The sequence below is a fragment of the Streptomyces sp. NPDC126510 genome (assembly GCF_040302345.1).
Lineage (GTDB): Bacteria > Actinomycetota > Actinomycetes > Streptomycetales > Streptomycetaceae > Streptomyces.
In genome coordinates this window covers 1-55,520 of record NZ_JBEORR010000023.1, presented here as the reverse complement: position 1 = coordinate 55,520, position 55,520 = coordinate 1, and the positions used below count along the sequence as shown (strand labels likewise).

The window sequence follows — 55,520 nt, the reverse complement described above, 5'->3', positions numbered from 1 at the left end:
TCCTGGCCGCCGGGCAGCCCCAGGTCGTCACGGGGCTGGAGAGGCTGGACCGGCCGGTGCGCTGGGTGCACATCACCGAGCTGACGGACCCCGCCTCCTTCCTCAAGGGCGGCGAGCTGGTCCTGACCACGGGCATGCCGTTGCCCGAGGACGCCGCGGGGGTCCGCCGGTACGTCGAGGAACTCACCGAGGTGGGGGCGGCCGCCCTGGTCATCGAACTCGTACGCCGCTACCACCGCCCGCCCGACGCCCTCGTGCAGGCCTGCCGGGCCCGGGGCCTCCCCCTGGTCACCCTCGCCCGTGACGTCAACTTCCTGGAGGTCACACAGGTCGTGCACGCCCTGATCCTCGGCAACCAGGCCGACGCCATGCGCCGCACCCAGCGGATCCACGAGGCGTTCACGGCCCTGACGTTGCGCGGGGCGGGGCCGGAGGACGTGGTGCGCGCGGCGGCGGAGATGAGCGGCCGGACGGTCGTGCTGGAGAACCTGGCGCACCAGGCGCTGATCTGCGAGCCCTCGGGGAGCACGGTGGCGGAGGCGCTCGGGGACTGGGAGGGGCGCTCCCGGGCGGCCGAGCCCGGCCACCACACCGAGGTGGGCGGCCCGGAGGGCTGGCTCACCGGGCCCGTCTCCTACCAGGGTGAACGCTGGGGTCGGCTGGTCATGCTGCCCGCCGACGGGCCGGACTTCGGGCCGGAGCACATCACCGTGCTGGAGCGGACGGCGATGGCCCTGACCGTGGCCCGGCTCATCCACTCCACGCCGTGGGAGCGCACGGCCCACCGCAACGCCCTGCGGGAGCTGGCCGAGCAGCGCCACCACTCCCCCGAGGACGTCCGTGCCCGCTGCGCCGCGCTGGGCCTGCCCACGGGGGCCGGTGTCTTCCTGGCGGTCCTCGTGGACCCGGGGCCCGGCGGGGCAGGCGCCGAGCCGGAGACCCGGCTGCACCGGGAGCTGAGGTCGGCCGGCGTCCCGGCCCTGGTCGGCGAACTGTCCCCCGGCCGCCTCGGCGTCCTGCTGGCGTTGCGCCCGGCCCAGCCCTGGCGGCCCGTGGCCGAACGGCTGAGCCGCACCGCGCTGGCCCTGGCCCCGGCGGCGACCGTCGGTGTCGGCTCACAGGTGGCGGATCTCGCCGACACCGCACGCTCCTTCCGGGAGGCGGCCCGGGTCATGGAGGCCACACCGCCCGGCCAGGCCCTGCCCGCGGACCGTTCCTTCCACGAGCTCCCGGACATCGACCTGCGCCGGCTGCTGTACGCGCTGCGGGAGGACACCAGGATCCAGGACTACACCGAACGCCGGCTGGGCCGGCTCATCGACCACGACACCCGGCACGGCAGCGACCTGCTGACGACCCTGGGCCACTACCTCGACGCCGCCGGCAACAAGACCACGGCGGCCCGTCGAGGCGGCCTGTCCAGGGAGACCATGTACCAGCGCCTGCGCGCCATCGAACGCCTCCTCGACACCGACCTCGAATCCGGCGACCGCCGCACGGAACTCCACGTGGCGCTCACGGCGTTGCGGGTGCTGCGCGCCGACCGGGGGCCGCACCCCCTGTAACGCTTTGCGCGTCCCGTTCCAAGAACGAGTGACAGGCACCTGTCGACGAGAAGGGGACATTCGTGGACGACGCGGAACGGTTACGGGGCGGCGGGCCCGCTGCGGCGGTCGGCGACCCGCGGCTCTTCGAGGAGTTCTACCGGCGTCACATCGACGCGGTGCTGCGCTTCGTGGCCCGGCGGGTGGACGACCCGCACACGGCGGCCGACCTGACGGCCGAGATCTTCCTCGCCGTCCTCGACTCGGCCGGCACGTACCGGCCGCACCTCGGCAGCGAGACCGCGTGGCTGTACGGCATCGCCCGCAACGTGGTGTCGTCGGAGCGCCGCAGGATCGCCCGGGAGACCGAACGCGATCTGCGCATCTCCGGGCGGCGGTTGCTGGAGCCCGACGACATCGCCCGCATCGAGGACAAGCTCGACGCGGAGAGCCCCGGGCGGCGCGTCCTGGCCGCCCTGACGAGGCTGCCCGAGGGCGAGCGGGCCGTCATGGAACTGGTCGCGGTCGACCAGCTCACCGTCACCGAGGCCGCGGCCGCGCTGGGCATCCGCCAGGTCACGGCCCGGGTCCGGCTGCACCGGGCGCGCAGGGCACTGCGCGAGGAGACGGACTGCCGGACCGATGGGACGGCGGAGGCATCGGTGGCGTACGTGGCGAGGGGGGAAGCATGAGCACGAGGACGACGTTCGAGGACCGGCTGCTCGTTGAACTGAAGAAGGAGATCGCGCTACGGGGGGCGGGATCCGGGGCGGACGACGTGGGCAGGGCGACGGCCTCCGTGCGTCGCCCGTCCGCCCCTCGGCGGATCGCCGTGCTGGTGGCGGCCTGCGCGACGGTGTGGGCCGCCACGGTGGTGGCCGGTTCGCCCGCCGACTCCGGCGCGTTCGCGGCGGAACGCCACGACGACGGCAGTGTCGAACTCACCGTCAGGACACGTGGCTTCGGCATCGACGACCAGCTGGAACTGGCGGAACGCGTGCGCCCGTGGGGCATCCGGGTGGATGTGGTCGCTCCCGCGGACGTGTGCAGCTCGTGGGACGTCCCCCGGGTCATGGTTCTCACCGCGGAGGGCGACCCCGTCCGGGCCTGGCCCATCACCCTGCGCCGGGGCAGCACACTGGTGATCGAGAACTCCTGGGGCGAGCCGGTGCCGAGGAACGAGATCGAGCACTACGAGGTGAAGTCCTGCACACGGTGAGCGCCCGGCTGGGCTGCCTCGACGCACTGCGCGGACTCGCCGCACTGATCGTAGTGTTCGACCCTCGTCGCACACCTTCATGCCGGACTTTCGGGCCGACCTGATGCCGCTGTTCAACACCAGCCGCTACGGCATCATGGTGTTCTTCCTGGTCAGCAGGTACATCATCCCGGCATCGCCGGAACGCCGGGGCCGGGTGGGCCTGGCGCGGCCGGCGCGTACCGCGACCGCTGACCGGCCTCGGAGCGATCAGCTACTCGGGCCGCAGGCTGGCCCACCGCCCCGCCGGCCGGGCGTCGCGGGATCAGGTGTCGAAGTCCACCGTCAGCTCCTCCGACACCGGGAACGACTGGCAGGTGAGGACGTAGCCCGCGTCGACCTCGGACGGTTCGAGGGCGAAGTTGCGGCGCATGTCGGCCTTGCCGTCGGTGATCTGGGCCCGGCAGGTGCCGCAGACGCCGCCCTTGCAGGCGAAGGGCAGGTCGGGGCGGGTCTGCTGGGCCCCTTCCAGGATGGTGCGGTCGCGGGGCAGCGCGGAGGTGGTGGAGCGGCCGTCGAGGGTGACGGTGACCTGGCTGACCGGGCCGGAGGGGCCCGTGTCGGTGTGCCGGACCTCGCGGACGGGCTCGTCGTCGGCGTAGAACAGCTCCTGGTGGACGCGGCCGGCGGGGACGCCGAGGCCGGTCAGGACCTGCTGGGCGGCGCGGACCATGCCGTGTGGGCCGCACAGCCACCAGTGGTCGGCGGACTCCGCGTCGACCAGGGCGTCGACGAGGGTGGCCAGTCGTTCTGCGTCGAGGCGGCCGGAGAGCACCTCGGCCTCGCGGGGCTCGCGGGAGAGGACGTGGGCGAGCTGGAACCGCGTGGGGTAGAGGTCCTTCAGGTCGGCGAGTTCGTCGGCGAACATCACCGTGCCGGTGCGGCGGTTGCCGTAGAGCAGGGTGACGCGCGAGCGGGGGTCGGCGGCCAGGACGGACTCGGCGATGGAGACCATGGGCGTGATGCCGGAGCCGGCCGCGATCAGGACATGGTGGCCGTGAGCGGTGAGGTCGGGGGTGAAGGCGCCGGTGGGCGCCATGACCTCGACGGTGTCGCCGGGGCGGACGTCGTGCACCAGCCAGGAGGAGAACAGGCCGCCCGGAACCACCCGGACGCCGATCCGGGGCGCGGTGCCGGCGGGCGCGCAGATCGAGTACGAGCGGCGCTCGTCCCGGCCGTCGATGTCGCGGCGCAGGGTGAGCGACTGCCCGGGGGCGAAGGTGAACTCCTCGGCGAGCACGGTCGGAATGTCGAAGCCGACGGCAACCGCGTCCTCGCACAGGGGCTGCACGGCGGCGACCCGCAGGGAGTGGAAGACCGGACGTCGGCGGGCACGCGGGCGTGCCGCCGGGGCGGGGGCCGGCTCCATCAGGTCCTCCATCAGATCTCCTTGACGTACTCGAACGGCTCGCGGCAGGCGAGGCAGCGCCACAGGGACTTGCAGGAGGTGGCGCCGAAGCGGGAGGTCTCCTCGGTGTCGGGGTGACCGCAGCGGGGGCAGGGCACCGAGCGGCGGGTCGGCGACAGCACGAGCGGGACCGGGCCGGCGGCGTGCCGCGGCGCCGCTCCGGGCGGGGCGATGCCGTGCTCCGCGAGCTTGCGCCGGCCGTCCGCCGTGATCCAGTCGCTGCTCCACGGCGGGTCGAGGACCGTGCGGATCTCCACGCGCGCGTACCCCGCCTCGCGCAGCCGGGCGGCCACGCCCGCGCGCATCTCGGCCATCGCCGGGCAGCCCGAGTAGGTCGGGGTCAGGCTGGCGACGACCGTGCCGTCCGGGGCCAGGGTCACCTCGCGCAGTACGCCGAGGTCGGCCAGGGTGAGCATGGGCAGTTCGGGGTCGGGCACCTGCTCGGCGATGCGCCGGGCCCGTCGCGCGTCCAGGAGTGCCGTCACCATGTCGCCCCCGGGTGGGCGCGGGCGACGCCCTGCAACTCGGCCAGCAGCGGCGCGAGATGCTCGGTGTGGTCCCCGGTGCGGCCCGAGCCGGGCAGGGGGCGGTAGACCGGCATGGGCAGTCCGGCCGCCTCGGTGACCTGGCGGAGGACCGCGACGACCTCGTCGCGCACGTCGCACGCCGTGAACAGCTCGCCCAGGTAGGGCGCCACCTGCTCCTGTGCCCTGCGCATCCGGCGGTGGGACTCCTCGGTGCCGTCGCCGAGGCGTACGGCCCATTCGGCCGCGTACTGGCGGTGGTAGGCCAGCTCCTTCACGCCTTTGGCGGCGATCGCCGCGAGGACGGGGTCGCGGTGCGCGGTGAGCCGCTCGAAGTGCGCGAGGCGCCAGCTGGCGAGCACCAGCAGCCGCACGATCGAGAACGCGAAGTCGCCGCCCGGCAGTTCGGCCAGGCGTACGTTGCGGAATTCGCCGGCGTCGCGGAAGTAGGCGTAGGCGTCCTCGTCGCGGCCGGTGCCGTCGGCCTGGCCCGCGCGGGAGTAGAGCAGGCGGGCCTGACCGAGCAGGTCGAGCCCGATGTTGGCCAGCGCCACCTCCTCCTCCAGCTCGGGGGCGCGGGTGGTCCACTCGGCGAGCCGCTGGGCGCAGACGAGGGCGTCGTCGGCCAGGGTGACGCAGAGGGCGGCCAGTTCGGCGGCGTCCACGTCGTCGGGCACGGTGGTGTCGATGCCGTGCAGGGGGTCCTCGAAGCCGGTGCCGTAGGCCCAGCGGGTGTCGTCCTCGTGTCCCTCGGCGAGGGTCAGGTAGACGTGCTCGTCGCTCATGCCCTCTCCTTCAGATGTGCGGGACGTCTTCGGGGATGTCGTAGAACGTCGGGTGCCGGTAGACCTTGTCGGCGCTGGGCTCGAAGAAGGGGTCTTTCTCGTCGCGGGTGGAGGCGGCGATGTGCTCGGAGCGCACGACCCAGATGCTCACGCCCTCGTTGCGCCGGGTGTACAGGTCGCGGGCGTGGGTGAGCGCCATGCGGTCGTCGGCGGCGTGCAGCGATCCCACGTGGACGTGGTTCAGCCCGCGCTTGCCGCGCACGAACACCTCGTACAGCGGCCAGTCCTGCCGGTCGGCGGTCATGCCACCGCTCCCTTCTCCGCGCGGGCGGCCTGCTTGGCGGCGTGGGCGGTGGCCGCCTCACGCACCCAGGCGCCCTCCTCGTGGGCCGTGCGGCGCCGTTGCACCCGCTGGTCGTTGCACGGGCCGTCGCCCTTGATGACCCGCATCAGCTCGTCCCAGTCGGGCGTGCCGAAGTCGTGGTGGCCCCGTTCCTCGTTCCAGCGCAGCTCCGGGTCGGGGAGCGTCACGCCGAGCTTCTCGGCCTGCGGGACGGTCATGTCGACGAAGCGCCGGCGCAGTTCGTCGTTGCTGTGCCGCTTGATCTTCCAGGCCATGGACTGCGCCGAGTTGGGCGAGGCGTCGTCGGGCGGGCCGAACATCATCAGCGACGGCCACCACCAGCGGTTCACGGCGTCCTGCACCATCTCGCGCTGTTCCGGGGTGCCGCGCATCATCGTCATCAGCAGCTCGTAGCCCTGCCGCTGGTGGAAGGACTCCTCCTTGCAGATCCGCACCATGGCGCGCGCGTAGGGCCCGTAGGAGGAACGGCACAGCGGCACCTGGTTGCAGATCGCGGCGCCGTCCACGAACCAGCCGATCACCCCGACGTCGGCGAAGCTCAGCGTCGGGTAGTTGAAGATCGACGAGTACTTCTGGCGGCCCTCGATCAGCCGCTCGGTGAGGTCCGCGCGGTCGGCGCCCAGCGTCTCCGCCGCGGAGTACAGGTACAGCCCGTGCCCGGCCTCGTCCTGGACCTTGGCGAACAGAATGGCCTTGCGGCGCAGCGATGGCGCCCGGGTGATCCACTCCCCCTCGGGCTGCATGCCGATGATCTCCGAGTGCGCGTGCTGCGCGATCTGCCGGATCAGTGTCTTCCGGTAGCCCTCCGGCATCCAGTCGCGCGGCTCAATCCGCTGGTCCCGCGCGATCGTCGCGTCGAAGTGCTGCTGGAGAGCCGGCTCGGCGCCGTCCGCCCCCGGGGGGCTGGAGTGTGTCGTGTCCATCCGTCCCACTTCCCAACCGACCATTCGTTCGGTCCATCGTAGGACACGCCGGTACGCCTTGGTAAGTCCCCTCAAGCAAGTCCTGGACCCTTGACAGGTCTCGGCACGGCTGGATTACATGGCAGCGCCGATGCTAACCGAATGTTCGGTCGGGCCAAGAGGTGGTGCGAGAAGTGACCCATACCGCTGACGCGACGCCGCCCGCGGAGGCGATGTTCGCCGCGGACCAGGCCTCCCGCGGGCTCGGGATGGAGCTGCTGGAGCAGGGCGCAGGGACCGCCGTGCTGCGGATGACCGTGACCCCGGCGATGGTGAACGGGCACGGGATCGCCCACGGCGGATACGTCTTCCTGCTCGCCGACAGCGCCTTCGCCTGCGCGTGCAACGGCCACGGCCCGGTGACCGTCGCGGCCGGCGCCGACATCACCTTCGTGGCCCCGGCGTACGAGGGCGACGAACTCGTGGCACGGGCCGAGGAACGCACCCGGTACGGACGCAGCGGCCTCTACGACGTGACGGTCCGGCGGGGCGAGGAGGTGGTCGCGGAGTTCCGTGGCCGCAGCCGGAGCCTCGGGAGCACGAGGCCGGAGGAGTCCGCATGACCAGCGATACGACGGCCTCCCCGACCCCGGAGCCGACGGGACGGCGACGCGGCGAGCCCCTCCCCCACGACCTGCTCGACGACGGGGAGCGGCTGACCCGCGAACAGCTGCGCGAGCTCCAGCTCGGCCGGCTGCGCACCAGCCTGCAGCACGCCTACGACAACGTGGAGGCGTACCGGAAGAAGTTCGACGAGGCCGGGGTCTCCCCAGACGACTGCCGCTCGCTGGAGGATCTGTCCCGCTTTCCCTTCACCACCAAGGCCGACCTGCGGGACACCTACCCGTTCGGGATGTTCGCCGTCCCCATGGACCGGGTCCGGCGGCTGCACGCCTCCAGCGGCACCACCGGCCGCCCCACGGTGGTCGGCTACACGGAGAACGACCTGTCGACGTGGGCGGACCTCGTCGCCCGCTCCATCCGCGCCGCGGGCGGCCGCCCCGGACACAAGGTGCACGTCTCCTACGGCTACGGGCTGTTCACCGGCGGTCTCGGCGCGCACTACGGGGCGGAGCGCGCGGGGTGTCTGGTGATCCCGGCCTCCGGGGGCATGACCGCGCGCCAGGTGCAGATCATCCAGGACTTCCGGCCCGAGATCATCATGGTCACGCCGTCCTACATGCTCACGCTGCTCGACGAGTTCGAGCGGCAGGGCATCGATCCGCGTGCGAGCAGCCTGCGGGTGGGCATCTTCGGCGCGGAGCCGTGGACGGAGGAGATGCGCCGCGAGATCGAGGAGCGGACGGACATCCACGCCGTCGACATATACGGCCTGTCCGAGGTGATCGGTCCCGGTGTCGCGCAGGAGTGCGTGGAGACCAAGGACGGGCTGCACGTATGGGAGGACCACTTCTACCCCGAGGTCGTCGACCCGGTCACGGGTGAGGCGCTGCCGGAGGGCGAGGAGGGCGAGCTGGTCTTCACGTCCCTGACCAAGGAGGCCCTGCCGGTCGTCCGCTACCGCACCCGCGATCTGACGCGGCTGCTGCCCGGCACGGCCCGGCCCGCGTTCCGCCGCATCCGGAAGATCACCGGCCGCTGCGACGACATGATCATCCTGCGCGGGGTGAACGTCTTCCCCAGCCAGATCGAGGAGATCGTGCTGCGCACGCCCGGCGTCGCCCCGCACTTCCAGATCCGGCTGACCCGGCGCGACCGCCTGGACCACATGACCGTCCGGGTCGAGACCCGGCCCGGAACCGGCCCCGAGGAGCGCGAGGCCGCGGCCGCGACGATCGCCCGGGCCGTCAAGGACGGCATCGGCATCACCGCCGACGTGACCATCGTCGAACCGGAGACCCTGGAGCGTTCCGTCGGCAAGATCCGCCGGGTGAAGGACCTGCGCGAGGCGTGAGCCGCCGCGGCTGCCAGGAGCGGCACTTCACCCCGGCCACCGGGGCAAAAGCCTCCGATCCGCACAACAACCGCAGCCGTCAGGAGCAGCACGTCGCCTCGGGCACCGGACCGGCCGGCCCGGTGCCGCCCGCCGCGCCGGCCTCCGCTTGCGCCGCGCGCACGGCCGGCTTGCGGATGAGGAGCAGGGCCGCGTCGTCGTGCAGCCTGCCTCCCACATGGGCCAGCAGTTCCTCGTGGAGCGCGCCGAGGGTGTGGGCCGGCTCCTGGGAGACATGCCGCTTCAGGCCCTCGGCCAGGGGGTAGAAGGCGCGGCCTCCGTCACGGGCCTCGGTGACCCCGTCGGTGTAGAGCAGCAGCTGGTCGCCGTCGGCGAAGGGGAGCGTGTGGAGTCCCGGGGTGTACCCCGCGAGGTCGCGCAGCCCGAGGGGCGGTGCCGGGAGCACGGGCTCCACCGGGCTGATGGTCCCGGAGGCGCGCACCAGGAGCGGCGGCGCGTGTCCGCAGTTCACCACCTCCAGCTGCCCCTCCCGCGGATACCCGGCGACCACGGCGGTCACGAAGTCGTCGCGGCCGAGGTTGCGGGCGAGGCTCCGCTCGATCCGGTCGACCACGGCGAGGAGGTCGGGCTCGTCGTGGGCGGCCTCACGGAAGACACCGAGCACCAGCGCGGCGGTCCCGACGGCGGGCAGCCCCTTGCCACGCACGTCGCCGACGATCAGCCGCACCCCGTGCGGGGTGGGTATCAGGGCGTAGAGGTCACCACCGATGCGGGCCTCGGCCGCCGCGGCGCTGTAGCGGACGGCCACCTGGAAGGGCCCGACAGTCGACGGCACGGGTTTGAGCAGGGCGTGCTGGGCGGTCTCCGCGACCGACCGGACGGCGGCGAGCACCCGCTCCCGGCGTCCGCGCAGCACACCGGCCAGGCCGCTCGCGAGCGTCACGGCGACCAGGGCAGACAGCACGGCGGCCAGCTCCCGGCCCGGCACTCCGTCCCGGATCCCGAGCGTCGCACCGACGGCCACGGCGAGGCCGCCGACGCAGAGGACCCCGCGTGGCCCGTTGGTCGTGGCCGCCAGGGCCGGCCCGGCCGCGAGCAGGGGCAGCCAGATCATCCCCGCCCCGCCGACGAGGTCGGCGGACACGACGGCGGCGACGACCACGACGGGCAGGACGGGTGCGCCCACGCCCAGCTGCGCGACGGCGCGCCTGCGGGCCGAAGCCCCGGCATCGGACACTCGGTTTCTGAACGGCCGTACCGGCCGGTGGTGGACGCCATGGTTGCGGGCTTGGCTCATGTCGGTGTCCGCAGTCCTCACCTGTGCGCGGGGCACGTCCCGGAAATGTCTGACTTATCCAGAAAACGGGGTGAGGGTAGTGACCGGCAAGAAGCGACTTTTCAGATAGTGAGCGAGAGGCTCCTGGTCACGCGGCTCGCGGTCGGAAGCAGCCGTTCGCGGATCTCCGGCAGCCGGGAGAGCCGGTTGGACGGCAGCGACACGCCGAGGGAGCCGAGCGTGTCCCCGCTGTAGACCGGGACGGCGACGCAGACCGTGCCGAGGGCGTACTCCTCCAGGTCCGTGACGGCCGGGGCCATGGGCGGGGTCTCCAGCCTCCGGAGGAGTTCCGGCAGGCTGGTGATCGTCCGCGGGGTGAGGTCGGCGAGGTGGTGCCGGGAGAGGTAGTCCTGGCGGGCCTCCTCGTCCAGCTCCCGCAGGACGGACTTGCCCAGTGCGGTGGCATGCCCGGCGTCCTCGAAGCCCACCCAGAGGTCGACGCGGGGCGTGCCGGGGCCGTCGACGATCTCGGCGACCCGGATCTCGCCCTCCTCGTAGAAGGTGAGGTAGGCGGCCGTCGCGAGCTCGTCCCGCAGCGCGGCGAGGGTGGGCCGGACGCGGCTGAGCAGGGCCTGCGCACGGCCCGTGGACTGCAGCGTCTGCAGCTTGTCGCCGAGGACGAAGCCGCCGTCGTCCAGCTTGCGCACGTACCCGTCGTGGACCAGGGTCCGCAGCAGGTGGTAGGCGGTGGCCAGGGGCAGCCCCGTCTCACGCGCCAGCTGCTTGGCCGGCGCGCCGTTCTCGTGCGCGCTCACCGCCTCCAGCAGACGCATGGCCCGCTGGACGGAGTTGATGAGCGTAGGGCCGTCTTGCCCACCCATACGAACAGCGTGCGTCAGGCCCGGGCGCCGGGCAAGGGGGAGGCCGGTGGATCAGCGTGAACCGGCTGCCGTGCCCTCCCTCGGCTCCGCATCGGTGGGGGCGGGCGGGCGTGCGATCCGGGGCGGCGGTGCCGTGGACGCGCGGACGACGAGGTCGACCGGCGGGTCGTACGCCGGCGGCAGGTCCGTGTCCGGCTCCTCGATCGCCCGCACCAGGAGCCGGAGCCCCTCCCGCGCCACGGCGTCGAAGGGCTGCCGCACCGTGGTCAGCGGCGGGGTGACATAGGCGGCCACAGGGATGTCGTCGAAGCCGACCACGCTGATGTCGTCCGGCACGCGCAGCCCGGCCTCCGTCAGGGCGCGGACGACGCCGATGGCCATGTCGTCGTTGGCGGCGAACACGGCGGTGCAGTCACCGTGCGCGGCGAGCTCGCGGCCCACCGCGTATCCGGACGCGGCCGACCAGTCGCCGTGCAGCACGGGCGGCGGCGCGATGCCGCGTGCGGCGAGGGCGCCCCGCCAGCCCTCCAGCCGGTCCCGCGCGGCGAACCACCGCTGCGGGCCGGCGAGATGGTGGACCGTCGCGTGCCCGAGGTCCAGCAGGTGCTCGGTTGCCGTCCGGGCGAGGAGTTCGGCGCCGACGCCCCTGGCCATGGTGCGGGCACCGCCGAAGGCCGCCGGTGCGCCGAGCACGAGGACCGGCACGTCGACGCCGATGGACACCGGCCCCTCGTCGATCGGCTCGGAGACGACGATGCCGTCCACGCCCTGCTCCAGCAGCGACTCCACGGCGCCGGCCACACCGCCCGGGTCGCCTTCGAGTGTGTTGACGACCCGGAGCGCGTAACCGGCGTCCCGCGCGGCCCGCTCGATGCCGATCAGCAGCGAGGCGGGGCCGTAGAGGGCCGTTCCGAGGGTGATCACGCCGATGGAACGGGTTCGCCCGGAGGCCAGGGCCCGGGCGGCGCTGTTCAGCCGGTAGCCGAGTTCCCCGGCCGCCGCGAGCACTCTTCGGCGTACGTCCTCGGAGACGTAGCGCTCCCCGTTGAGGACCCGTGACACCGTCTTCTGCGAGACCCCGGCCAGCCGGGCCACGTCCACCCCGCGCGGGGCGCCGCCACCGGCCCGTCCTCCCACTCGCGTCATTCCTCACTCCCCCCTGTCGGGCGGCCGCACCACGGCCCCTCACGCCCAGCGTTCCACACCCCCGGACGCACCCGCCCGGCCCGGTGTGCCACCCCATCGGACGACAGGCGGCCTCGGGGCCCCGGCGGTCGCCGCCGCGTACCCGTTCCGCCGGAAGCGGATGAGCACCGCGAAACGCCGCCGTGGTCCTTCACGGCCCTCCCGGGACGGGCGACCATGCCGTGTCATGGACATCTTGCTCGTCGCCAGCGCGTTCAACAGCCTGTCCCAGCGTGTGTTCGCCGAACTGTCGGACGAGGGGCACCACGTGGACGTCGTGCTCGCCTCGCACGGCCCCGACGCCGTCCGGGACGCCGTACGCGAGACAGGTCCGGAGCTGATCGTCGCCCCGATGCTGAAGTCGGCACTGCCGGAGGACGTGTGGCGGGACCACACCTGCCTGATCGTGCACCCGGGGCCACCCGGCGACCGGGGCCCGTCGGCGCTGGACTGGGCGATCGCCGAGGAAGCCTCGGAGTGGGGCGTCACGGTGCTGCAGGCCGAGGCGGCCATGGACGCGGGGGACGTGTGGGCGGACGGCACCTTCCCGGTACCGCCGGCGGGCAAGAGCGACGTGTACCGCAACGAACTGGCCGACGCCGCCACGGCCGCCGTGCTGCTGGCCGTACGGCGCTACGCCGACGGGTCGTACAAACCGCGTCCGCAGAGCGAACCCGGGATCCACGTGGTGTGGCGGGACTTCTTCCGCCAGGAGCAGCGGCGGATCGACTGGGAGAACGACGACACGGCGACGGTGCTGCGCAAGCTCCGCGGTGCGGACTCGCAGCCCGGCGTGCGGGACGAGGTCTGCGGCCGGGAGGTGTTCCTGCACGGCGGGCACCCCGAGGACCGGCTGCGCGGGGAGCCCGGTGAGCTGCTCGCGACCCGGGCCGGCGCGGTCTGCCGGGCCACCCGGGACGGCGCGGTGTGGATCCCGGAACTGCGCCCACGCAAGAGCTCCGGTGACCCGGCGCCGTTCCGCCGCCCCGCGGCCTCGGTGCTTTCCGGCTTCCCGGCCCCGCCGGGCAGCGGCCCGGGCATGCCCGGTTCGAACGACCGCCCGTACTGGCTGCCCGAGATCGCGGCCCCGCTCGAACTGCCGCCCGACCGCACCACCTGGACCGACATCCGCTACCGGCAGCGCGGTCCCGTCGGCTTTCTGACGTTCTCCTTCCCCGGCGGAGCCATGAGCACCACCCACTGCCGCAGGCTGCTCGCCGCCTGGCGCTACGCCCTCACCCGCCCCACCTCGGTGCTGGTGCTCGGCGGCGCCCGGGACTTCTTCTCCAACGGCATCCACCTCAACGTCATCGAGGCGGCGGGCGACCCGGCGGCGGAGTCCTGGTCCAACCTCAACGCCCTGAACGACCTGGTCGAGGCGGTGCTGCGGACCACCGACCGGCTGGTGGTGGCGGCTCTCGGCGGCAACGCGGCGGCCGGCGGCGTCATGCTGGCCCTGGCCGCCGACGAGGTCTGGTGCCGCACGGGCAGCGTCCTCAACCCGCACTACCGGAACATGGGCCTGTACGGGTCGGAGTTCTGGACGTACTCGCTGCCCCGCCGGGCGGGCGCCGAGACGGCCGAGCGGCTGACGGGCGAGGCGCTGCCGGTGAGTGCCGCGACCGCCGAGCGGCTCGGACTCGTGGACCGTCTGGTGCCGGTCGCGGCCCGGGACTTCGCCACCGAGGTGGAGCGGCTGGCCGCCGACCTGGCCGGCGATCCGGATCTGCCCGGCCGGATCACCGCCAAGGCCACGGCACGTCACGCGGACGAGCTCCAGCGGCCCCTCGCCGAGTACCGGCGGGACGAACTCGCCCGGATGCGCGCCGTCTTCTTCGACCCCGAGGCCCCGTACCACGCGCTGCGGTCCGCGTTCGTCCGCAAGCTCCCGAGCGGCTCCGCCCGGCCGCTGGCCGCGGGAGCAGCGCAGTGAGCGCGCGGCTGCTCGTCGCGGGCGTCGGCAACATCTTCCTCGCGGACGACGCCTTCGGCCCCGAGGTGATCCGCGCCCTGGACCTGCGCCCGCTGCCGCCGGAGGTACGGGTGCGGGACTTCGGCATCCGCGGCATGGACCTGGCGTACGAGCTGCTCGACGGCTACGACACGGCCGTCCTGGTCGACGCGGCCGTGCGGGGGCAGGAGCCGGGCACGCTGTCGCTGATCGAGCCGGACCCGCCCGGCGGACCCACCGCGGGCGCCCCGCCCGAGGCGCACGGCATGGACCCGGCGAAGGTTCTCGCCCTGGCCGCGCACCTGGGCGACGAGCCGCTCCCCCGCGTCCTGGTGCTGGCCTGTGAGCCGGAGCTGCGGGCGCCCGCCGACGAGGACATCGCCCCGGGCATCAGCGCGACGGTGCGGGAGGCGGTGGGACGGGCCGTGGCGGCGCTGCACGCGATGGTGCCGGTGCTGCTGGCCGACCCGGGGGCCACGCCCCCGTTGAGCCGCCCGGACGAATCCGGTGCCCTGTCGTCGGCCGGGCTGCCGGGCACGGTGAGCGGCGGCGCGGAGGATCGGTAGCGGAACGATTTCCCTACCGACCCGCGAGGAGCGGCGCCCCATGTGCGATTCCGTGGACGACGTCACCCAGGCCGTCCTGGCGAAGAACGACTCCCTGGCCGCGGGCCTGCGCGAGGAGCTGGCCCGGCGCGGAGTGAGCGTGGTCAACCTGCTGTCCAGCCCGGGCAGCGGCAAGACGGAGCTGCTCGGCCGGGTGCTGGCCAGGGCGGTGGAGCGGGGCCTTCCGGTGGCCGCGCTCACCGCCGACCTGGCGACCGAGAACGACGCCGAGCGGCTGGCGCGGTCGGGAGCCCCGGTGAAGCAGCTGCTGACGGACGGGCTGTGCCATCTGGAGGCGCGGCAGCTGCGCGGCCACGTCCAGAGCTGGCTGCCCGAGGGTGCCTCGCTGCTGTTCGTGGAGAACGTGGGCAACCTCGTCTGCCCCGCCTCCTACGACCTCGGCGAGAGTCTGCGGATCGTGCTCATGGCGGTGACGGAGGGCGAGGACAAGCCCCTGAAGTACCCCACCGCGTTCGGGTCCGCCCACCTGGTGGTGCTGACGAAGACCGACCTGTCCGGGCCTGCGGGCTTCGACGAGGCCGCCTTCGAGGCGAACGTCCGGCGGGTCAACCCGGGGGTGGAGGTGCTGCGGTCGTGCGCCCGCACCGGCGCCGGTGTGGACACCCTGCTGGCGCGGGTGCTCGCCGTCCGGGACGGGGCCCCTGTCCACCGGCCGCCCCTCGCGCCCCGACCGCACACCCACACCCACACGCACGAGGACGCGGAAGCCGGCCTCGTCTCGTGACAGCGCCCGTCACCCGGGCGGTACGTCGTCGCGTGACCGTGCGCGGCACCGTGCAGGGCGTGGGTTTCCGCCCGTTCGTGCACCGCCTCGCCTCCGAGCTCGCGCTGGCGGGCTTCGTGAGCAACACGGCGAGCGGCGTCCTGATCGAGGTGGAGGGCCCGCCGGAGGGTGTCGCCGACTTCTGCGACCGGCTGGCGAAGGAGCCTCCGCCGCTGGCCACCGTCACCGGCGTGGGGTTCGAGGAGCTGCCCGCGACCGGCGCCGACGGCGCGTTCGGCATCCGCTCCACCGACCGCTCCCCCGGCAGCACCCTCCTCCCGCCCGATACGGCGACCTGCCCGGACTGCCTGCGGGAGCTGGGCGATCCGGCCGACCGCCGGCACCGGCACCCGTTCGTGACCTGCACCCACTGCGGCCCCCGTTTCACCATCGCCACAGGCATGCCGTACGACCGGGCGGTCACGACCATGAGCGGCTTTGCGATGTGCTCCGCGTGCGCCCGGGAGTACGGCGACCCTCTCGACCGGCGCTTCCACGCCCAGCCCGTGGCCTGTCCCGACTGCGGTCCCCGGCTCCGCCTGGTGCCCGCGCCCGGGAGCGCGGGCCGCCCGGCCCGGGACGGCGAGGCCCTGGCAGCGGCGCGCGCGCTGCTGGCGGCCGGGCGGATCGTCGCCGTGAAGGGCCTCGGCGGTTACCACCTGGCCTGCGACGCCGGCGACGCACGCGCCGTCGACACCTTGCGCAGCCGCAAGGCACGCGGGGCAAAGCCGTTCGCGGTGATGTGCGCGGACCTCGACACCGTACGGCGGATCGCCGAGCTCTCCTCGCCGGAACTGGCCGCTCTCACCGGTCCTCGCCGCCCCATCGTCCTGCTGCGCCGGCGCCCGGAGGCGAACGACCTCGCACCCGGTGTCTGCCCCGGCAGCCCGCACCTCGGCGTGATGCTGCCCTACACGCCCGTGCACACCCTGCTGTTCGGCCTGCCCGGTGATCCGCCCGGCCCCCGCATGCTGGTCATGACCAGCGGAAACCGCTCCGGGGAGCCGATCGTCACGGATGACGACGAGGCGCTGACCCACCTCGCCGGGGTGGCCGACGCCTGGCTCGCCCACGACCGGCCCATCGCCTCCCCCTGCGACGATTCCCTGCTGCGCGTACGCCCCGACGGCACCGAGCAGGTGCTGCGCCGCTCCCGCGGGTATGTGCCCCGGCCGCTGCGGCTGCCGGTGCCGGTGCGGCCCGCTCTCGCCGTGGGCGGTGATCTGAAGAACGCCCTGTGCCTCGGCGCGGGCGACCAGGCCTGGTTCGGCCCGCACATCGGCGACATGGGCGACCTGGCCACCCTGGAGGCGGCCCGGCGGGCGGACGCGCACCTGCGGGCCCTCACCGGGGTGAGCCCCGAGCTGGTCGCCGCCGACCGGCACCCCGGGTACCACTCCGCACGGTGGGCCTCCCGGCTGGCCGGGCACGCCCCCGTGCTGGTCCAGCACCACCACGCGCACATCGCCTCCGCCATGGCCGGGCACGGCCTCGACGGCACCACCCCCGTGATCGGCGTCGCCTTCGACGGCACGGGCTACGGCGACGACGGCACCGTCTGGGGCGGCGAGATCCTGCTCGCCGACTACGCCGGCTTCCGCCGCTACGCCCGCCTCTCCCCCGCCCCACTGCCCGGCGGTGACGCGGGCGTCGCCAACCCGTGCCGTCTGGCGCTGGCCCGGCTGTGGGCGGCGGGACTGCCGTGGGACGCGGACCTGCCCTGCGTGACCGCCTGCGCGCCCCAGGAACTGACCGTGCTCCAGCAGCAGTTGTCCGGCGGTCTGGCGTGTGTGCCGACCTCCAGCATGGGCCGGCTCTTCGACGCCGTGTCGTCGCTCGTGGGCGTGTGCCACCGCGCGGGGTACGAGGCGCAGGCCGCGCTGGAACTGGAGGCCGCCGCCGCTTCGGCGTGGGACGCCGAACCGACGACGTACGCCTTCACCGAAGACCTCGACCCGGCGCCCGTGCTCGGCGCGCTGATCGCCGATCTGCGGCGCGGCACCCCGGCCGCCGTACTCGCGGCCCGTTTCCACCGGGCCGTGGCCCGGGCGGTGGCGGGGATCTGCCGGCGGGCGTGTCAGGACACCGGCCTTGCCACCGTCGCGCTCAGCGGCGGGGTGTTCGCCAACGCGCTGCTGGAGGAGGAGTGCGCGCGATTGCTGGCCGAGGACGGCTTCGCGGTGCTCCGCCACGGCGAAGTCCCGCCCAACGACGGCGGACTGGCCCTCGGCCAGCTGGTGGTCGCGGCGCACCTACGACAGGAGGAGTGACCCATGTGTTTGGCAGTGCCCGGAAAGGTCGTGTCCATCGACGACAGTGCCGATCCCCTCACCGGGCTGATCGACTTCGGCGGCGTGCAGAAACAGGCGTGCCTGGAGTACGTGTCCGACGTGAAGGTGGGTGAGTACGTCATCGTGCATGTCGGTTTCGCGCTCCAGCGTCTGGACGAGGAGTCGGCCCTGGCTTCCTTGAAGCTGTTCGAGGAACTGGGGCTGCTGGAGGAGGAGTTCGGGGACGCCTGGGAGCAGGCGGCCGAGGAGGCGGGCGCCGCCGCGGTGACGGAGCCCCAGGACAGCGGGAGTGAGGCCCGGTGAAGTACATCGACGAGTTCAACGACCCCCAGCTGGCCCGGCGCCTGCTGGACGAGATCCGCACCACCGCCACCCGGCCCTGGGCCCTGATGGAGGTGTGCGGCGGCCAGACCCACTCGATCATCCGGCACGGCATCGACCAACTGCTGCCCGAACGGGTCGAGTTGATCCACGGGCCCGGCTGCCCGGTCTGTGTCACCCCGCTGGAGGTCATCGACAAGGCGCTGGAGATCGCCGCCCGGCCCGGGGTGATCTTCTGCTCCTTCGGCGACATGCTGCGGGTGCCGGGCACCGACCGCGACCTGTTCCGGGTCAAGGGCGAGGGCGGCGACGTGCGCGTGGTGTACTCGCCGCTCGACGCCCTCGAGCTGGCCCGCCGCAACCCGGACCGGGAGGTGGTGTTCTTCGCGATCGGCTTCGAGACCACCGCCCCGGCCAACGCGATGGCCGTGCACCAGGCGCGCCGGCTCGGCCTGTCCAACTTCAGTCTGCTGGTTTCGCATGTGCGGGTGCCCCCGGCCGTCGAGGCGATCATGACGGCACCGGAGTGCCGGGTGCAGGGCTTCCTCGCCGCCGGGCACGTGTGCAGCGTGATGGGGATGGCCGAGTATCCGGAGCTGGCCGAGCGGTTCGAGGTGCCGATGGTGGTGACCGGCTTCGAGCCGCTGGACATCCTGGAGGGGATCCGCCGGGCGGTCCGCCAGCTGGAGCGCGGTGAGCACCGGGTGGAGAACGCCTACCCGCGTGCAGTGCGCGAGGAGGGCAACCCGGCAGCGGTGCGGATGATCGAGGAGGTCTTCGAGGTCACCGACCGGTCCTGGCGTGGCATCGGGCGGATCCCGGCCAGCGGCTGGCGGCTGACCGACGCCTTCCGCGCCTACGACGCCGAGCACCGCTTCGACGTGAGCGGGATCCGCACCGAGGAGCCCGCCGAGTGCCGGGCCGGCGAGGTGCTCCAAGGCCTGATCAAGCCGACCGAGTGCGCCGCGTTCGGCACCACCTGCACCCCGCGCACCCCGCTCGGCGCCACCATGGTCTCCAGCGAAGGCGCCTGCGCGGCCTACTACCTCTACCGCCGCATGAACACCCCGGCCCCGCAGGCCATCGGGGCCACCTCCCGGGAGGAGGCGACCCCCGTTGCCTGAGCGCGTCATCGATGTGGTCGACCCGGCCAACTGGACCTGCCCCGCCCCGCTGCGTGACCAGGGGGTGGTGGTCATGGGGCACGGCGGCGGGGGCGCGCTGTCGGCGGAGCTGATGGAGCAGATCTTCACCCCCGCCTACGGCAACGCCACCCTGTCCGGTCTGGCCGACTCCGCGGTCCTCGAACTGGGCGGCGCGCGGCTGGCCTTCTCCACCGACTCCTACGTGGTCCGGCCGCTGTTCTTCCCCGGCGGCTGTCTGGGCGACCTCGCGGTCAACGGCACCGTCAACGACCTCGCGATGAGCGGCGCGCGGCCCGCGTACCTCTCCGCCGCCTTCATTCTGGAGGAGGGCGTGGAGCTGACGGTCCTCGAGCGGATCGCGCGCTCGATGGGGGCGGCCGCCGAGGCCGCCGGGGTCACGATCGCCACGGGTGACACCAAGGTGGTGGAGTCCGGGCACGGCGACGGGGTGTACGTCACGACCGCCGGGGTGGGGATCGTGCCCGGCGGGGTGGACATCCGGCCCCAGCGTGCCCGGCCCGGGGACGCGGTCATCGTCAGCGGGCCGATCGGGCTGCACGGCGTGGCGATCATGAGCGTGCGGGAAGGACTGGAGTTCGGGGTGGAGGTCGCCAGCGACACCGCGCCGCTGGCGGATCTCGTGGCGGCCATGCTGGCCGTCACCCCGGACATCCATGTGCTGCGCGACCCCACCAGGGGCGGCCTCGGCGCGTCCCTCAACGAGATCGCCCGTGCCTCGGGGACCGGGGTCCGGTTGCGGGAGCGGGCGATCCCGGTGCCGGACGCGGTGGCGAACGCCTGCGGGTTCCTCGGGCTCGATCCGCTGTACGTCGCCAACGAGGGGCGGCTGGTCGCGTTCGTGCCGCCGGCGCGGGCGGAGGAGGTGCTGGCGGCCATGCGGGCCCATCCGCAGGGAGCCGGGGCGACGCTGATCGGCGAGTGCGTCGCCGAGCATCCCGGGATGGTGGTGGTCGCCACCGGTCTCGGCGGGACGCGGGTGGTGGACCTGCCGCTCGGGGAGCAGCTGCCGCGCATCTGCTGAGCACAGAGGAGCGAAGGGCCCCGCCGACGCGTCGGCGGGGCCCTTCGTCCGTTCGCTAGGCCGGTGCCGGTTCGATCCCGGCGATCTCCAGCTCACGCCCGCTGCGCAGGTCGCTGGAGGGCTGGTCGCAGCGCGGGCACCAGAAGAACGGGGGCATGCCCACCGCGAACTCCTCGGCGCACGCGCCGCACCAGGCCTGGGCGGGGATCTGCTCGACGACGAGCCGTGCGCCCGCGAGGGACGTGCCGTCGCGTGCCACCTCGAAGGCGAAATCCAGGGCGTCGGGGACGACGCCCGCCAGCTCGCCGACCCGGACGGTCACCTGCGAGACGGTGTTCGTCCCGTCCGCCCGGGCCAGCTCGCCGGCCCGCTCGACGATCGCGGTCGCGATCGACAGTTCATGCACGGCGCGCTCACGGGTAGCGGTGGCCGGCGCGGAACCCGCCCGCCATCCGCCAGATCCGCGCCTCGCGCCTCAGGCTGGGCCACTCCCAGCACAACAGGGCCAGGACCGCGCCGCCCACCAGGACGGCCTCGGTCTTCAGCACCCGCTGCCCGCTCATCCCGCCCCGCCTGCGCATGACGGTTCTGCCTACTCGTTTCATTGCGGCGACTCCCTGCTCGTTCGCGTCACGATGTGTCATCCGGGCGAGATGTTCGGCATGGTCTCGGCGAGGGCGTCATGCCGTTTCCAGTGGATCCCGGTGGAGCGGCGCGCGTCGGCGGTGCCGTCCGCGTGGTGCCCCTTCTGCTGCTGGCGCGGTCCCTTGTTGCCCTGGTGCATCCCGGCGACGTGCCGGGGGGTGTCGGGCTTCGCCTGGGGCCGGCCCACTCTGATGCTGCCCATGGGGTGCTCTCCTTCCTCGCCTCCGACCTGCGGAGTGCGTGGCTATGGCCGCTCGGTGAGGTCCTCGAAGAACTGCCGGACGGCCGGCCAGACCCGGCCGCCGCCCGACAGGCCGCGCCACTCCCGGCGTACGACGGCGACCATCCGGTAGCAGTCGTCGATCGGCACGATCCAGTGGTGGTCGAGGCCGTGGACGGTGTTCACCAGCAGGGCCTCCACATCGGGTTCCACGGTCGCGAGCGGTGGACACGTCCCGGCCGCCTTCTGCCAGGCCGCCGCGTCCACCTCCCACCGCATGGCTCCCGCCGGGCTCGGGCCCTCGGCGGTGACGGTGCCGTCGGCCCGGGGCACGAAGAAGACCAGGCCGACCGGTACGCCCAGCGCGGCCGTGTCGACCTCCGGCAGCCGGACCCGGCGCCGGGGCACGAGCCGGTACTGGCCGTCCCCCGCCGCCGCGTCGGCGAACAGCACCGAGCAGGGGCCGCAGGCGCAGCGCACCTCCTCCTGCCCGGTGTCGTACAGGTGGGCGTGCTCGTCGGCGACCGGTGCGGCGCACAGGTCGCACACCTCCCGCTCGGCCGCCGCCGTGCGGTCGGCCGAGGAGCGGATGAGGCGGGCCAGTGCCCCGTCGGTGGTCACGGTGCGCCCCGGTGCGTCAGCGTGGTCAGGGGAACGAAGGCGGGGGCCGTCTCGGTCAGGGGCTCCACCGCCGTCAGCTCGGGAGCCACGGCGAGCACCGCCGCGCGGACCGCGTCCGTGACCTCCGACCCCCCGCTGCCGCAGCCGGACCCGCAGCCGCCGCCGCCCTTCGTCACACGGACCCGGGCGACCTGCCCTTCGACCCCGGCCCACTCCACGTCGCCGCCCCGCTCCCGGACGGCGGGCCGCAGCCGTTCGACCGCGCGGGCCGCCCGGCGTTCGGCGGGCTCGGGGTGGATGTCGTGCAGCACCATGAGGTGCCCGAGCAGCTCGTCGTCGGCGAGGCGCCCGGCCAGTGCCTCGTCCGCCTGGTCCAGGACGCGGGCCAGGGCCTCGCCGTAGACCTCGGTCAGCAGGGCCACCGCCTCGGTCGCGGAGCGGGTCGTCGGCCCGGGGGCGGACTCGAGGCTTTCCAGCGCCTGGTCGAGCCGGGCGAGCCGGGCCTCGACGTCCGGGTCGGCCAGCCGTGCGCCGGCGGCCTCAGCCATGGTTCGCCCCGTACGTCGGCGAGTGCAGGGTCGTCAGTGTCTTGCCCTTGCCGACGTACATGTGCACACCGCACGGCAGACACGGGTCGAAGCTGCGGACCGTGCGCATGATGTCGACGCCCTTGAAGTCGTCCGGCCCGTTCTCCTCGAAGATGGGCTGGCCCTGGACGGCGTCCTCGTAGGGGCCGGGGGTGCCGAACTTGTCACGCGGGCTGGCGTTCCACGGGGTGGGCGGGTACGGGTGGTAGTTGGCGATCTTCTTGTCCTTGATCACCAGGTGGTGGGAGAGGACGCCGCGCACCGCCTCGTGGAAGCCGCAGCCGATCGCCTCGTCGGGCACCTCGTAGTTCTCGAACACCTTGGTCTCGCCCGCGCGGACCATGCCCATGGCCTCTTCGAGGAACTGCAGGGCCATGGCGGCCGCGTAGGCGATGAAGTAGGGCCGGGCGCGGTCGCGTTCGATGGTGTTGCTCCACTGCGGGATGCGCCACTCCAGGGTGGTCTCCGGCAGCGACTCGCCCTTGGGCAGGGAGATGCGCACGCTGTGGCCGGTGGCCTTGACGTACGGGGTGTCGACCAGGCCGCTCAGCGCGGTCGACCACAGGCGGGCCAGGGGGCCGCCGCCGGTGTCGAGGGCGAGGTGGTCGCCGGTGCGCTGGTCGAACCAGCGGGGGCTCATCACCCAGCTGTACTTGTCGTCGAAGTCGCGCTTCTGCGGCACCGGGACGGTGGTCTGGTTCCAGGGGTGGCGCATGTCGACGGGGTTGCCGAGCGGGTCGTGGGTGACGAACGGCTGCTCGTTGACCCAGTCCTCGTAGTAGGAGCTGCCGAGCATGATGCGCAGGCCGAGGTTGATGTCGACGAGGTTGTTGGTGACCAGTTCGCCGTCGACGATGATGCCCGGGGTGACGTACATGTCCTTGCCCCAGGAGTTCATGTTCTCGTAGCGGTAGTCGACGGTCTGGGGGTTCTGGAAGGCGCCCCAGCAGCCCAGCAGGACGCGGCGGCGGCCGACCTCCTCGTAGCCCGGCAGTGCCTCGTAGAAGAAGTCGAAGACGTCGTCGTTCATGGCGACGGCCTTCTTCACGAAGTCGATGACCTTCATGAGGCGCGCGAGGTAGTCGGTGAAGACGGTCGGCTGCGGCATCGTGCCGACGCCGCCCGGGTAGAGCGTGGAGGGGTGGACGTGCCGTCCCTCCATCAGGCAGAACATCTCGCGGGTGATGCGGCTGACCTTCAGGGCCTCCTTGTAGACCTCTCCCTCGAAGGGGTTGAAGGCCTTCATGATGTCGGCGATCGTCCGGTAGCCGTGGATCTCGCCACGGGGTGCCTCGGTGCGTTCGGCGCGGGCCAGGACACCGGGGTTGGTGGCCTTGACCATCGCCTCGCAGAAGTCCACGAAGACCAGGTTGTCCTGGAAGATCGTGTGGTCGAACATGTACTCGGCCGCCTCGCCGAGGTTGACGATGTGCTCGGCCAGCGGGGGCGGCTTGACTCCGTAGGCCATCTGCTGGGCGTAGTCGGAGCAGGTGGTGTGGTTGTCGCCGCAGATGCCGCAGATCCGGGACGTGATGAAGCCCGCGTCCCGCGGGTCCTTGCCCTTCATGAACACCGAGTAGCCGCGGAACAGCGACGAGGTGCTGTGGCATTCGACGACTTCCCGGTTGGCGAAGTCGATCTTCGTGTAGATGCCCAGGTTCCCGATGATCCGTGTGATCGGATCCCAGGACATGTCCACGAGCTGTGGCGGCTTGCGGTCCGTGGGCCGCGCCTCGGTGGTGGTCATCTGCGGTACTGCCCCTCGCTGTCGGTGGTGTGTGGGGTGGTGGGCTTGCTGCGGGGAAGCCTCATCAGGCGCGCCAGTGGGGGTCGTAACCGCTGGTCAGCTTGCGCTGGTTGTGGCGCCATCGGGGCTCGTGGTTGACGAGCTCGTTGGTCATGCCGCGCAGTCGGCGCACGACGGCGCCGTAGGGCTTGATGACCAGGGACGACAGGGTGCTGCCCGGGGGCTCGTCCATGAACGGCATGAACGCGTCGGGGAAGCCGGGCATCGTGCAGCCGATGCAGATGCCGCCGACGTTGGGGCAACCGCCGAGGCCGCCCATCCACCCGCGCTTGGGCACGTTGCAGTTGACGACCGGACCCCAGCAGCCCGTCTTCACGAGGCACTTGGGTGAGTTGTAGTCCGTGGCGAAGTTGGCCTGCTCGTAGTACGAGCCGCGGTCGCAGCCCTCGTGGACCGTCTTCCCGAACAGCCACTGCGGGCGCAGCATGTGGTCCAGCGGCGGCGGGGGCGCGGAGCCGGCCGCGTGGTAGAGGACCCAGAGCAGGGTCTCCATGAAGTTCTCGGGCTGGATCGGGCAGCCGGGCACGTTGACGATGGGCAGGCCGGCTTGGGAGGTGTAGTCCCAGCCCAGGTAGTCGGCCAGGCCCATGCAGCCCGTCGGGTTGCCGGACATGGCGTGGATGCCGCCGAAGGTGGCGCAGGTGCCGGCGGCGACCACCGCCCAGGCCTTGGGGGCCAGTTGGTCGATCCACCAGTTGAGGGTCTGCGGCTCGCCCGTCTCCGGGTCGTTGCCGAAGGACGTCCAGTAGCCGTCGCCCTCGATGATGTTCTGGTTGGGGATCGAGCCCTCGATGACGAGGATGAACGGGCCCAGCTCGCCGCGTACGGCTGCACGGTAGGGCGCGAGGAAGTCCTCGCCGCCCAGGCTGGGCGAGAGCACCTTGTTGATGAGGTTCACCTTCGGCAGGCCCGGGATCAGCCCGAGCACCAGATCCTCGATGGAGGGCTGGTCGGCGGCGGTGAGGGAGACGGTGTCGCCGTCACAGCTCATGCCCTCGGAGATCCAGAGGATGTGGATCTCGTCGATGCCCTGCCGGACCTCGGACCGTTCGGGTTCCTTGCTGACTTCTTCGGTGCTGCTGTGGGTGGTCATGTCACTCGGCCTCCGCTGCGGGGGTCTCGGAGTCGGACGTGTGCCGCGCAGGAGCTGCGGCGGGAGCCGGTGCCGACGGCTCGTCCGGGGATCCGGCGGGCTCGAGGGGTTCGAGCTCGTCGGGCCGGAAGTAGTGGAAGCGGCCGTACCAGTGGTTCAGTTCGGCGGCCGGGTCGTCGTCGAGGGTGACGGCGAGGTGCACGCTGCCGTCCACGTCGTGGAAGACGGCGGCGACCTCGGCGGTCCGTCCGGCCAGGAACATGTCCTGGGCGTCGGCGCCGCGCCCCCGGGGGCGCAGCCGTACGCGGCTGCCGCCGCCGAGCCGGACACCGTCGACGAGCACGGTGTCGGTGGCCGGGGAGAGACCGTCGTCGGCACCTTCCTGCCACCAGGCGGGGCGGTCGGCGTGTGCCGTGGGGGTGACGGTTGCCGGGAAGGGGTCGACGGACGCCGTGGCTGGGCTGGCAGGTGTCGGGAAAGGGCCGGCGGGCGCCGTGGGGGTGGCCGGTGTCAGGGAGCGGACGGCGCCGTGCAGCCGTTCGAAGACTTCCTGCGGCATGGTGTCGACGCGGTCGAGGATCGCCGCCGCCCGTGGGTCGGTGGCGCGCGCCTCGCGCTTCTCCTCGTCGGTCAGCAGCATCGTGCGCAGGGTGAGGATCTCGTCGATCTCCGCGGCGTCGTGCAGGTCGCCCGGGCTTTCGGAGGCCACCTGGGGGTGGTCGGGCAGGATGATCGGTGCGGACAGCAGGACGTGTCCGGTGCCCCCGGCATCGCCCCCGAGCACGGGAAAGGTGAACTCGTTACGGCACGTGCGCACGGGTGCGTGCAGGTCCGCCGGTGGATCGATCAGCGAGACGAACTCCACTCCGTCGCCGCCGACGAGGGTGTGGGTGGCGATGAGGGCCCGGCGCAATGCCTCGTCGCGCGCGGTGCCCGGCCGGGGTGCGGGCGCGGTGTTCGCGGTGCGTACGCGGATCCGGCAGAGGTCATCGGCGAGCCGCTCGGCGGTGAGGGTGGTCTCGGCCCGGATCTCCTCCCGGCTGCGCACCACCCGCCCGATTCCGTCGGGCAGCGGCTCGACGTCCTCTCCCGCCGCGGCACCCACCGCGACGGTGCGTCCGCCGCGGAGGAGTTCGTCGAGCGGGGCCTCCACCTCGCACTCGCGCGGCAGGGCCTCGTCGAAGGTCAGATGCACCGTGCCGTCGTCGGTACGCAGCGACTCGACGGGACGGCCCGCTTCTTCCACCTGCTTGCGCTGCATCTGGAGGTAGCGGACCCGCACGCGTACGCGGGCGCTGTCCGGCCGCCGGATCCGCAGCAGGCACTCGGTCTGCTGGTACCAGGAGTCGGCGGAGCCGGAGACGCCGGGGAGGACGGGGCCGTCCGCCTCCACCCAGTCGCGGGGGAACAGCACGCCGAACTGCCAGCGGACGCGGTTCTTGGTGGAGGAGCGGCGGTAGGGGTAGAGGAGGTAGCCCTCGTAGAGGACGGCGTCGGCGACGGCGCTGAGCTGCTCGAAGACACCCGGGGACGGGCCTGCGCCGACCGTCGCGGCAGCGCCCTTCGTGCCGCCCCCGACCAGTGCCTCCGCCATCGCGCCTCCTCGTCCTTGTGTGCACGCGGTTCCTGTGTGCACGCGGTCCCTGAGTCCCTGTGCACGCGCATCCCTTCCACCACGGTCACACCGCTCATCCACGTTCGCCTCCTCCGGCGCAGCGTGATTGGGCTGTTCGGGGGGCAGGGTGGCGCCACCGTGCGGCGGCCCGGGTCGGGACACAGCGACGGGCCCGTCGGCGCCGAGGCGCGACGGGCCCGTTTCGGGGGTGCGGGGTCAGCGCTGTCCGTGGGCGAGCCTGCGGGCCAGCAGGGGGACGATGACCGCGGCGGCCACCACATGGGAGACGGCCAGGACGATCTGGGTGGACGTCGCGGTGTGCGGGGCGACGGCCGGGCCGGCCAGGGACAATGCGGTGAGCGCGACAGTGGTCACGGTGAAGGTGCGGGCGGGCTTCTCGGCCCAGCGGGCCAGGGCGACGGCCAGGACGATTCCGGCGACCGACCAGATCATCACTGCGCCGAAGAAGCCGCCGACCGGAAGCCTGGCGGCCTCGGTGGCCCCGGGACCCGCAGCCTCCATGGGGACACCGGCGGCCCGCGCGACGAGCGCGAACGCCTCGGTCACGACGGCACCGGCGAGGGTGGCCAGGACGCCGACCAGCCATACGGGGCGGGTGGCGAGAAAGGCGCTGCGGGACTCGGTCGGCGCGTGCGGAGTCTGAGGCGTCGTCACACTCATGTCACTGTCTCCTGAGGGGTGTCGGGCTCGGTGAGGCGTACGGAAGGGCAGACCGGGCGGCCGGGCGGAACTCATCGGTGGCGGGGGGACGTTTTTCCGAGGCCGGTGTTTCGCGCGGATGGCACACGTCACCCGCACGAACCGTCGCGTCACGGGAAGGCGTCACCTCATGGACCAGCCGACACATCACCCCCGCCCCACCACCAGCCCCGCCGTCGCGACCCTCGCCGACCCCCTGGTCACCAAGGGCACCGCCTTCAGCCGACGTGAACGCGAGGAGCTGGGCATCGACGGGCTGCTGCCACCGGCCGTGGAGACCCTGGACGAGCAGGTCGCCCGCGCCTACGAGGCGTTCCACGGCTACGACAAGCCCCTCAACCGCCACATCTACCTGCGGCAGCTCCAGGACACCAACGAGGTGCTCTTCTACCGCCTGGTCACCGAGTACCTGGAGGAGCTGCTGCCCGTGGTCTACACGCCCACGGTCGGCGAGGCCTGTCAGCGGTTCAGCGAGATCTACCGGCGGCCCCGCGGTCTGTTCCTGACCTGGGAGGACCGGCACCGTTTCCAGGACATCCTGCGCAACCGCCCGCACCGGGACCACGACGTGGACGTCATCGTCGTCACCGACGGCGAGCGCATCCTCGGCCTGGGCGACCAGGGCGTCGGCGGCATGGGCATCCCCGTCGGCAAGCTCAGCCTCTACACGGCGATCGGCGGCATCCACCCGGCCCGCACGCTGCCGATCCTGCTGGACGTCGGTACCGACAACGAGACGCTGCTCGACAACCCCCGCTACCTGGGCCGGCGCGCCCGCAGGCTGACCGGCGCCGAGTACGACGAGATGATCGAGGCGTTCGTCTCTGCGGTCGAGGCGGAACTCCCCGGGACGCTGCTGCAGTGGGAGGACTTCGCCACCGCCCACGCGCACCCGATCCTCGCCCGATACCGTGACCGGTTGCTCACCTTCAACGACGACATCCAGGGCACCGCGGCCGTCACGCTCGGTGCCCTGTCCACCGCGGCGGACGTGGCCGGCACTCCGCTGCCCGAGCAGCGTGTGGTGATCCTGGGCGCCGGATCGGCCGCCATCGGCGTCGCCGACATGATCCGTACGGCCATGGTCGACGAGGGGCTGCCGGAAGACGAGGCGACGGCGCGGTTCTGGATCCTCGACGTCGACGGACTGCTGGTGACCTCGCGTTCCGAACTGACCCCGCAGCAGCGGGCGTTCGCGCGTGACGACAGCGAGGTGACCGACTGGGACGGCACCGGCCTGGCCGAGGTCGTGCGCCGCGTGCAGCCGACGGCGCTCATCGGACTGTCGACGGCGCACGGCGCGTTCACCGAGGAGATCGTGCGGCAGATGGCGTCGACCTGCGAACGGCCCGTCGTCTTCCCGCTGTCCAACCCCACGTCGCACTCCGAGGCCGACCCCGCGGACCTCACCCGCTGGACCGACGGTCGGGCGCTGATCGCCGCCGGTTCGCCCTTCCCGCCGCTCACGGTCGACGGGCGTGAGGTACCCGTGGCGCAGTCGAACAACGTGTACGTCTTCCCGGCCATGGGCCTCGCGGTGACCGCGAGCGGGGCGACCCGGGTCACGGACCGCATGCTCGTGGCCGCCGCCCGGGCCGTCGCGCGGTGCGCGGTGCGGGCGGCGGACGGCGAGGACCTCCCCGTGCCGCTGCTGCCGCCGCTGACCGGGATGCGGGAGTCCGCCCGCGAGATCGCCCTGGCCGCAGCCCTCGCCGCCGTCGAGGACGGGGTGGCCCCGCAGGCGACCGAGGAGGAGCTGCGCGAGGCCGTCGCCCGGGCGCAGTGGACGCCTCGGTACGAGGACTAGGTCGTGTGCCGGTCCTCCGGGCCCGCGGTCGATGCCGGCGCCCCGGGCCACGCCGGTCGTCGGGCCGTCCGACGAGCCGCCGGAGGACGACCCACGAGCCGTGCGCCCGGCGGCGGAACAGGCCCACACGGTCGAGGTCCGACGGTCCCCTGCCGGTCAGACCGTGGAGAGGTCGATCGCCCGGTCGACGTCCTGTGGTCGCAGCACGCGCAGGATGCCCTCCAGCAGGTAGTAGTCGGCGTACGGGAGGGAGATCTCGACGCCGTCCTCGGCCGGGCGGTGGCGGGTACAGCGGGCCACCACCGCCTCCGCGCGGGCGGAGTTCCTCGTCAGGCAGGTCTCGGACAGAGCGGTGAGCAGCCGGAGCGCCACCTCGCGGTAGGCGTTCCGGCCGGTGGCCGCGGCCAGGTCGAGAAGGCCGCAGGCCATGACGGCTCCGGCGGACGCGTCCTTGATGTCGTGGGGCTGTTGCGGTGCCCGGTAGTCCCACACCGGGACGTGGTCCTCGGTCAGCGCGCCGATCGCGAAGTCGGCGAGTCTCCGGGCGGTGGCGAGGAAGTTCCGGTCGCCGGTCCTGCGGTACATCGTGGTGAATCCGTACACGCCCCATGCCTGCCCGCGTGACCAGCAGGACGTGGGGCTGTACCCCTGCACGGTGTTCGGGCCGATCGGGTCCCCGCTGCCCGGGTCGAAGTCGTAGACGTGCGGGGTGGACCCGTCCGGGCGCGGGAAGAACCGCTGGGTGGTCCTCGCATGCTCCACCGCGATGTCGAGGTACTTCCCGTCGCCGGTCTGTCGGCTCGCGAAGGCCAGCAGGTCCAGGTTCATCATCGTGTCGATGATGACGCGGCCGGCGTTGTTCGGGTCGTTCAGCGCACCCCACGCCCTGATGAACCGGCCGCGCGGGTTGTAGCGCCGGATGAGGGAGTCGGCCGCCCGCACGGCGCCCGTCCGCCACGTCTCGTCCCCGGTCAGCCGCCAGGCGGTGACCCAGGACGGGTAGAAGAGGAACCCGAGGTCGTGCGTGCCGGTGTCGAGCCGGCGCGGGGCCAGCTTCTCGGCCGAGGCCAGGGCGTGGGTGCGGAAGGTGTCGTCCTTGCTGTGGAGCCACGCCATCCACAGCGTCCCCGGCCAGAAGCCGCCGATCCAGTCGCCGTCCTGCGAGTAGGTCCACTTCTCGAATCTGGTGCCGACAGGGAAGGCGGTCACCTTCGGTGCGACGGCGTGAAGCTTCTCGACGGCGTAGTCGGCCGCCGAGCGGAGCGTGCGCAGGGCCGGTGCCGGAGTGCGGTCGGCGGCCGCGGCGGGTGCCGGAGAGGCACCGACGGCCGTGGCACCGGCCGCCGTGGCCAGCACAGTACGCCGGGAAACACTCATGCTGGTTCCTCCAACTGGTCAAGTGGAGAACGGAGTTGCCAGAGTTGCACGAGCGACGCGACGCTGTACAGCCACGTGTGCGATGTTCGTCAACGTGAACAAGGCGCACCGATAAGCTGATCATCATGGGGTACCAGGGGGCCGGAGTGCCGGTCGGAGCGGTGTGTCCGAGGTGTGGCGGTAGCCGGGTCCGGACGGTTGAGCAGGCGCGCGGCGGCAAGGGTGCGATGCGGGACGACCTGTTCGGCCGCCTGGCGCCGGGGCCGGACAAGGCCGGCGACGGGTGCGTGCACGTCGCGGAGGGCATGGTGCTGACCGGCATGGGCATCGCCTTCGCCTACGTCGGCGTGCACCAGGACAAGCCGTTGTACCTGGTGGGCGGGGCGGCGTTCGCTCTGCTCTGCCTCGTCGGGACCATCGTGGTCTCGCGGAGCGACGGCCGGGAGAAGGCCGCGGCCGAGGCCGGTGCCCAGCGCGCCGAGCGCTTGTGGAGGCCTGCGCACCACTGCTCCGACTGCTCCTCGGTGTTCTGCCCGGGCGGCGCCCCGTGGCAGGGAGCGCTCACCCCGGAGCAGTTCAAGAAGCTGGTGTGGGCCAAGGCCGGCTACGCCGACCAACTCCCCACGGGCGACAAGGCCAGGGACGCGGTGATTCCCTCGGGCGTCCTGCCACAACGGTGAGGCACGGGAGCGGCAGAACCACTCCCCGCGCCGCCTCGCCCCTGTCTCTCACCCGACCCGGATACCCACGATGCACGTGTCGTCGTCGGTGTCCGACTTGCTGTAGGTCAACAGGCGGTCCAGCTGCTGGTCGAGGGTGCTGGGCGCCGCGCGGGCTGTGGTCAGAAGATGAGTCAGGGACTCCTCCACCGGCCGGTCACGGCGTTCGACCAGACCGTCCGTGTACATCAACAGGGTGTCCTCCGGGGCCAGCTGGAGCTCGGTCTCCTCGTAGACGGCCTCGGGCACCGCTCCGAGCAGCAGCCCCTTGACCAGGGGCAGGGGGGCCGCTTCGGTGTCCCGGACGAGCACGGGCGGCAGGTGGCCCGCCCGGGCCCAGCGCAGCGTCCGCCGGACGGGGTCGTACAGACCGCACACCGCTGTCGCGGTGACGGCACCCGTCAGATGGTGGGCCACGATGTTGAGCCACGACAGCAACTGCGCCGGACCGGCGCCGGTCACCGCCAGGCCGCGCAACGCGTTGCGCAGCACGACCATGCTGGTGGCGGCCTCGATGCCGTGCCCGGCCACGTCCCCGACGCACAGCAACACCTTCCGGGACGGCAGCACGACGGCGTCGTACCAGTCGCCGCCGACCAGTTGCTCGGTCTCCGCCGGCCGGTAGCGCACGGCCACCTGGAGGCCGGACACCTGCAACGGCGCCTGGGTGGGAGGCATGATGGCGTGCTGCAACTGCAGGGTCAGCCGGGCGCGTTCGGTCGCCTGCTGCTCGGTGTGAGCCAGCTGGTCGCGGGTGGCGGCGAGCGCCACCTCGGTCCAGTGCTGGGCCGAGATGTCCTGGTACGCGCCGCGCACCAGCAGCAGCCGGTCGTCGGTGTCGAGGACGGGTTCGGCGACGATCCGGATGTGGCGGGTGACCCCGTCCGGCCGCTGCAGCCGGAAGGCGGCGGCCGCCGGCCGCTGGTGGTGCAGCAGGGTGCGCAGGAAACGGCGGATGGAGACGCCGTCGTCCGGGTGAGCGTAAGCCGGCAGCTCTTCCAGAGGCACCGGGGTGCTCGTCTGCGCCCGCCCGTACAGGTCGAAGAGCTGCCCGTTCCAGGTGATCTCGCCGGTGAGCACGTTCTCCTCGAACCCGCCGATACGGCCCAGCCGTTGGGCGTGCTGAAGCAGACTCGCCAGTCGCGCCGTCTCGTCCTCGATGCGCCAGATCAGGAGGACGGACATGCCGTGACGGCTGATGCTGATGTCCGCGACCGCCGAGAGCGGGACCTGGTCGACGAGGGCGGTGAGGTTCATGCGACGGGCCCGGAAGGGCTCACCGGTGGCGTAGACCCGCTCGACGCGCTGGAACAACTCGCTGTCCCCGGCCGCCATCGGGTAGGCCTCCAGGAGCAGCGCGCCGTTCACGACCGCCCGCGGCCTGCCCGCCGGGTCCAGGAAGCGGTTGTTGACGTGCTGGATGCGGAAGTCCACCAGGTGCCCGTCACCGTCCAGGTGTGGCACCAGGACCAGGGCGGGGTCGTACAGCCCGTCGGCCAGATCCATCAGCTCGGCGGCGTCCGGCAGCACGCGCGGTCCCTGGGCCGCTCCCTGGGGCGTGTGCATCTCCAGGGTGTGGGCGCACAGTTCGGCCAGCGCCTCCATCTGCCGGACGATCTGCGGGGGCTGCGGCGCCAGCGGGGTCGGCCAGGCGATCTCCAGCACACCGTGGATGCGGCCCCCGGTGCCGGCGGGCAGGGCGGCCCGGCCGCCGTCCGGATGGTGGTGCAGGCCGATGGTGGGCAGTCCGGTCGCGCCGAGGGTGGTGATCCACTGCCCCTCGCGCTCGATGAGCCCCCGTCGCGCCACGGTCACCACGTCCGGCGGGACGTAGCGCCAGCGCTCCGCCTCGGCCGGCGAGAAACCGGCGCTGCCCGCCAGGGTGAGCGAACCGTCGGCGCCCACGGCCCAGATGGCCACGGCCACCGCGCCGAGCGGACGCAGCGCCTGCTCCAGCAGGGCGTCCGCCACGGCCTGGGCGTCGTCCGCGGCCAGTACGCCGCTCTCGGCCGCGCGCAGGCGCACGGCGGCCGACTCGGTGTCCGCCTCGTCGGCGGCCCTGGTGGCGGCGAGGAAGGCGTCCGTCACCTCGGACATCCGGTCCCGGGCTGCCTGGTTGATGACGTCGACAGCGAGCTCCAGGGGGGTGACCTGGGCCTGCTCGGCCAGCTGGGTGAGCTGGCGGGCGGCCTGGGCGGGGCCGCACTGCAGCCGCTCGACCAGGACGCCCTTGGCGAGCTCGATCAGGGCACGCCCTTCGGCCTCCGCCTGGGCGGCCCGTACCTCCCGGCTGAGCCGTTCCACGGTGGCGGCGAGCCGGCCCACCGGAGAGGCGGGTGAGAGGTCTTCGACGTCGGCGGGCGGCTCGTCGCGGGACTCCGACGTGTCGTCGGTGTCCTGCGACGGCCGGCCGGGGGCCGCCGCCTGTTCGTCGGGGGACTTGGGCTCCTCGTCCGCGGCCGGGGAAGACGCGTCGGAGGGCACCGGCGGCAGCGAGGAATCCGGATCTGCGGCCGAGCCGCGCTCCGGCTCACCGCCCCGGCCCGGATCGCGCGGCTGCTCGGACATGCTCACGGTGTGGAAGCTCCTCGGCTGGAGTGCCCTGGGGCGCGGAACGACGGGCGCTGCGGGGCGTCCGGCCCGCCGGTGCGCGGGTCGGACGCCGGTGTGCTCATGCGGGCAGCCAGCGGCGGACGCAGGCCATGAGGTCGCGCGTGTCCACGGGCTTGGTGACGTAGTCGCTGGCCCCCGAGGCGAGGCTCTTGTCCCGGTCGCCCGGCATCGCCTTCGCCGTGACGGCGATGATGGGCAGCTCGGCGTACTGCGGCATGCGGCGGATCTCGGCCGTCGCGGTGTAGCCGTCCATCTCGGGCATCATCACATCCATCAGCACGATGGCGACATCCGGGTTGTTCATCAGTGTCTCGATGCCTCTGCGCCCGTTCTCCGCGTGCAGGACACGGAAGCCGTGCATCTCCAGGATCCCGCTCAGCGCGAAGAGGTTCCGCGCGTCGTCGTCGACGACGAGAACGGTACGGCCCGCCGACGCGTCGTCGACGGAGGGCGGCGTCAGGTGCTGCGGCCCTTCGGTCCGCACGAGGGAGAGCACGTCCCCGGGTTCCTCGGCGGACAGGTGCAGGGCGATGCGCTCGCGCAGTTCGTCGAGGCTGGACAGCAACTCCAAGGCGCCGCCCGCGGAGCGGGAACGCAGCGTCTCGTCCAGGGGCACGTCCGCGGGGTGGCTGCTGTGGACCAGCACCGGAACGCTCGTCAGCGCCGAATCGCCCTCCAGGGCCTGGAGGAAGCGGGACGCCTCGTCGTCGGGCATGCCCAGCTCCAGGACGACGCAGTGGCACGGTTCGGAGGCGAGGGCACCGGCCGCCTCCTGTGCGCCGACGGCGGTGATGATGTCGACGGCGGGACGCTGAGCGCCGTCGGCACGGCCGTGCGTCAGGTCGGCGACCACGCTCTCCGCGACGAGGGTCAGCAGACCGCGCGAGCGCTCCTCCACGACGAGCAGACGCCGGGGCCGGGGGCCCGGCCCGATCTGGGGCACCGGCACCGAGCCGGCCAGTCCCTCCGGCACGGGTTCCGCCAGGACCCGCTCCAGGGTTCTGCCGTGGCTGAGCAGTTCCTCGAAGTCCGGGCGGGCCACGGGCAGGAACAGCGTGAACGTACTGCCCTGACCGGGCGTGCTGTGCACCGAGACGGCGCCGCCGAGCAGTTGGGCGATCTCCCGCGTGATGGACAGGCCCAGGCCGGTGCCGCCGTACTTCCGGCTGGTCGTGCCGTCCGCCTGCTGGAAGGCGCCGAAGATCGTCTCCAGGTGCTGCTCCGGAATGCCGATGCCGGTGTCCTTGACCCGGAAGGCGACCACGGCGGCGCCCCGCACCACACCCTCGGGCACCTCTTCGTCCGAGGCGGGCTCGATGCTCAGTTCAACGCCGCCCTGCTCGGTGAACTTCACGGCGTTCGACAGGAGGTTGCGCAGCACCTGGCGCAGCCGGGAGTCGTCCGTGAGCACGTCGGCGGGGGCACCGGGCGCGGTCGTCACCGTGAAGTCGAGGCTCTTCTGCGTCGTCATCGGCCGGAAGGTGGCCTCGACGTACTCGATGAGCTGCCGCAGCGTCACCCGCTCGGGCGTGACGTCCATCTTCCCGGCCTCGACCTTCGACAGGTCGAGGATGTCGTTGATCAGCTGCAGCAGATCCGAACCGGCGGAGTGGATGATCTGCGCGTACTCGACCTGCTTGGGCGTGAGGTTGCGGGACGGGTTCTGCGCGAGCAACTGGGCGAGGATGAGCAGGCTGTTGAGCGGGGTGCGCAGTTCGTGGCTCATGTTGGCCAGGAACTCCGACTTGTACTTCGAGGCCAGCGACAGCTGCTGGGCCCGGGTCTCCAGCTCTTGGCGCGCCTGCTCGATCTGCAGGTTCTTCGCCTCGATGTCCCGGTTCTGCGCGACCAGCAGCGAGGCCTTCTCCTCCAGCTCCGCGTTGGAGCGCTGCAGTTCCTCCTGCTGCACCTGCAACTCGGTCGACCGGGCCTGGAGCTCGACGGTGAGGCGCTGCGACTCGACCAGCAGCTCGTCGGTACGGGCGTTGGCCACGATGGTGTTGACGTTGACGCCGATGGTCTCCATCAGCTGTGCGAGGAAGTCCCGGTGGATCTGGGTGAAGCGGGTGACCGACGCCAGCTCGATGACGCCGAGGACCTGGCCCTCCACCACGATGGGCAGCAGCACCAGCGCGGACGGCACCACCTGGCCCAGGCCCGAGGAGATGGTGACATAGCCGTCCGGCAGCTCCTCGACCATGATGGTGCGCCGGCTGCGCGCGGCCTGTCCGACCAGGGTGCGGCCGAAGGCGATGCGGGCGGGCCGGGTGCTCTCCTCCGGGTAGCCGTAGGAGCCGACGAGCCGCAGTTCGGGCCCGTCGTCGCCGTCCTCGGCGAGGTAGAAGGCCCCGTACTGGGCCGACACCAGCGGGACCAGCTCGTCCATGATCAGCTCGGCGACCACGGGGAGGTCGCGGTGGCCCTGCATCAGGCTCGAGATCCGGGCGAGGTTCGTCTTGAGCCAGTCCTGCTCCTGGTTGGCCCGGGTGGTCTCGCGCAGGGACTCCACCATCGAGTTGATGTTGTCCTTGAGCTCGGCGACCTCGCCGGACGCCTCCACGTTGATCGACCGGGTCAGGTCGCCCTCGGCGACGGCGCTGGTGACCTCGGCGATGGCCCGCACCTGCCGGGTCAGGTTGCCCGCCAGTTCGTTGACGTTCTCCGTGAGGCGCTTCCAGGTGCCGGAGACGCCCTCGACCTCGGCCTGGCCGCCGAGGCGTCCCTCGGTGCCGACCTCGCGGGCGACTCGGGTGACCTCGTCGGCGAACGCGGACAGCTGGTCGACCATCGTGTTGATGGTCGTCTTGAGTTCGAGGATCTCACCGCGGGCGTCCACGTCGATCTTCTTCGACAGGTCGCCCCGGGCCACCGCCGTCGTCACGAGCGCGATGTTGCGCACCTGGCCGGTGAGGTTGTTGGCCATCGAGTTGACGTTGTCGGTGAGGTCCTTCCAGGTCCCGGCGACGTTCGGCACGTGCGCCTGGCCCCCGAGGCGTCCCTCGGTGCCGACCTCGCGGGCGACGCGTGTGACCTCGTCGGCGAAGGCCGACAGCGTGTCGACCATGGTGTTGATGACCTCGGCCAGCGCCGCGACCTCGCCCGCGGCCTCGACGGTGATCCGCTGCGACAGGTCGCCGCGCGCCACGGCGGTGGCGACCTGGGCGATGGAGCGGACCTGGCCGGTGAGGTTCGACGCCATGACGTTGACGTTGTCGGTGAGGTCCTTCCAGGTACCCGACACACCGCGCACCTGGGCCTGGCCGCCGAGGCGCCCCTCGGTGCCGACCTCGCGGGCGACGCGCGTGACCTCGTCGGCGAACGCCGACAACTGGTCCACCATCGTGTTGATGGTGCTCTTCAGCTCCAGGATCTCCCCGCGCGCGTCCACGGTGATCTTCTGCGAGAGGTCGCCCTTGGCCACCGCCGTGGCGACCAGGGCGATGTTGCGGACCTGGCCGGTGAGGTTGCCCGCCATGAAGTTCACCGAGTCGGTGAGGTCGCGCCAGGTGCCCTTGACGCCCTTGACGTCCGCCTGGCCGCCGAGGCGCCCCTCGGTGCCGACCTCGCGGGCGACGCGCGTGACCTCGTCGGCGAACGCCGACAACTGGTCCACCATCGTGTTGATGGTGCTCTTCAGCTCCAGGATCTCCCCGCGCGCGTCCACGGTGATCTTCTGCGAGAGGTCGCCCTCGGCGACCGCCGTGGTCACCTGGGCGATGGAGCGGACCTGGCTGGTGAGGTTGCCCGCCATGTGGTTCACGGAGTCGGTGAGGTCACGCCAGACGCCCGCCACGCCGGGCACCTGCGCCTGGCCGCCGAGCCGTCCCTCGCTGCCCACCTCACGAGCTACACGTGTGACCTCGTCGGCGAACGCCGACAACTGATCCACCATCGTGTTGACGGTTTCCTTCAGCTGAAGGATCTCGCCGCGGGCGGGCACGTCGATCTTCTGCGAGAGGTCGCCCTTGGCAACTGCCGTGGCCACCTGGGCGATGTCGCGGACCTGGGTGGTCAGGTTGCCGGCCATCGCGTTCACCGAGTCGGTCAGGTCGGCCCAGGTGCCCGAGACCCCGGGCACCTCCGCCTGCCCGCCGAGCGTGCCCTCGGTGCCGACCTCACGGGCCACCCGGGTGACTTCGGAGGTGAACACGGACAGCTGGTCGACCATGCCGTTGAAGACCGTGGCGATGTCGCCCATGAGGCCGTCCGCGTCGTCCGGCAGCCGGGTACCGAAGTCCCCGTCGCGAACGGCTGTCAGGCCGGCCAGCAGCCGACGCAACTCCTGGTCGCCCGGCACCGCATCGACGACCCCAGTGCTGTCGCTGGTCATGCGCACCCTCGTTCCGCTCCCCAAGAGCCCTCGAAGCCGAAGACTCGGAACCCCCCGGACCGATGTGCGGCCCGGTTGTCGTGCATGCGTGTTCCACGGTCACAGATGTGTATGCGATGTGGAAATACGCCGCAGGTTAACCCACGTTTCAAGCCCTGAACAAAGCAGGAACCATCATCCTCGGCCGAACTGCGTCACCGCGCCCCGAAACCGCGGCGGTGCCGGCGGGCAGGCCGGCGGAAGTGACACGAAAGCCGGGCGGGCCCGCTCAGGTGACGGCGGCGTCGTCGACGGAATCCCGCGTCTGGAGGATGCTGTCGACCCCGGTGATCTCACAGAGCCGCTGCAGCTGCGCCGACGGCGCCACGACCCGCAGGGTGCCCGCCTGGTGGGTGAGGATCAGCAGATTCAGCAGGGTCGAGTCGGCGAAGGTGATGCCGGAGGCGTCCAGGATCACCTTCGGATGCGTCCTGGCCGCGACCGACAGCGCGTCCGCCAATGGCGTGATCGAGTCCATGTCATAGGAGCCGCGGGCGACGACGACCCAGGCCCCGCGCCATTCGTACTGCAGCACCGCCGCCCCTTCCGAGGCAGGCGCGCCGGCCTGTTCCGGCAGCGTCTCGGCGCCGGTTTCGCGCGTGAGCGCCGGTACGCCGGCCTCGTCCCAGGGCATGGTCGAGCTCCTTCTGTGGATCCCCCGAGGGGAGCACGTCATATGTTGCATGAAAAGTATGTCACGTATCTGGGTTCGGGCAACGGGCTCCTCTAAAATGCTGCGCATGGTCGGAGTGCCCGAGTCCCACAGCGGATGGACGTTCATCACCAGCCACGCGCGCGTTCTGGCAGTCATTGCCGACAACCCGAACGTCCGCATCCGCGACATCGCTGCCCGCTGCCGTCTCACGGAACGTGCCGTCTCGCGGATCATCGTCGATCTGGAGCAGGACGGTTATCTCTCCCACACCCGGGACGGACGCACGAACACGTACCGCATCGAGCCGGACAAGGTCCTGCGCCACCCGGCCGAAGCAGGACTCTCCGTGGCTTCCCTGCTCTCCCTGCTCCTGCGGGACGAGTCCGACCGCGTCAGGAAGCCCGTCTCCCGATAGCCCGCCTGCGGGGCACCGGGGTCTCGCCCGGTCCCGGCACGCGTCGAGGGTCCGGGTGAAGCGCGAAGCCCCTGCGTGACGTGCGTCGGGCAGGGGCTCCGGTTGTGCCTCGTGTCAGCAGCTCATGGCCCAGGTGTGGGAATCACCCCGGTCGTTGGCCGCGCCGTTGTAGCCGACTTCCTGGCCGGGGGTGAGACAGATCGTCATGTGCCCGCCCAGACTGGCGCTGGAGTAGACCCTGACATGGTCCTTGATACCCGGCCCGGAGATCCCGTGGTTGGCCCAGGAGGAGTCCGTGTCCGCGATCCAGCTCTCCCACCAGCGGTCGTCGCCGGACCAGTTGGCGCGCTGGCCGGAGAAGTCGGCGTTCTGCCAGACGCAGAACTCGCCGCGCGGGCACTCGGCGGCGCCTGCCGTGCCGGCCGTGGTGAGAGCACCGGCGAGGAGGAGGAACACCGCTGCGACGGCGGAGAACAGCCTGCTTTTCGTCATGACGGGTCGGGACCTTTCTGGTGGGGGGTGGGGCGGCCGGCCAGGAGCCGGGCCGCGCGGTGCAGTGCGCGTTCACGCAGCCGCTCGTACGTGGCGATGTCCTCGCGGTGCGCGGCCCGGACGGCGTCGAGCCGGGCGGGCTCCAGCCGGGCGCGCAGGTCGTCCAGTCCGCTTTCGCGCGCACAACGGGTGTCTTCCTCGGGGCAGGCGGCTCGGCGTGCGAGCGCTGACCGGTACCGGGGGTCCTGCTCGAGGCGGGCTTGCGCCTCGGGGCGCAGGTTGTTGACGGTGACCTCGGCGCGGAACCAGCGGGCTTGGTCGCCGTAGAGATGGCGGTGCGCCCGCGCCAGGCAGCCGTCCGTGTGCGCGCGGACGGTGTGACCCGTGGCGAGGGTGACCTCCAGTTCGGCCGGGTCCGCCCCGAAGAGCGCGTCCTCCTGCGAGGCGCGCGGTTCCGCCGTGCCGTGGGCGGTCATACAGCGGTCCACCAAGACCTTCTGTGCGGCCTTGATCAGGTCGCTGCGCCCCTGCTCCGAGGTCGGCAGCGCCGGTTGCGGCGACCCGGCACAGCCCCCGGCCAGCAGTACCGTGAGTACGGCGGCCGGAACCCTCTTGCCCGCGCCCCGGGCCCAAACAGCGCTCATCTCCACGTCATGCGGAACGATCAAGAACTGGGCAGGACACGGCACTTGAACCGGATCGGAAGGCGCTCGGTGTGCGGACAACCGGTCGTCCGCCGGTGAGGGGGCGTGCGCGCGTCGAAACGGCTTTGAGGGGCGCACTGGGGCGGCTACAAGAAGCGGTGAGGGTCCGTGTCGGCGTTCATCGCCTTCGAGGGTCTTGCCGCGGTGGCGTCCGAGCCCGGGTGCTGCGGTCCCGTGGCACGGCCCGGCGCGCAGGACGGCGGCCGGGCCGTGCGTCGTCGTCGGTCCCTGGCTCTCCCACCTCAACTCGGGATCGGAGGATGACGCGGAGGAATCCTCACCCGGTCACGAAAGTCGTCACGCTCTGAGCGGGGAGCTGACCGGTGAAGGAGCCGTTCGACACGGTGACCCTGCCCTGGGACGCGAGATTCCTGCCCGCGTCCGTCAGCCAGGACGACACACCGGACGAGGCGTTGTTCTGCAGGACGAACTGCTGACTGACGCGCGCGGTGCCCTTGTTGACGGCGACGATGACCAGCCGGGAGCCGCTCCCCTTGTACGCCGAGACGTAGACGTTCGGCTGTGGATTCGGCGTCACCGCGATGCGTACATGCCCCGGGCGGACGAACTTGGAGAAGTGCGCCATGCCGGCACCCCGCTTGCTGATCCGGCCGTCTTCCCGCATGGGTCCGTAGCCGCGCCGGATGTACCACCACACGTAGGCCTGGAACTCGGCGTCCACCATCGCGCGGTGGACGTGTTCCGCTACGCCGAGTGCCTGGGGCCAGAGATCGGCCGAATCGCTGCTGTTGGGGTAGTAGACCTCCGTCATCCACAGTTCCTTGCCCCCGCCCTTCTGCTTGAAGAGCGGGTAGGGGAAGTTCTGGAACGGTGTGCCGTAGAGGTGCGCTCCGAGGATGTCCACGTTGGCGAGTGCCCTGGCGTCGTTGAGGATCGGGTCCGAGAAGCTCTTCACGTACTGGAAGGACTCAGGGGCGATGACCTTGGTACTGATCGAGCCGGCGTTCTCCCGCAGGAACCGGGTCATCTCGCCGGGAGTCCACCACGTCCAGTCATGAGCGTAGTCGGGCTCGTTCTGCACGGAGATGGCATACAGGTTCACTCCGTTGTTCCGCATGTAGCCGACGAAGTCGTTCAGGTGCTGCGCATAGGCGCCGTACATGTTGTACCGGAGCCGCTTCGCGTTGGTCTGCTGGCCGTGGGTGAACGTCTCGACCATGTTCGCGGGGGGATTCCAGGGCGATGCGAAGACGGTCGCCCCGAGTTCGATCGCACGCTTGGCGGTGGCGACTTCGCGGTTCCAGTTCGCCCGGTCCTCGGAGACGAAGATTCTCAGCACCGAGAATCCGAGCTGTCCTTCGCCGTTGCCGAAGGCCGTGTCCCGCTGAGCGGATGTCAGATCACCGATCCAGAGCGGGTGGTTCATGCCGCCGAATCCCCGGATCGTCTGCCTCGTCGCCGACGGGTCGATGGTCAGCGCAGCCGCGACGGACGGTGTGCGGGGTGCTCCCACGGCCGGTGTCGCGGCCGCGAGCACGGGCAGGGCGCCCATGGTCGCCAGAAGGGCACGACGACGTGGGGATTCCGGCCCTGTGTCGCTGGATCCATTGCGGTGTAACGACATGGTTCCTCCTTGGCAGGGGGCCTCGCTTAAGGAGCGTGGGAGCGCTCCCTCAACAGCGAAAGTTTCGGGAGATCAACCGATCGGGAGCGGTGTAGGGAAGGTAGGTGCGCGTTCTTTCATCGTCAAGACTTTTGGAACCGGCCGGGTGCGGCTGCTCTGTGGATGTTCACGGCCCGAACGATGAGCCGGCACCAACACCGGTGCCGGCGGCGTGCCGACTCCTCAGCCGCGCCGTACCGCACCGAGCCGGGCGCGGTGCAGGCCGGGAGCGGTGCGCCATCGCGGGACGCGGGCCATCACCTGGGGGTGGAGTGGCGGGGCTGGCCGTGGCGCGGGCGAGCGGGATGCGGCGGGCGGGGGCCGGTACGTCGGAGGCGAGGGCAGGAGACGTAGGTCGCTGCGACGGCTACACACGGGACGGGCTGCCGCGCCGGGTCACCGTGCAACGCGCGGCACGGCTCCTCGCCGACGCCCTTATCTACGTCCCGCCCCGCCGCTTCTACCGCCAGGTTCTCGGCTACACCGGTGGAATCGTCGCCCTCGGCCCTGTCGTCGCCTGGGGTGCGCTGGTCCTGCCCTGGTCGTAGGGGGCGGGACCTCGCGGAAGCCGAGGCCTGACACCTGGCACCCGGCACCCGAAGGCGCACCAGCCGCAGCGCCGTGGAGCGGGGGCCGATCTACGCTGGAAGGAGCCGCTGGAGACCAGCCCTGACGGGCCCGGCAATCCGGACGGAGGCGTGGTACGTGGAGATGGCCGGCAAGCAGGACGCCCCCACTGCCGCTGTCGTGGTGGGCCCGGACGGCATGGTGAGCGGCTGGAGCGAGGGGGGTCGGCTGCTGCTGGGCTGGACGGCGGAGGACACCGTCGGGCGCCCCGTGACCGACCTGCTGGCCGACCCGCCGCCGCCCGGCTTTCCGGAGGGCTACGGCGCCGGCCCCGACCCCACGGGGTTCATCCTTCTACGCCACCGGGACGGGTCCACCGTGGACGCCGTGCTGACGGCCCAGCCGCTGCTCGGCCCGGACGGACGGACGCTGGGCCACGTGCTGACCATCCAGCGTTGGGGACGCCGTCCGGTGATCACCGACCGGGCATTCGAGCAGTCTCCCTTCGCTCTGGGCGTCTACGACCCCGAACTGCGGTTCCTGTGGATCAACGCCTCCTCCGGCCGGGTGATAGCGCACTCCGAGGAACAAGTGCTCGGCAGGAAGTACCGCGAAGTGCTTCCCGAATTCGACCGCTCCCTGTTTCCCGAGCGCGACGACAAGCCCTACACCGACGCGCTCGCCCAAGTGGCGAGGACGGGCGAGCCCACGCGTCTCATCACCGTCTTCCGCCCGCGCGGCAGCGACTACGCCAACGCCTGGGCCACCAGCATCTGGCCCGTCCGGGATGCCGAGGGCAGAGTCCGCGCGATCGCCAACTGGGGATTCGACATGAGCGCCGAGTACTGGGCTCGGCAACGCCTGCTCCTTCTCAACCAGGCCAGCGGCGGCATCGGCCGGACCCTCGACGTGATCGGCACCGCCCGGGAACTGGCCATGACCCCGGTGCCGGGATTCGTCGACCTCGTCAGCGTGGACCTCTTCGGCGAGGTACTGCGCGGAGAGGAACCGCCCTCAGGTTCCCCGTTCGCCCCCGGCGAGCCCATCGGACTCAGCCGTGCCGCCCAGCACAGCACGAAGGCCGACGCAGGCCGGGCTCCTGGAGCCCCGACACCGGTCACGCACGCGCCCGGTTCCGTCGCCGCCCGCTGCATGGCCGCCGGCAGGTCCACGGTCGAGCTCGCCGCCGAGCCCGGCCAGGGCGGCGAGTGGGCCTTCGGGCCCGGACTCGCCGCCGACCCGGCCCACTGGCCACCCGGCAACCCGGTGATCGACGAGTCCATCGCCGCGGACGGGCTGACCGGCCGGATCACCGTGCCGCTCCGGGCACGCGGCGCGCTGCTCGGCGTCGTCGCGTTCTCCCGCGTCGACCGGCCCGAGGCCTTCACCGCCGACGACTTGATCCTCGCCGAGGAGCTGACCGCCAAGGCAGCCGTCGCCATCGACAACGCCCGCCGGTACTCGCGCGAGCGCACCACCGCGCTGACCCTGCAGCGCACCCTGCTGCCGCAAGGGCTGCCGAACCAGGAGGCGGTCGAGGTGGCCTCCCGCTACCTGCCCGGCGGGACCGGTACGGAAGTGGGCGGTGACTGGTTCGACGTCATTCCGCTGTCCGGCGCCCGGGTCGCCCTGGTCGTCGGCGATGTCGTCGGTCACGGCCTGCACGCCTCGGCCAGCATGGGCAGGCTGCGCACGGCGGTGCGCACCCTCGCCGACGTCGATCTGCCACCGGACGAACTGCTGACCCACCTGGACGACCTGGTCCTGCACCTCGCCAGCGACCTCCAGCCCGCCGGCCATTTCCAGCCGACCGGCGAGTCCGGGGCCACCTGCCTTTACACCGTCTACGACCCGGTCTCCCGGCACCTGACGCTGGCGAGCGCCGGCCATCCCCTGCCGCTGGTCATCTCCCCGGACGGCACCCGTACCCCGGTACCGGTCCATCCGGGACCGCCGCTCGGCATCGGTGGGCTGCCTTTCGAGGCCACCGAGCTCGAACTGCCGGTGGGCAGCCTGCTCGCCCTCTACACCGACGGACTGGTGGAGAGCCGCGAGCGCGACGTCGACCAGCGGACCGCCGAACTGCGGCGAGCCCTGGACCACTCGACCACCTCGCTGGAAGCCCTGTGCGACACGGTGATGGACGCCATGCTTCCCCAGCGCCGCACCGACGACGCCGCTCTGCTGCTCGTTCGCACGCACGCGCTGGATCCCCACCACGTCGCCGACTGGGACGTCGAGCCCGACACCGCGCAGGTGCCGCGCGCCAGGAAGCTCGCCGTCGACCAGGTGGACGCCTGGGGCCTGGAGGAGGCGGCGTTCGTCACCGAACTGGTCGTCAGCGAGCTGGTCACCAACGCGATCAGATACGGCGAGCCGCCCATCAGGCTGCGGCTGATCCGCGACACCTCCCTGATCTGCGAGGTCTCCGACTCCAGCAACACGGCCCCGCACCTGCGCCGGGCCCGCGCCTTCGACGAGGGCGGCCGGGGCCTGTTGCTCGTCGCCCAGCTCACCCAGGGGTGGGGCACCCGGCACACCACCGACGGCAAGACGATCTGGTGCGCGCAGAACCTGCCCGAAGCAGAGCGGCACTGACATCCGAGCCGGCGGACAGTCTTCCCGTGCGCACGACGGGCATGCGACTTTTCAGACTCTCGGGCACCGATTCGATTCCGGCCGGGACAGAACTCAGGCGCGGACGAGTTCGGCCGCGCCGAAGGAGACGTCGAAACGGTCGCACCAGATGCTGACGCTGGTGTAGCGAGCGGCGTCGACGTCGTCGGGCAGGACGTAGTTCTGGCTTCCCTTGTTGCCCTTGAGCTTGCCCAGACTGACGTACTCCCCGTCGTCGAAGACGTGCCAGCCGGACTTCCCCTCCTTCACGGGGGCGTCGGTCAGCCACACGCGCAGATCCGGTCCATTGCTGGTGTCGAGATTCTCGAGCCGGACGACGTGGGAGCCATCGGGCAGCTCTACAAGTCTCACCCTGCCCGAAGTCGCGTGTTCGTGGCTGATCAGTTCACCACTCGCCAGCGTCCGCGGCCCGGCCGGTGAGGAGGGCGTCCGGGTCTCCGCCGTGGGTGGGGCGGATGTGGCCACGGTCTCGGGCAGTGCCTCTTCGACGGTCTCGTCCTGCCACAACTTCCAGGGCTGGAACCAGTACAGTCCGAGTCCGACCACGGTCACCGCCACCACCAGCACCCCGATGACCAACGGCCTGGTCACTGCCTTCCGCTCGCGCCTCATTCTCGCCTCGCCCCTTGAGAGTCCGCCTGCTGCTGCCCATTCAACGGGGCGGACTGCCGTCCTGTTGCCCGCAGGAGATGACGGAACCCTTACGCCTGCTGCTGCTTCGGTACGAGGGTGGAGTTCTCGCCGTCCCCAGGCCTCCGCCTTCGGCCGGAACGACCCGGGCCCCACCGGGCCCGGGATGGGCGAATCGTCATCGCAACCGTGCAGATCGGCATGCCGTGTGGCCGTTGCGGCATGGCGCGGGTGACCGGCGCAGAAACCAAGCTCTGACCAGCCGCACCGTGAAGGCGGCGGACTGTGAAGGAGCGATCTCATGGGCCGATACGATCTCGCCCTCATCGGATTCGGCGGCGTCAATCGCGCGCTCGCCGAACTCATCTCCCGGAACGGGGAGCGCCTGGCCGAGGAACTGGGCTTCGCCCTGCGGGTGGTGGCGATCACCGATCTGCGGGCCGGTTCCCTGGTGGACACCGACGGCATCGATCTGGCGCCGCTGCTGGCCACCGAGCCCGGGGAACTGAGCTTCGCGGAGCTGGCCGGCGGCAGCGCGGATCCGCGCAACGAGTGGGTGATCCGCGAGGTGCCGGCCGACATCCTCGTGGAGGCGACGTTCACCAACCCCACCGACGGTGAGCCCGCCCTCTCCCACGTGCGCTGGGCCCTGGAATCGGACAAGCACGTGTGCACCACCAACAAGGGACCGGTCGCACTCGCCGGCCGCGCTCTGAAGCAGCTGGCCGCAGAGCACGGTGTCAGCTTCGAGTTCGAGGGCTCGGTACTCAGCGGCACTCCCGTTCTGCGCACCGCCCAGCGCATGTTCGGCGGCCTGGAGATCACCGGTGTCCAGGGCATCATGAACGGCACCTCGAACTACATCCTGGGCCGGCTCGAAGAGGGCCTCGAACTGTCGGCCGCCATCGCCGAAGCCCAGGGCCTCGGGTACGCCGAAGCCGACCCCACCGCCGACATCGAGGGCCATGACGTCCAACTCAAGGTCATGATCCTGGCGAACGAGGTCCTCGGCGCCGACCTGCGCCGCGAGGACGTCTTCCGCGAGGGCATCTCGGCGATCACACCGGACGAGGTACGGGACGCCGCCCGCAAGGGGCTGCGCTGGAAGCTGGTCGGCTCCGCCACCCGCCACGAGGACGGCAGCGTCGATGCCCGTGTCGCCCCGCTCGCCCTGCCGTCCCACCACCCGCTTGCGGGGATCTCCGGTCCCCTCAACGCGGTCGCCTTCCAGACCGACCTCCTCGGCACCGTCACGGTCTGCGGCCCGGGCGCCGGGCGCATCGAGACCGCCTACGCCCTGCTGTCGGACATCATCGCCATCCACCAGCGCCACGCCGACGACTACGCCGCTCCCGCGCGCCCCGTTCTCCAGGAGACTCACCGTGTCTGAGACCACCGTGGCCCCCGGCATCGAGCTCGGCGCCGACACGGCGCCCGTGCACAACCCCTACACCGGCGAGATCATCGCCTCGGTGCCCACCGTCGGCGCGGGCGCCGTCGGCGGCATCCTGCAACAGGCCAGGTGCGGACGCCGCACCGCGGCCGCGCTGTCCCGCGCCTCCAGGGCCGCGATCCTGGAACGCGCCGCCCACCTGGTCGAGCGGCGCGCCGAGTCCTTCGCCCAGCTGATCGTCAGTGAGGCCGGCAAGACCATCACCCAGGCCCGCAAGGAAGTCGCCCGCGCGGTCAACACCCTGTCCCTGTCCGCCGCCGAGGCACGGCGCAACGCGGGCGAGGTCATCCCCTTCGACTCCTATGAGGGTTCCGAGAAGCGGCAGGGCTGGTTCACCCGTGAACCGCTGGGCGTCATCGCCGCCATCACCCCGTTCAACGACCCCCTCAACCTGGTCGCCCACAAGCTCGGCCCCGCCATCGCAGGCGGCAACGCGGTCGTCCTGAAACCGTCCGCGCTGACGCCGCTGTCCGCCCTGCGGCTGGTCGACACCCTCATCGAGGCCGGCCTGCCCGAGGAGATCGTCACCGTCGTCAACGGCGACGCCGATATCGCCGCCGCGATCGTCGCCTCCCCCGACGTGCGCATGGTGTCCTTCACCGGCGGATTCGCCACCGGCGAGGCCATCTCCCGCACGGCCGGACTGAAGAAACTCGCCATGGACCTGGGCGGCAACGCCCCGGTCATCGTCATGGACGACGCCGACCTCGAAGAGGCCGTGGCCTCCTGTGTCTCCGGCGCGTTCTGGGCCGCGGGCCAGAACTGCATCGGCACCCAGCGGATCCTGATCGCGGCCGAGGTCTACGAGCGCTTCCGCGACGCCTTCGTCGCCCGCACCAGGCTGCTGCGCGTCGGCGACCCGCTCGATGAGCGCACCGACGTCGGCCCCATGATCACCCCGGGCGCCGCGGCCGCCACCCGGGCCAAGGTCGACACGGCGGTGGCCGAAGGCGCGGTGCTGCTGTGCGGCAACGAGGTCACCGGCGCGCTGTACGCGCCGACCGTCCTGGAAGACGTCCCGGCGACCTGCTCGATCTGGCAGGAGGAGGTGTTCGCCCCGGTCGTCGTGCTGCAGCCGTTCACGACCTTCGAGGACGCCATCGAGCAGGCCAACGCCATCGACTACAGCCTCCACGCGGGCGTCTTCACCTCCCGCCTGGACCGCGCCCTGAACGCGGCCCGGCTGCTGGAGGCCGGCGGCGTCATGATCAACGACTCCTCCGACTACCGCTTCGACGCCATGCCGTTCGGCGGCTTCAAATACGGCAGCATGGGCCGCGAAGGTGTGCGCTTCGCCTTCGAGGAGATGACCCAGCCCAAGGTCGTCTGCGTCAACCACATCAGTGACCGTTGAAGTCTGCGGTCATCACCGGCGGTTGACGACGCTGGACAGGGTGAGCGCGGTGACCGTGTCCCGTACACCGGGCATCTGGGCGATGTCCTCCCAGATGCTCCGTACGCGTTCCAGCGAGGCCGCCTCCAGACGCACCATGATGTCGAAGTCACCGCTGAGGATCTCGCAGATGACGACCTCGGGGATGCGCATGAGCGCGGCCAGGACATCGCCGCCGCGCATGCGGTCCCGGCGGTACACGAGTACGAACGCGGAGACCACATCGCCGGTGTCGCCGCCCGCACGGACGAGGGTGTAGCCGGCGATGTGGCCCTGACGCTCGAGCCGTTCGATGCGCTGGCGCACCGCGTTGCGGGACAGCAGCACCTTGCCGGCCAGCTCCGAGTGCGAGACACGGGCGTTACGGGTCAGCTCCGCGATGATCTTCTCGTCGATGGCGTCCATGGAGGACCTCCTCCTTCCCGGCACAGCGGGCCGAGGGGAGCGGTTCAGCGGCCGGGCATGAGACGCGTCAGCCATGGGGGGTGGCTATAGGTGGTGAAGGAGCCGGTACAGGCCGTCGAGGAGCCTGCGAATGGTGGCCGGGTCCCGGTCTCCGAGTCGGCCGGTCTCCGCGAGGATCGCGGGGATCCCGCACGGGTTCGCGGCGGCGTGGCTGTTGCCGCCGTCCGGGCTGGTACCGAAGATGACCCGTTCGTATCCGACCGCGCCACCGGGCTGATCACCAGTTGGCCGGCGACCTCTTCCGCTTCCGGCTGTCCGGCCGGGCTCGGCCCGCAGTGCGCCGATGGTCAGGGTCATGGCTTCCTCGTTCATGCTCAGGCCGCGGTGCGGCCGTTCGTGGTGATGAAGTCGATCGGCTGGGAGGTGCGGCCCTCCAGGGCGAGGTCCGCGGCGATGTCGCCCATGGCGGGCGAGACCTTGAAGCCCTGGCCGGAGAAGCCGGCCAGCAGGACGATGTCGTCGCAGTCCGGTAGGGGGCCGACCAGCGGGCGGGTGCTGTCGGTGTAGCCCTCCATGAAGACGGACAGGCGCACCGGGTCGGGGTTCAGGCCGGGCAAGTGGCGTCGCACCACCGTGGTGAAAGTCTCCAGTTCTTCCGGTGCGACGGTCCGGTTCAGCCGGTTGGGGTCGTCCACGAGCTTGTGGTGCGGCTGGGGCAGGCCCAGCTTGACGGCCAGGCCGTCCGGAGACGGGATGCCGTAGAAGGGGGTGGCGCCGCAGCGAATGAAGGCGGGGCGCTCAGCGTCCGCGGGGTGGTCCTCGTGCGGCAGGAACCAGGCGCTGATCGCGCGGTGGACGCTGACTTCCCACGGCAGGTCGGGCAGCAGGTCGCCCACCCAGGGGCCCGGCGTGACGACCGCGGCGTCGAAGCGCTCGGTGTCGGTGTCGGTGCGGATCTCCACGCCTCCCCCGGCTACGGGAGTGACTTCCCGCACCGGGGTGTAGCGGCGGATCCGGGCGCCCAGCTCCTCGGCGCGCCGGGCCGCGGTCTGGACCGTCAGCTCGGGGCGGACGAAACCCGCGCTGGAGTCGAGGATCACCAGGTCGCCGTCGTCGACGCGGAACTGCGGGAAACGCTTGGCCAGCCCCCCGGTGTCGATCACCTCGTGGTCGAGGCCGTGCTCGGCGATGCCGTCCATGACGGTGCGCATCTCGGGGTCGTCGGCCGGCCCCATGACCAGGGCTCCGGTCAGACGGCGCAGTTCCCGCCCGGTCTCCGCCTGCAACCGCTTCCAGAGGGTGTCGGCGTGCCGCACGAGCGGCACATAGCGGCCGTCGTGGGTCTGCACGCTGCGGAAGACGCGGGTCTCGCCGCCTGCGGCGCTGCGGTCGTGGCCGGGCGCGAACCGGTCGTAGCCGACGACCTCGGCACCCCGGTCGGCCAGCCGCCAGGCGGCCTGGCTGCCCATCGTTCCCACGCCGACCACCGCGACGCGCTTCCTCGCAGCTGACACAGGACTTTCCTTTCGTGGCGCCGGGCCGCAAGCCGGCCCCGAGCATGGGGATGCTCTGTGGCGGTTGGAGGGCGCACGCCCTTGGGGCCCCGGAGCTCGTGTTCGTCCCGGGGTCGGAGATTCGCCCCCGCACTTCATTATGTGCCTATGTGCCACAATGTGGCACGCTGTGCTGTTATCTGGCACAGAGAATGGCAGCGACTCAGGGGCGAGTCAAGAGGCTGGCGGAAGGGGCCGTGACCCGACCTCACCTCGCCTGTGCCACAGCACGACCACTGGGGCCAGTTGGGACCGGAGCGTGCCGGCGTGGGGCTGCAAGGAGCCGCCGAAGGCGGCGGATCCGATGGTGAAGGCGTCGACACCCGCAGTTGCGAGCGCCTGGATCTGGTCGGTGTCGGTGATCGAGCCGGCGACGACCAGTCGGCCGGTGGTGGCGGCACGGACCAGGTCCAGGGGGTCGGCGTAGCCGATGGAGGTGCCGCGCAGGAGGCGGAGGGTCTCCTCGATCCATGTGCCGCCCATCAGCCAGTCGACACCGAGTTCGGTGGCCGTCCGTACCGACCTGACCGACGCGGCCGGCATGGCGCAGGTAGACCTTCTGCACACCGGCACACGGCCGCAGCGTGGGACGACTGGCGCCGTATCACCGGCATGAAAACAGAACCGGCCTCCCAGCGGACGCTGGAGCACTTCCACCTGACCCTCCAGGCCGCCGCAGCCGGCGTCGGTATCGCGATCGCCCCATATGCCGTCGCCCGCGACGACCTGGACCGAGACGAGCCGGCTCGAGAACGAATCCTGACCAGTGTCGGTGAGCAGGCCGCTGCCGGTGACGAGGACGAGGCGTCGGTCCACAGCACAGCCCGACTCGCGCCCTGATGTCGGCTTGCTCAGGTGTTGAAGCCAGGCATCGACAAGTACTTGAGCTGCTGATACTCGTGGAGGCCTTCGGGTCCGCCCTCGCGGCCCAGGCCGGACTGCTTGACTCCGCCGAAGGGTGCTGCCACCTCGGAGACCAGGCCGCGGTTGATGCCGACCATTCCCGCCTGCAGACGGGCGGCGACCCGGCGAGCGCGGTCGATGTGGGACGTCATCACGTACGACGCGAGGCCGTGCTCGGTGTCGTTGGCCACCGCTATGGCCTCGGCCTCGGTGGCGAAGCGGTGGATGGCGGCGACGGGACCGAAGACCTCCTCGTGCATGATCGCGGCGTCGGCGGGGACATGGTCCAGCACGGTGGGTGCCGCGTAGTGGCCCGGCCCGTCAGGGATCTCCGCCTTACCGATGACGACGGCACCACGGGCCACGGCGTCCTCGACGAGGCTACGAACCTTGTCCACCGCACGGTGGTCGGCCAGCGGGCCGAGCTCGGTGTCCTCCCGGTCCGGAGGGCCCACTCGGACAGCGGCCATCTGTTCGCCCATCGCCTCGGCGAACGCGTCGGCGATTCCCTCCTGGACCAGGAACCGGTTGGCGCCTACACAGGACTGGCCGCCCAGCCGCATCTTCGCGATCATCGCTTCGCGGACAGCGAGTTCCAGGTCGGCGTCGTCGAAGACCAGGAACGGTGCGTTGCCACCCAGCTCCATGGAGGTGCGCAGCACCCGCGCACCGGCTTGCTGAAGCAGCAGCCTGCCGACCGGGGTGGACCCGGTGAAGGACAGCTTGCGCAGCCTGGGGTCGGCGAGCAACGCCGTACTGACTGCTGCCGCGTCACTGCTGGTGATCACGGTCAGGACACCCGCCGGTGCGCCGGCCTCACGGGCCAGTTCGCCCAGGACCAGGGAGGACAGCGGGGTGAGCGCGGCCGGCTTGAGCACGGCGGTGCAGCCCGCGGCCAGGGCGGCGGCGGCCTTCCGGGCGGCCATGGCCAGCGGCACGTTCCACGGGGTGATCAGGAGGCAGGGGCCGACCGGTTCGGCGACGGTGACGATGTGGCTCCGGCCGTCCGGGGAGGGAGTGCTGCGCGCGTGCGGGCGGACCGCCTCCTCGGCGTACCAGCGGAAATAGGCCGCGGCGTAGTCGACCTCGCCCCGGGCTTCGCTGATCGTCTTGCCGATCTCCAGGGTGATGATCCGGGCCAACCGCTCACGGTGTTCGGCCATGGCGTCGGTGATCCGGTGCAGGACGGTCGCGCGGTCCCGCGGGCTGGTGCGGGCCCACCGGTCGGCGGCCGCAGCCGACGCGTCCAGTGCTTTCAGCGCGTCCTCTGCACCGCAGTCGGCGACGGTGGCTATGACTTGTTCGGTAGCGGGGTCGCGCACCTCGAAGGTGCGGCCACCGGTGGCGGGTTGCCAATCGTGGGCGAGGAAGCCACGGGGGACGGATTCGAGGACTGCCGACTCCCCTGAGGGAACGGCGAGGGTGTCAGTCATGCGCGTGGCTCTTTCCTGGTCGCGGACTGTGTGGTGAGAGAGAGCACGATCGATCGGTGGTCATACGGCTTCGCCTCCGGGGTTGGCGACGCCGACGGTGTTCTCGACCGACAGCAGGGACTCCTGCCGTCCGGAGCCGATCCAGCGCACCAGGGCGACCAGGCCCAGGGCGAGGATCGCGAAGGCGATGAGGATCGCGCTGACCGCGGTCACACTCGGGTCGATCTCGAAGGTGAGGGAGTTGTAGACCTGGACGGGGAGAGTGACGGTGTCGACGGAGGACAGGAACTGGGAGATGTAGAACTCGTCGAAGCTGGTGATGAAGGAGAAGACCGCCGCCGCGATCATGCCGGGTGCGGCGAGCGGGAAGGTGATCTTCCGGGCGATGGTGAGGCGGCCGGCACCCATGCTGGCCGCCGCGTCCTCCAGCCGTTCGTCGATCCCGCGCAGCGTGGCGATCAGGATCAGCACCGCGATCGGTGAGGCCAGCACGGTGTGGCCCAGCGCGATGGCGATCGGGCTGCCCAGCATCGCCGCCGGTTCGAAGAACAGGAACAGCCCGAGAGCGGTGACGATCTGCGGGATGACCAGCGGGCCGAGGACCAGGGCGAAGACCGCGGAGCGCAGCGGGAGTTCGCTGCGGACCAGGGCGGTCGCCGCGGTCACCCCGATGATCAGGGAGAACACGGTGCTCATCGCGGCGATCAGAGCGCTCAGGGAGAGCGCGGCGGGCCATTTGCTGCCGTCGGCGAACAGGGCCTTGTACCAGTTCAGCGTCCACGTCTCCGGGGGAAAGGAGGCGAAGGCGTTGTTGCTGAAGGAGGTCACGAGGATGACGATGATCGGCAGCGCCAGGAACAGCAGGATCACGGTGGCGACCGCCGTCAGGGTGATGCGGCCGGTCAGGGACTTGCGCAGTTCCATCATGTGGCGCTCCTCTTCTTGCGGGCGCCGAGCGAGGTGACGGCCTTGACCAGCAGCAGTCCGGCCAGGGTGAGCACCAGCAGGATCACGCCCTGGGCGGCCGCCCCGTTCCACTGGTTGTCCTTGGTGACCTGCTGGTTGATGAGGGTGGCGATCATCGTCTGGTCGGGGCCGCCCATCAGGGCCGGGGTGATGTAGTAGCCCAGCGACAGGATGAAACTGAGCAGTCCGGCACTGGCCAGACCGGGGGCGACCAGCGGCAGGTAGATGCGGCGGAAGATGGTCACCTTGCCCGCGCCCATGCTGGACGCCGCCGCCAGCAGACGCCGGTCCACACCGCGCATCACCCCGTACAGCAGCAGCACCGTGTAGGGCAGCATCATCGAGGTGGTGCCGATGACCACACCGAGTTCGTTGTAGAGCAGCTGGAACGGCGCTCCGGGCACCGACATGGCGGTGAGGGTCTCGTTCACCAAACCCTTGTCACCGAGCATGATGATCCAGCCGTAGGTACGCACCAGAGCGGACACGAAGTGCGGCACGACCACGACCAGCATCGCAAGACCCGCCCACACGGGCTTCAGCCTCGTGATCGCCTGAGCCAGAACGAACCCGAACACGAGACTGAGGACCGCTGTCTCGGCGGAGATCCGCAGTGTCGTGAACAGCACGGAAAGGTTGACGCCAGTGAGTGCGTCGGCGTACCAGTGCAGGGTGAACGAACCGTCGGCGTTCTTCAGGCTCAGCAGCAGCGTCGAGAAGATCGGGTAGACGAACAGCACCAGCAGGTAGACGACGACCGGCAGCGCATACAGGACCCCGACCCGCGTCCTGCGCGAAGCCAACAGCTTGCGTGGACGGGCGGGAGCGTTGGAGGTGAGAGTGGCGGCCATGACTCAGCCCGCCTGTTCGGTGGGGAAGAGGTTGACGTCCTCGGGATCCGTGCAGATGCCGACTCGCTCGCCTGCGACCGGACCGCGGCCTGCGGGTACTTCCAGGCGCAGCAGCGGTGCGTCACCGCCATCAATCCGCACGCCCGCGCGGACGAGGGTGCCGACATAGGTGGCGGTCTCGACGGTGCCGGTACAGAACCCGTCGTCGGCGGCGCAGGCCCGCAGCCGGCCCGGCTGCACAGCGACCTTCACCTGACTGCCGGAGGGCAAGTCGTGGCGGCGCGCCTTCAGGAGAGTGCCGCTGGCATCCAGGCGGACCAGGGTGTGCGCGCCGTCGTGCTGCTCGATACGGCCGGGCAGGAAGTTCGCCGCACCGAGGAAGTCCGCCACGAACGGCGTCCTGGG

General features: G+C 71.6%; 53 protein-coding genes and 1 pseudogene (1 of these 54 running past the window's edge). 21 read left to right on the top strand and 33 right to left on the bottom strand.

Annotation, left to right across the window (positions count from 1 at the left end; genetic code table 11):
• The 4 genes and pseudogenes from ABTX60_RS28810 to ABTX60_RS28795 all read left to right on the top strand — a co-directional run.
• On the top strand, window positions 1-1,565 hold the 3' portion of the coding sequence (locus ABTX60_RS28810) for a PucR family transcriptional regulator (protein WP_352099929.1). 100 nt of this gene lie to the left of the window's left edge; 1,565 of the gene's 1,665 nt are visible here — the last part of the coding sequence; its start codon lies off the left edge, out of view; the stop codon is at window positions 1,563-1,565.
• Window positions 1,566-1,627: 62 nt separating this feature from the next.
• Window positions 1,628-2,236: an RNA polymerase sigma factor gene (locus ABTX60_RS28805; protein WP_352099928.1), complete on the top strand. Its 609-nt coding sequence runs from the start codon at window positions 1,628-1,630 to the stop codon at window positions 2,234-2,236.
• Window positions 2,233-2,763, top strand: a complete 531-nt coding sequence (locus ABTX60_RS28800) for a hypothetical protein (protein WP_352099927.1) — start codon at window positions 2,233-2,235, stop codon at window positions 2,761-2,763. Before ABTX60_RS28805 ends, ABTX60_RS28800 begins: the two co-directional genes overlap by 4 nt.
• 26 nt (window positions 2,764-2,789) lie before the next feature.
• A pseudogene (locus tag ABTX60_RS28795) lies at window positions 2,790-2,962 on the top strand (acyltransferase family protein); the annotation flags it as partial.
• 105 nt (window positions 2,963-3,067) lie between these two features.
• On the opposite strand, the gene paaE reads toward ABTX60_RS28795, so the two are convergent.
• Genes paaE through paaA form a run of 5 tightly spaced genes read right to left on the bottom strand, consistent with a single transcriptional unit; the run spans window position 3,068 to window position 6,806 of the window.
• Window positions 3,068-4,183: a 1,2-phenylacetyl-CoA epoxidase subunit PaaE gene (gene paaE / locus ABTX60_RS28790; RefSeq protein ID WP_352099926.1), complete on the bottom strand. Its 1,116-nt coding sequence runs from the start codon at window positions 4,181-4,183 to the stop codon at window positions 3,068-3,070.
• Window positions 4,183-4,698, bottom strand: coding sequence for a 1,2-phenylacetyl-CoA epoxidase subunit PaaD (gene paaD / locus ABTX60_RS28785; protein WP_352099925.1), 516 nt, complete (start codon window positions 4,696-4,698; stop codon window positions 4,183-4,185). Before paaD ends, paaE begins: the two co-directional genes overlap by 1 nt.
• Window positions 4,692-5,519: a 1,2-phenylacetyl-CoA epoxidase subunit PaaC gene (gene paaC, locus ABTX60_RS28780; protein WP_352099924.1), complete on the bottom strand. Its 828-nt coding sequence runs from the start codon at window positions 5,517-5,519 to the stop codon at window positions 4,692-4,694. Before paaC ends, paaD begins: the two co-directional genes overlap by 7 nt.
• A gap of 10 nt (window positions 5,520-5,529) precedes the next feature.
• Window positions 5,530-5,823, bottom strand: coding sequence for a 1,2-phenylacetyl-CoA epoxidase subunit PaaB (paaB, locus tag ABTX60_RS28775; protein ID WP_053672731.1), 294 nt, complete (start codon window positions 5,821-5,823; stop codon window positions 5,530-5,532).
• Window positions 5,820-6,806 (bottom strand): 1,2-phenylacetyl-CoA epoxidase subunit PaaA, encoded by a 987-nt coding sequence (gene paaA / locus ABTX60_RS28770; protein WP_352099923.1) that lies wholly within the window; start codon window positions 6,804-6,806, stop codon window positions 5,820-5,822. Before paaA ends, paaB begins: the two co-directional genes overlap by 4 nt.
• A gap of 212 nt (window positions 6,807-7,018) precedes the next feature.
• On the opposite strand from paaA, the gene paaI reads away from it, so the two are divergent.
• Together paaI and paaK are read left to right on the top strand one after the other, a co-directional pair.
• Window positions 7,019-7,408 (top strand): hydroxyphenylacetyl-CoA thioesterase PaaI, encoded by a 390-nt coding sequence (gene paaI, locus ABTX60_RS28765; protein ID WP_352100018.1) that lies wholly within the window; start codon window positions 7,019-7,021, stop codon window positions 7,406-7,408.
• Window positions 7,405-8,760, top strand: coding sequence for a phenylacetate--CoA ligase PaaK (gene paaK, locus ABTX60_RS28760; RefSeq protein ID WP_352099922.1), 1,356 nt, complete (start codon window positions 7,405-7,407; stop codon window positions 8,758-8,760). The genes paaI and paaK overlap by 4 nt, the downstream gene beginning before the upstream one ends.
• A 79-nt stretch (window positions 8,761-8,839) precedes the next feature.
• Here the strand turns inward: paaK and ABTX60_RS28755 are convergent, their stop codons facing one another.
• The 3 genes from ABTX60_RS28755 to ABTX60_RS28745 form a co-directional block, all read right to left on the bottom strand.
• Window positions 8,840-10,057: a PP2C family protein-serine/threonine phosphatase gene (locus tag ABTX60_RS28755; RefSeq protein WP_502992416.1), complete on the bottom strand. Its 1,218-nt coding sequence runs from the start codon at window positions 10,055-10,057 to the stop codon at window positions 8,840-8,842.
• A gap of 101 nt (window positions 10,058-10,158) precedes the next feature.
• Window positions 10,159-10,917 carry an IclR family transcriptional regulator gene (locus ABTX60_RS28750; protein WP_352099921.1) on the bottom strand — a complete coding sequence of 253 codons (759 nt, stop codon included), beginning with the start codon at window positions 10,915-10,917 and terminating at the stop codon, window positions 10,159-10,161.
• A 51-nt stretch (window positions 10,918-10,968) separates the two neighbouring features.
• The gene (locus ABTX60_RS28745; protein WP_352099920.1) at window positions 10,969-12,063 is read right to left on the bottom strand and encodes a LacI family DNA-binding transcriptional regulator; all 1,095 of its coding nucleotides are present in this window, start codon (window positions 12,061-12,063) and stop codon (window positions 10,969-10,971) included.
• A 226-nt stretch (window positions 12,064-12,289) separates the two neighbouring features.
• Here ABTX60_RS28745 and ABTX60_RS28740 point away from each other — a divergent pair, with 226 nt between their 5' ends.
• From ABTX60_RS28740 to hypE, 7 genes are read left to right on the top strand one after another with little or no spacing between them, the layout of a single operon-like run.
• Window positions 12,290-14,035 (top strand): enoyl-CoA hydratase-related protein, encoded by a 1,746-nt coding sequence (locus ABTX60_RS28740; RefSeq protein WP_352099919.1) that lies wholly within the window; start codon window positions 12,290-12,292, stop codon window positions 14,033-14,035.
• On the top strand, window positions 14,032-14,619 hold the full coding sequence (locus ABTX60_RS28735) for a hydrogenase maturation protease (RefSeq protein ID WP_352099918.1): 588 nt from the start codon (window positions 14,032-14,034) through the stop codon (window positions 14,617-14,619). The genes ABTX60_RS28740 and ABTX60_RS28735 overlap by 4 nt, the downstream gene beginning before the upstream one ends.
• 40 nt (window positions 14,620-14,659) lie before the next feature.
• Window positions 14,660-15,403: a hydrogenase nickel incorporation protein HypB gene (gene hypB, locus ABTX60_RS28730; RefSeq protein WP_352099917.1), complete on the top strand. Its 744-nt coding sequence runs from the start codon at window positions 14,660-14,662 to the stop codon at window positions 15,401-15,403.
• Window positions 15,400-17,712, top strand: a complete 2,313-nt coding sequence (gene hypF, locus ABTX60_RS28725; RefSeq protein WP_352099916.1) for a carbamoyltransferase HypF — start codon at window positions 15,400-15,402, stop codon at window positions 17,710-17,712. The genes hypB and hypF overlap by 4 nt, the downstream gene beginning before the upstream one ends.
• 3 nt (window positions 17,713-17,715) lie before the next feature.
• Window positions 17,716-18,036, top strand: coding sequence for a HypC/HybG/HupF family hydrogenase formation chaperone (locus tag ABTX60_RS28720; protein ID WP_352099915.1), 321 nt, complete (start codon window positions 17,716-17,718; stop codon window positions 18,034-18,036).
• Window positions 18,033-19,178: a hydrogenase formation protein HypD gene (gene hypD / locus ABTX60_RS28715; protein WP_352099914.1), complete on the top strand. Its 1,146-nt coding sequence runs from the start codon at window positions 18,033-18,035 to the stop codon at window positions 19,176-19,178. Before ABTX60_RS28720 ends, hypD begins: the two co-directional genes overlap by 4 nt.
• Window positions 19,171-20,241, top strand: a complete 1,071-nt coding sequence (gene hypE / locus ABTX60_RS28710; protein ID WP_502992415.1) for a hydrogenase expression/formation protein HypE — start codon at window positions 19,171-19,173, stop codon at window positions 20,239-20,241. Before hypD ends, hypE begins: the two co-directional genes overlap by 8 nt.
• A 55-nt stretch (window positions 20,242-20,296) precedes the next feature.
• Here the strand turns inward: hypE and hypA are convergent, their stop codons facing one another.
• The 9 genes from hypA to ABTX60_RS28665 all read right to left on the bottom strand — a co-directional run bounded on the left by hypA (window position 20,297) and on the right by ABTX60_RS28665 (window position 27,510).
• Window positions 20,297-20,647, bottom strand: a complete 351-nt coding sequence (hypA, locus tag ABTX60_RS28705) for a hydrogenase maturation nickel metallochaperone HypA (protein WP_352099913.1) — start codon at window positions 20,645-20,647, stop codon at window positions 20,297-20,299.
• 7 nt (window positions 20,648-20,654) lie between these two features.
• A complete protein-coding gene (locus ABTX60_RS28700; protein WP_352099912.1) occupies window positions 20,655-20,846 on the bottom strand; it encodes a hypothetical protein in 192 nt (63 codons plus the stop codon).
• A gap of 35 nt (window positions 20,847-20,881) precedes the next feature.
• Window positions 20,882-21,088: a hypothetical protein gene (locus ABTX60_RS28695; protein WP_344455147.1), complete on the bottom strand. Its 207-nt coding sequence runs from the start codon at window positions 21,086-21,088 to the stop codon at window positions 20,882-20,884.
• 42 nt (window positions 21,089-21,130) lie between these two features.
• Window positions 21,131-21,727 carry a DUF5947 family protein gene (locus tag ABTX60_RS28690; protein WP_352099911.1) on the bottom strand — a complete coding sequence of 199 codons (597 nt, stop codon included), beginning with the start codon at window positions 21,725-21,727 and terminating at the stop codon, window positions 21,131-21,133.
• Window positions 21,724-22,275 carry a NifU-related iron-sulfur-binding protein gene (locus ABTX60_RS28685; protein WP_352099910.1) on the bottom strand — a complete coding sequence of 184 codons (552 nt, stop codon included), beginning with the start codon at window positions 22,273-22,275 and terminating at the stop codon, window positions 21,724-21,726. The genes ABTX60_RS28690 and ABTX60_RS28685 overlap by 4 nt, the downstream gene beginning before the upstream one ends.
• Complete coding sequence (locus ABTX60_RS28680; protein ID WP_352099909.1) at window positions 22,268-24,061, bottom strand: nickel-dependent hydrogenase large subunit; 1,794 nt, start codon at window positions 24,059-24,061, stop codon at window positions 22,268-22,270. The genes ABTX60_RS28685 and ABTX60_RS28680 overlap by 8 nt, the downstream gene beginning before the upstream one ends.
• A 64-nt stretch (window positions 24,062-24,125) precedes the next feature.
• A complete protein-coding gene (locus ABTX60_RS28675; RefSeq protein ID WP_352099908.1) occupies window positions 24,126-25,214 on the bottom strand; it encodes an NADH-quinone oxidoreductase subunit B family protein in 1,089 nt (362 codons plus the stop codon).
• 1 nt (window position 25,215) lies between these two features.
• Complete coding sequence (locus ABTX60_RS28670; protein WP_352099907.1) at window positions 25,216-26,808, bottom strand: hypothetical protein; 1,593 nt, start codon at window positions 26,806-26,808, stop codon at window positions 25,216-25,218.
• Between the two features lie 237 nt (window positions 26,809-27,045).
• Complete coding sequence (locus ABTX60_RS28665) at window positions 27,046-27,510, bottom strand: DUF6069 family protein (protein ID WP_352099906.1); 465 nt, start codon at window positions 27,508-27,510, stop codon at window positions 27,046-27,048.
• A 169-nt stretch (window positions 27,511-27,679) separates the two neighbouring features.
• Here ABTX60_RS28665 and ABTX60_RS28660 point away from each other — a divergent pair, with 169 nt between their 5' ends.
• Entirely contained in the window at window positions 27,680-29,356 is a 1,677-nt protein-coding gene (locus ABTX60_RS28660) for an NAD-dependent malic enzyme (protein WP_352099905.1), read from the top strand.
• A 156-nt stretch (window positions 29,357-29,512) separates the two neighbouring features.
• On the opposite strand, the gene ABTX60_RS28655 is transcribed toward ABTX60_RS28660, so the two are convergent.
• Complete coding sequence (locus tag ABTX60_RS28655) at window positions 29,513-30,733, bottom strand: glycoside hydrolase family 88 protein (protein ID WP_352099904.1); 1,221 nt, start codon at window positions 30,731-30,733, stop codon at window positions 29,513-29,515.
• 227 nt (window positions 30,734-30,960) lie between these two features.
• Here ABTX60_RS28655 and ABTX60_RS28650 point away from each other — a divergent pair, with 227 nt between their 5' ends.
• Window positions 30,961-31,413, top strand: coding sequence for a hypothetical protein (locus ABTX60_RS28650; RefSeq protein ID WP_352099903.1), 453 nt, complete (start codon window positions 30,961-30,963; stop codon window positions 31,411-31,413).
• 48 nt (window positions 31,414-31,461) lie between these two features.
• On the opposite strand, the gene ABTX60_RS28645 is transcribed toward ABTX60_RS28650, so the two are convergent.
• From ABTX60_RS28645 to ABTX60_RS28635, 3 genes are all read right to left on the bottom strand, one after another.
• A complete protein-coding gene (locus tag ABTX60_RS28645) occupies window positions 31,462-34,020 on the bottom strand; it encodes a SpoIIE family protein phosphatase (RefSeq protein WP_352100015.1) in 2,559 nt (852 codons plus the stop codon).
• Between the two features lie 103 nt (window positions 34,021-34,123).
• Entirely contained in the window at window positions 34,124-38,395 is a 4,272-nt protein-coding gene (locus ABTX60_RS28640; protein WP_352099902.1) for a HAMP domain-containing protein, read from the bottom strand.
• A 268-nt stretch (window positions 38,396-38,663) separates the two neighbouring features.
• Complete coding sequence (locus ABTX60_RS28635) at window positions 38,664-39,068, bottom strand: STAS domain-containing protein (protein WP_352099901.1); 405 nt, start codon at window positions 39,066-39,068, stop codon at window positions 38,664-38,666.
• Between the two features lie 106 nt (window positions 39,069-39,174).
• Between ABTX60_RS28635 and ABTX60_RS28630 the strand changes: the two genes are divergently transcribed.
• Window positions 39,175-39,504, top strand: coding sequence for a helix-turn-helix transcriptional regulator (locus tag ABTX60_RS28630; protein ID WP_352099900.1), 330 nt, complete (start codon window positions 39,175-39,177; stop codon window positions 39,502-39,504).
• Between the two features lie 114 nt (window positions 39,505-39,618).
• Here ABTX60_RS28630 and ABTX60_RS28625 read toward each other — a convergent pair whose 3' ends face one another.
• From ABTX60_RS28625 to xynC, 3 genes are all read right to left on the bottom strand, one after another.
• On the bottom strand, window positions 39,619-39,996 hold the full coding sequence (locus ABTX60_RS28625; RefSeq protein WP_352099899.1) for a peptidase inhibitor family I36 protein: 378 nt from the start codon (window positions 39,994-39,996) through the stop codon (window positions 39,619-39,621).
• The gene (locus ABTX60_RS28620) at window positions 39,993-40,640 is read right to left on the bottom strand and encodes a hypothetical protein (RefSeq protein WP_352099898.1); all 648 of its coding nucleotides are present in this window, start codon (window positions 40,638-40,640) and stop codon (window positions 39,993-39,995) included. The genes ABTX60_RS28625 and ABTX60_RS28620 overlap by 4 nt, the downstream gene beginning before the upstream one ends.
• A 337-nt stretch (window positions 40,641-40,977) precedes the next feature.
• Window positions 40,978-42,285, bottom strand: coding sequence for a glucuronoarabinoxylan endo-1,4-beta-xylanase XynC (gene xynC, locus ABTX60_RS28615; RefSeq protein WP_352099897.1), 1,308 nt, complete (start codon window positions 42,283-42,285; stop codon window positions 40,978-40,980).
• 311 nt (window positions 42,286-42,596) lie between these two features.
• Here xynC and ABTX60_RS28610 point away from each other — a divergent pair, with 311 nt between their 5' ends.
• Both ABTX60_RS28610 and ABTX60_RS28605 read left to right on the top strand, forming a co-directional pair.
• Window positions 42,597-42,872, top strand: coding sequence for a hypothetical protein (locus tag ABTX60_RS28610; RefSeq protein WP_352100023.1), 276 nt, complete (start codon window positions 42,597-42,599; stop codon window positions 42,870-42,872).
• Between the two features lie 163 nt (window positions 42,873-43,035).
• On the top strand, window positions 43,036-45,489 hold the full coding sequence (locus ABTX60_RS28605; protein WP_352099896.1) for a SpoIIE family protein phosphatase: 2,454 nt from the start codon (window positions 43,036-43,038) through the stop codon (window positions 45,487-45,489).
• 93 nt (window positions 45,490-45,582) lie between these two features.
• Here the strand turns inward: ABTX60_RS28605 and ABTX60_RS28600 are convergent, their stop codons facing one another.
• On the bottom strand, window positions 45,583-46,140 hold the full coding sequence (locus ABTX60_RS28600; RefSeq protein ID WP_352099895.1) for a DM13 domain-containing protein: 558 nt from the start codon (window positions 46,138-46,140) through the stop codon (window positions 45,583-45,585).
• A gap of 319 nt (window positions 46,141-46,459) precedes the next feature.
• On the opposite strand from ABTX60_RS28600, the gene ABTX60_RS28595 reads away from it, so the two are divergent.
• Complete coding sequence (locus ABTX60_RS28595) at window positions 46,460-47,548, top strand: homoserine dehydrogenase (protein WP_352099894.1); 1,089 nt, start codon at window positions 46,460-46,462, stop codon at window positions 47,546-47,548.
• Complete coding sequence (locus tag ABTX60_RS28590) at window positions 47,541-48,965, top strand: aldehyde dehydrogenase family protein (RefSeq protein WP_352099893.1); 1,425 nt, start codon at window positions 47,541-47,543, stop codon at window positions 48,963-48,965. Before ABTX60_RS28595 ends, ABTX60_RS28590 begins: the two co-directional genes overlap by 8 nt.
• A 12-nt stretch (window positions 48,966-48,977) precedes the next feature.
• Here the strand turns inward: ABTX60_RS28590 and ABTX60_RS28585 are convergent, their stop codons facing one another.
• The 4 genes from ABTX60_RS28585 to ABTX60_RS28570 all read right to left on the bottom strand — a co-directional run bounded on the left by ABTX60_RS28585 (window position 48,978) and on the right by ABTX60_RS28570 (window position 51,505).
• Window positions 48,978-49,409, bottom strand: a complete 432-nt coding sequence (locus ABTX60_RS28585; RefSeq protein WP_352099892.1) for an Lrp/AsnC family transcriptional regulator — start codon at window positions 49,407-49,409, stop codon at window positions 48,978-48,980.
• A gap of 84 nt (window positions 49,410-49,493) precedes the next feature.
• Complete coding sequence (locus tag ABTX60_RS28580) at window positions 49,494-49,766, bottom strand: M14 family metallopeptidase (RefSeq protein WP_352099891.1); 273 nt, start codon at window positions 49,764-49,766, stop codon at window positions 49,494-49,496.
• Window positions 49,767-49,783: 17 nt separating this feature from the next.
• Window positions 49,784-50,923: an N-methyl-L-tryptophan oxidase gene (solA, locus tag ABTX60_RS28575; RefSeq protein WP_352099890.1), complete on the bottom strand. Its 1,140-nt coding sequence runs from the start codon at window positions 50,921-50,923 to the stop codon at window positions 49,784-49,786.
• Window positions 50,924-51,136: 213 nt separating this feature from the next.
• Window positions 51,137-51,505, bottom strand: a complete 369-nt coding sequence (locus tag ABTX60_RS28570; protein ID WP_352099889.1) for a hypothetical protein — start codon at window positions 51,503-51,505, stop codon at window positions 51,137-51,139.
• Between the two features lie 69 nt (window positions 51,506-51,574).
• On the opposite strand from ABTX60_RS28570, the gene ABTX60_RS28565 reads away from it, so the two are divergent.
• Entirely contained in the window at window positions 51,575-51,802 is a 228-nt protein-coding gene (locus ABTX60_RS28565; protein ID WP_352099888.1) for a hypothetical protein, read from the top strand.
• An 11-nt stretch (window positions 51,803-51,813) separates the two neighbouring features.
• Here ABTX60_RS28565 and ABTX60_RS28560 read toward each other — a convergent pair whose 3' ends face one another.
• The 4 genes from ABTX60_RS28560 to ABTX60_RS28545 all read right to left on the bottom strand — a co-directional run.
• Window positions 51,814-53,298: an NAD-dependent succinate-semialdehyde dehydrogenase gene (locus tag ABTX60_RS28560; RefSeq protein WP_352099887.1), complete on the bottom strand. Its 1,485-nt coding sequence runs from the start codon at window positions 53,296-53,298 to the stop codon at window positions 51,814-51,816.
• Window positions 53,299-53,358: 60 nt separating this feature from the next.
• Window positions 53,359-54,225: an ABC transporter permease gene (locus tag ABTX60_RS28555; RefSeq protein WP_352099886.1), complete on the bottom strand. Its 867-nt coding sequence runs from the start codon at window positions 54,223-54,225 to the stop codon at window positions 53,359-53,361.
• The gene (locus ABTX60_RS28550; protein WP_352099885.1) at window positions 54,222-55,115 is read right to left on the bottom strand and encodes an ABC transporter permease; all 894 of its coding nucleotides are present in this window, start codon (window positions 55,113-55,115) and stop codon (window positions 54,222-54,224) included. The genes ABTX60_RS28555 and ABTX60_RS28550 overlap by 4 nt, the downstream gene beginning before the upstream one ends.
• Before the next feature lie 3 nt (window positions 55,116-55,118).
• Window positions 55,119-55,520, bottom strand: a 402-nt coding sequence (locus ABTX60_RS28545) for a TOBE domain-containing protein (RefSeq protein WP_352099884.1), incomplete at its 5' end; no start/stop codon positions are given.

Coding starts and splice junctions, on each gene's coding strand:
- ABTX60_RS28800 (WP_352099927.1), top strand. CDS start 2,233: ATGAGCACGAGGACGACGTTCGAGGACCGGCTGCTCGTTGAACTGAAG.
- paaE (WP_352099926.1), bottom strand. CDS start 4,183: ATGGAGGACCTGATGGAGCCGGCCCCCGCCCCGGCGGCACGCCCGCGT.
- paaD (WP_352099925.1), bottom strand. CDS start 4,698: ATGGTGACGGCACTCCTGGACGCGCGACGGGCCCGGCGCATCGCCGAG.
- paaC (WP_352099924.1), bottom strand. CDS start 5,519: ATGAGCGACGAGCACGTCTACCTGACCCTCGCCGAGGGACACGAGGAC.
- paaB (WP_053672731.1), bottom strand. CDS start 5,823: ATGACCGCCGACCGGCAGGACTGGCCGCTGTACGAGGTGTTCGTGCGC.
- paaA (WP_352099923.1), bottom strand. CDS start 6,806: ATGGACACGACACACTCCAGCCCCCCGGGGGCGGACGGCGCCGAGCCG.
- paaI (WP_352100018.1), top strand. CDS start 7,019: ATGTTCGCCGCGGACCAGGCCTCCCGCGGGCTCGGGATGGAGCTGCTG.
- paaK (WP_352099922.1), top strand. CDS start 7,405: ATGACCAGCGATACGACGGCCTCCCCGACCCCGGAGCCGACGGGACGG.
- ABTX60_RS28755 (WP_502992416.1), bottom strand. CDS start 10,057: ATGAGCCAAGCCCGCAACCATGGCGTCCACCACCGGCCGGTACGGCCG.
- ABTX60_RS28750 (WP_352099921.1), bottom strand. CDS start 10,917: ATGGGTGGGCAAGACGGCCCTACGCTCATCAACTCCGTCCAGCGGGCC.
- ABTX60_RS28745 (WP_352099920.1), bottom strand. CDS start 12,063: ATGACGCGAGTGGGAGGACGGGCCGGTGGCGGCGCCCCGCGCGGGGTG.
- ABTX60_RS28740 (WP_352099919.1), top strand. CDS start 12,290: ATGGACATCTTGCTCGTCGCCAGCGCGTTCAACAGCCTGTCCCAGCGT.
- hypB (WP_352099917.1), top strand. CDS start 14,660: ATGTGCGATTCCGTGGACGACGTCACCCAGGCCGTCCTGGCGAAGAAC.
- ABTX60_RS28720 (WP_352099915.1), top strand. CDS start 17,716: ATGTGTTTGGCAGTGCCCGGAAAGGTCGTGTCCATCGACGACAGTGCC.
- ABTX60_RS28700 (WP_352099912.1), bottom strand. CDS start 20,846: ATGAAACGAGTAGGCAGAACCGTCATGCGCAGGCGGGGCGGGATGAGC.
- ABTX60_RS28695 (WP_344455147.1), bottom strand. CDS start 21,088: ATGGGCAGCATCAGAGTGGGCCGGCCCCAGGCGAAGCCCGACACCCCC.
- ABTX60_RS28685 (WP_352099910.1), bottom strand. CDS start 22,275: ATGGCTGAGGCCGCCGGCGCACGGCTGGCCGACCCGGACGTCGAGGCC.
- ABTX60_RS28680 (WP_352099909.1), bottom strand. CDS start 24,061: ATGACCACCACCGAGGCGCGGCCCACGGACCGCAAGCCGCCACAGCTC.
- ABTX60_RS28675 (WP_352099908.1), bottom strand. CDS start 25,214: ATGACCACCCACAGCAGCACCGAAGAAGTCAGCAAGGAACCCGAACGG.
- ABTX60_RS28670 (WP_352099907.1), bottom strand. CDS start 26,808: ATGGCGGAGGCACTGGTCGGGGGCGGCACGAAGGGCGCTGCCGCGACG.
- ABTX60_RS28665 (WP_352099906.1), bottom strand. CDS start 27,510: ATGAGTGTGACGACGCCTCAGACTCCGCACGCGCCGACCGAGTCCCGC.
- ABTX60_RS28660 (WP_352099905.1), top strand. CDS start 27,680: ATGGACCAGCCGACACATCACCCCCGCCCCACCACCAGCCCCGCCGTC.
- ABTX60_RS28655 (WP_352099904.1), bottom strand. CDS start 30,733: ATGAGTGTTTCCCGGCGTACTGTGCTGGCCACGGCGGCCGGTGCCACG.
- ABTX60_RS28650 (WP_352099903.1), top strand. CDS start 30,961: ATGCGGGACGACCTGTTCGGCCGCCTGGCGCCGGGGCCGGACAAGGCC.
- ABTX60_RS28645 (WP_352100015.1), bottom strand. CDS start 34,020: ATGTCCGAGCAGCCGCGCGATCCGGGCCGGGGCGGTGAGCCGGAGCGC.
- ABTX60_RS28640 (WP_352099902.1), bottom strand. CDS start 38,395: ATGACCAGCGACAGCACTGGGGTCGTCGATGCGGTGCCGGGCGACCAG.
- ABTX60_RS28635 (WP_352099901.1), bottom strand. CDS start 39,068: ATGCCCTGGGACGAGGCCGGCGTACCGGCGCTCACGCGCGAAACCGGC.
- ABTX60_RS28630 (WP_352099900.1), top strand. CDS start 39,175: ATGGTCGGAGTGCCCGAGTCCCACAGCGGATGGACGTTCATCACCAGC.
- ABTX60_RS28625 (WP_352099899.1), bottom strand. CDS start 39,996: ATGACGAAAAGCAGGCTGTTCTCCGCCGTCGCAGCGGTGTTCCTCCTC.
- ABTX60_RS28620 (WP_352099898.1), bottom strand. CDS start 40,640: ATGAGCGCTGTTTGGGCCCGGGGCGCGGGCAAGAGGGTTCCGGCCGCC.
- xynC (WP_352099897.1), bottom strand. CDS start 42,285: ATGTCGTTACACCGCAATGGATCCAGCGACACAGGGCCGGAATCCCCA.
- ABTX60_RS28605 (WP_352099896.1), top strand. CDS start 43,036: ATGGCCGGCAAGCAGGACGCCCCCACTGCCGCTGTCGTGGTGGGCCCG.
- ABTX60_RS28600 (WP_352099895.1), bottom strand. CDS start 46,140: ATGAGGCGCGAGCGGAAGGCAGTGACCAGGCCGTTGGTCATCGGGGTG.
- ABTX60_RS28595 (WP_352099894.1), top strand. CDS start 46,460: ATGGGCCGATACGATCTCGCCCTCATCGGATTCGGCGGCGTCAATCGC.
- ABTX60_RS28585 (WP_352099892.1), bottom strand. CDS start 49,409: ATGGACGCCATCGACGAGAAGATCATCGCGGAGCTGACCCGTAACGCC.
- ABTX60_RS28580 (WP_352099891.1), bottom strand. CDS start 49,766: ATGACCCTGACCATCGGCGCACTGCGGGCCGAGCCCGGCCGGACAGCC.
- ABTX60_RS28570 (WP_352099889.1), bottom strand. CDS start 51,505: ATGCCGGCCGCGTCGGTCAGGTCGGTACGGACGGCCACCGAACTCGGT.
- ABTX60_RS28565 (WP_352099888.1), top strand. CDS start 51,575: ATGAAAACAGAACCGGCCTCCCAGCGGACGCTGGAGCACTTCCACCTG.
- ABTX60_RS28560 (WP_352099887.1), bottom strand. CDS start 53,298: ATGACTGACACCCTCGCCGTTCCCTCAGGGGAGTCGGCAGTCCTCGAA.
- ABTX60_RS28555 (WP_352099886.1), bottom strand. CDS start 54,225: ATGATGGAACTGCGCAAGTCCCTGACCGGCCGCATCACCCTGACGGCG.
- ABTX60_RS28550 (WP_352099885.1), bottom strand. CDS start 55,115: ATGGCCGCCACTCTCACCTCCAACGCTCCCGCCCGTCCACGCAAGCTG.